48 protein-coding genes, 2 rRNA genes and 3 pseudogenes (2 of these 53 only partly in view) are annotated in these 56948 nt (G+C 62.9%); 28 read left to right on the top strand and 25 right to left on the bottom strand.

Annotation, left to right across the window (positions count from 1 at the left end; translation table 11 throughout):
- The 8 genes from NY023_RS23675 to NY023_RS23640 form a co-directional block, all read left to right on the top strand.
- Nucleotides 1-109, top strand: a 23S ribosomal RNA gene (locus NY023_RS23675); it begins 2783 nt to the left of the window's first position.
- Nucleotides 110-240: 131 nt separating this feature from the next.
- Nucleotides 241-356, top strand: a 5S ribosomal RNA gene (gene rrf, locus NY023_RS23670).
- A gap of 303 nt (nt 357-659) precedes the next feature.
- The gene (gene recC, locus NY023_RS23665) at nt 660-4142 is read left to right on the top strand and encodes an exodeoxyribonuclease V subunit gamma (RefSeq protein ID WP_023662317.1); all 3483 of its coding nucleotides are present in this window, start codon (nt 660-662) and stop codon (nt 4140-4142) included.
- Entirely contained in the window at nt 4139-7816 is a 3678-nt protein-coding gene (gene recB / locus NY023_RS23660; protein WP_013974251.1) for an exodeoxyribonuclease V subunit beta, read from the top strand. The genes recC and recB overlap by 4 nt, the downstream gene beginning before the upstream one ends.
- Complete coding sequence (gene recD / locus NY023_RS23655; protein ID WP_013974250.1) at nt 7813-9888, top strand: exodeoxyribonuclease V subunit alpha; 2076 nt, start codon at nt 7813-7815, stop codon at nt 9886-9888. Before recB ends, recD begins: the two co-directional genes overlap by 4 nt.
- Nucleotides 9889-10075: 187 nt before the next feature.
- Entirely contained in the window at nt 10076-10642 is a 567-nt protein-coding gene (locus NY023_RS23650) for a YfiR family protein (RefSeq protein WP_024087750.1), read from the top strand.
- Complete coding sequence (locus NY023_RS23645) at nt 10639-11910, top strand: diguanylate cyclase domain-containing protein (RefSeq protein WP_013974248.1); 1272 nt, start codon at nt 10639-10641, stop codon at nt 11908-11910. Before NY023_RS23650 ends, NY023_RS23645 begins: the two co-directional genes overlap by 4 nt.
- 4 nt (nt 11911-11914) lie before the next feature.
- Complete coding sequence (locus NY023_RS23640) at nt 11915-12406, top strand: OmpA family protein (RefSeq protein ID WP_023661427.1); 492 nt, start codon at nt 11915-11917, stop codon at nt 12404-12406.
- 278 nt (nt 12407-12684) lie between these two features.
- Here NY023_RS23640 and NY023_RS23635 read toward each other — a convergent pair whose 3' ends face one another.
- Complete coding sequence (locus NY023_RS23635; protein ID WP_013974246.1) at nt 12685-13635, bottom strand: LysR family transcriptional regulator; 951 nt, start codon at nt 13633-13635, stop codon at nt 12685-12687.
- A gap of 132 nt (nt 13636-13767) precedes the next feature.
- On the opposite strand from NY023_RS23635, the gene NY023_RS23630 reads away from it, so the two are divergent.
- Both NY023_RS23630 and mmsB read left to right on the top strand, forming a co-directional pair.
- Complete coding sequence (locus NY023_RS23630) at nt 13768-15294, top strand: CoA-acylating methylmalonate-semialdehyde dehydrogenase (protein WP_013974245.1); 1527 nt, start codon at nt 13768-13770, stop codon at nt 15292-15294.
- 10 nt (nt 15295-15304) lie between these two features.
- Nucleotides 15305-16192, top strand: a complete 888-nt coding sequence (mmsB, locus tag NY023_RS23625) for a 3-hydroxyisobutyrate dehydrogenase (RefSeq protein ID WP_013974244.1) — start codon at nt 15305-15307, stop codon at nt 16190-16192.
- A gap of 940 nt (nt 16193-17132) precedes the next feature.
- Here the strand turns inward: mmsB and NY023_RS23620 are convergent.
- The 3 genes and pseudogenes from NY023_RS23620 to NY023_RS23610 all read right to left on the bottom strand — a co-directional run bounded on the left by NY023_RS23620 (nt 17133) and on the right by NY023_RS23610 (nt 19346).
- Nucleotides 17133-18113, bottom strand: coding sequence for an IS5-like element ISPa26 family transposase (locus NY023_RS23620; RefSeq protein ID WP_024086516.1), 981 nt, complete (start codon nt 18111-18113; stop codon nt 17133-17135).
- A gap of 68 nt (nt 18114-18181) precedes the next feature.
- A pseudogene (locus tag NY023_RS23615) lies at nt 18182-18847 on the bottom strand (hypothetical protein); the annotation flags it as partial.
- 10 nt (nt 18848-18857) lie between these two features.
- A complete protein-coding gene (locus tag NY023_RS23610; protein WP_013974242.1) occupies nt 18858-19346 on the bottom strand; it encodes an Hcp family type VI secretion system effector in 489 nt (162 codons plus the stop codon).
- Between the two features lie 274 nt (nt 19347-19620).
- Between NY023_RS23610 and NY023_RS23605 the strand changes: the two are divergent.
- From NY023_RS23605 to NY023_RS23595, 3 genes and pseudogenes are all read left to right on the top strand, one after another.
- Nucleotides 19621-19734 (top strand): annotated as a pseudogene (locus NY023_RS23605) (methylmalonate-semialdehyde dehydrogenase); the annotation flags it as partial.
- Nucleotides 19735-19762: 28 nt separating this feature from the next.
- Complete coding sequence (locus tag NY023_RS23600) at nt 19763-20185, top strand: NAD(P)-binding domain-containing protein (protein WP_013974240.1); 423 nt, start codon at nt 19763-19765, stop codon at nt 20183-20185.
- Nucleotides 20186-20398: 213 nt separating this feature from the next.
- A complete protein-coding gene (locus NY023_RS23595) occupies nt 20399-21121 on the top strand; it encodes a CatB-related O-acetyltransferase (protein WP_038410149.1) in 723 nt (240 codons plus the stop codon).
- A 154-nt stretch (nt 21122-21275) separates the two neighbouring features.
- On the opposite strand, the gene NY023_RS23590 is transcribed toward NY023_RS23595, so the two are convergent.
- Both NY023_RS23590 and dmeF read right to left on the bottom strand, forming a co-directional pair.
- Nucleotides 21276-21620 (bottom strand): cupin domain-containing protein, encoded by a 345-nt coding sequence (locus NY023_RS23590; protein ID WP_003258412.1) that lies wholly within the window; start codon nt 21618-21620, stop codon nt 21276-21278.
- A 96-nt stretch (nt 21621-21716) separates the two neighbouring features.
- Entirely contained in the window at nt 21717-22670 is a 954-nt protein-coding gene (gene dmeF, locus NY023_RS23585; protein ID WP_013974239.1) for a CDF family Co(II)/Ni(II) efflux transporter DmeF, read from the bottom strand.
- A 70-nt stretch (nt 22671-22740) separates the two neighbouring features.
- Here dmeF and NY023_RS23580 point away from each other — a divergent pair, with 70 nt between their 5' ends.
- Complete coding sequence (locus tag NY023_RS23580; RefSeq protein ID WP_003258414.1) at nt 22741-23016, top strand: metal/formaldehyde-sensitive transcriptional repressor; 276 nt, start codon at nt 22741-22743, stop codon at nt 23014-23016.
- 123 nt (nt 23017-23139) lie between these two features.
- Here NY023_RS23580 and NY023_RS23575 read toward each other — a convergent pair whose 3' ends face one another.
- The 7 genes from NY023_RS23575 to NY023_RS23545 form a co-directional block, all read right to left on the bottom strand.
- Entirely contained in the window at nt 23140-24072 is a 933-nt protein-coding gene (locus NY023_RS23575) for a phosphatidate cytidylyltransferase (RefSeq protein WP_013974238.1), read from the bottom strand.
- Between the two features lies 1 nt (nt 24073).
- A complete protein-coding gene (locus tag NY023_RS23570) occupies nt 24074-24697 on the bottom strand; it encodes a lysophospholipid acyltransferase family protein (protein ID WP_013974237.1) in 624 nt (207 codons plus the stop codon).
- A 10-nt stretch (nt 24698-24707) separates the two neighbouring features.
- A complete protein-coding gene (locus NY023_RS23565) occupies nt 24708-25139 on the bottom strand; it encodes a hypothetical protein (RefSeq protein ID WP_013974236.1) in 432 nt (143 codons plus the stop codon).
- Complete coding sequence (locus NY023_RS23560; RefSeq protein WP_024087746.1) at nt 25136-26599, bottom strand: phosphatase PAP2/dual specificity phosphatase family protein; 1464 nt, start codon at nt 26597-26599, stop codon at nt 25136-25138. The genes NY023_RS23565 and NY023_RS23560 overlap by 4 nt, the downstream gene beginning before the upstream one ends.
- Entirely contained in the window at nt 26600-28354 is a 1755-nt protein-coding gene (locus NY023_RS23555; protein WP_044047159.1) for a bifunctional alpha/beta hydrolase/class I SAM-dependent methyltransferase, read from the bottom strand. It lies immediately after the preceding gene.
- A 30-nt stretch (nt 28355-28384) separates the two neighbouring features.
- Nucleotides 28385-28990 carry a CDP-alcohol phosphatidyltransferase family protein gene (locus NY023_RS23550; protein ID WP_013974233.1) on the bottom strand — a complete coding sequence of 202 codons (606 nt, stop codon included), beginning with the start codon at nt 28988-28990 and terminating at the stop codon, nt 28385-28387.
- 519 nt (nt 28991-29509) lie between these two features.
- Complete coding sequence (locus NY023_RS23545) at nt 29510-30391, bottom strand: LysR family transcriptional regulator (RefSeq protein ID WP_013974232.1); 882 nt, start codon at nt 30389-30391, stop codon at nt 29510-29512.
- 77 nt (nt 30392-30468) lie between these two features.
- Between NY023_RS23545 and NY023_RS23540 the strand changes: the two genes are divergently transcribed.
- Nucleotides 30469-31233: a sulfite exporter TauE/SafE family protein gene (locus NY023_RS23540; protein ID WP_013974231.1), complete on the top strand. Its 765-nt coding sequence runs from the start codon at nt 30469-30471 to the stop codon at nt 31231-31233.
- Here the strand turns inward: NY023_RS23540 and NY023_RS23535 are convergent.
- A complete protein-coding gene (locus NY023_RS23535) occupies nt 31223-31537 on the bottom strand; it encodes a putative quinol monooxygenase (RefSeq protein WP_003258316.1) in 315 nt (104 codons plus the stop codon). The two genes, NY023_RS23540 and NY023_RS23535, sit on opposite strands and share 11 nt — an antisense overlap.
- A gap of 158 nt (nt 31538-31695) precedes the next feature.
- On the opposite strand from NY023_RS23535, the gene NY023_RS23530 reads away from it, so the two are divergent.
- The 3 genes from NY023_RS23530 to ggt all read left to right on the top strand — a co-directional run bounded on the left by NY023_RS23530 (nt 31696) and on the right by ggt (nt 35150).
- Nucleotides 31696-32286 (top strand): NAD(P)H-dependent oxidoreductase, encoded by a 591-nt coding sequence (locus NY023_RS23530; RefSeq protein WP_013974230.1) that lies wholly within the window; start codon nt 31696-31698, stop codon nt 32284-32286.
- A 182-nt stretch (nt 32287-32468) separates the two neighbouring features.
- A complete protein-coding gene (locus NY023_RS23525; RefSeq protein WP_024087744.1) occupies nt 32469-33365 on the top strand; it encodes a LysR family transcriptional regulator in 897 nt (298 codons plus the stop codon).
- 117 nt (nt 33366-33482) lie between these two features.
- A complete protein-coding gene (gene ggt, locus NY023_RS23520) occupies nt 33483-35150 on the top strand; it encodes a gamma-glutamyltransferase (RefSeq protein WP_013974228.1) in 1668 nt (555 codons plus the stop codon).
- A 138-nt stretch (nt 35151-35288) separates the two neighbouring features.
- Here ggt and NY023_RS27840 read toward each other — a convergent pair whose 3' ends face one another.
- The 3 genes and pseudogenes from NY023_RS27840 to NY023_RS23510 form a co-directional block, all read right to left on the bottom strand.
- On the bottom strand, nt 35289-36152 hold the full coding sequence (locus NY023_RS27840) for a methyl-accepting chemotaxis protein (RefSeq protein ID WP_404940927.1): 864 nt from the start codon (nt 36150-36152) through the stop codon (nt 35289-35291).
- Nucleotides 36144-37073 (bottom strand): annotated as a pseudogene (locus tag NY023_RS27835) (methyl-accepting chemotaxis protein); the annotation flags it as partial. The gene NY023_RS27840 and the pseudogene NY023_RS27835, both read right to left, overlap by 9 nt.
- Before the next feature lie 381 nt (nt 37074-37454).
- Nucleotides 37455-38339: a neutral zinc metallopeptidase gene (locus tag NY023_RS23510; protein ID WP_013974226.1), complete on the bottom strand. Its 885-nt coding sequence runs from the start codon at nt 38337-38339 to the stop codon at nt 37455-37457.
- A gap of 227 nt (nt 38340-38566) precedes the next feature.
- Here NY023_RS23510 and pcaH point away from each other — a divergent pair, with 227 nt between their 5' ends.
- Together pcaH and pcaG are read left to right on the top strand one after the other, a co-directional pair.
- Nucleotides 38567-39286: a protocatechuate 3,4-dioxygenase subunit beta gene (gene pcaH / locus NY023_RS23505; RefSeq protein WP_024087742.1), complete on the top strand. Its 720-nt coding sequence runs from the start codon at nt 38567-38569 to the stop codon at nt 39284-39286.
- A gap of 10 nt (nt 39287-39296) precedes the next feature.
- Nucleotides 39297-39902, top strand: coding sequence for a protocatechuate 3,4-dioxygenase subunit alpha (gene pcaG, locus NY023_RS23500; RefSeq protein WP_013974224.1), 606 nt, complete (start codon nt 39297-39299; stop codon nt 39900-39902).
- 134 nt (nt 39903-40036) lie between these two features.
- Here the strand turns inward: pcaG and trmA are convergent, their stop codons facing one another.
- From trmA to NY023_RS23485, 3 genes are all read right to left on the bottom strand, one after another.
- A complete protein-coding gene (trmA, locus tag NY023_RS23495; protein WP_013974223.1) occupies nt 40037-41122 on the bottom strand; it encodes a tRNA (uridine(54)-C5)-methyltransferase TrmA in 1086 nt (361 codons plus the stop codon).
- Nucleotides 41119-42414: an NCS2 family permease gene (locus NY023_RS23490; RefSeq protein WP_013974222.1), complete on the bottom strand. Its 1296-nt coding sequence runs from the start codon at nt 42412-42414 to the stop codon at nt 41119-41121. The genes trmA and NY023_RS23490 overlap by 4 nt, the downstream gene beginning before the upstream one ends.
- Nucleotides 42415-42694: 280 nt before the next feature.
- Complete coding sequence (locus NY023_RS23485) at nt 42695-43915, bottom strand: MFS transporter (protein ID WP_013974221.1); 1221 nt, start codon at nt 43913-43915, stop codon at nt 42695-42697.
- A 344-nt stretch (nt 43916-44259) separates the two neighbouring features.
- On the opposite strand from NY023_RS23485, the gene NY023_RS23480 reads away from it, so the two are divergent.
- The 3 genes from NY023_RS23480 to NY023_RS23470 are packed head-to-tail and all read left to right on the top strand — an operon-like array spanning nt 44260 to nt 46872.
- Nucleotides 44260-45696 (top strand): cytochrome ubiquinol oxidase subunit I, encoded by a 1437-nt coding sequence (locus tag NY023_RS23480; protein WP_038410146.1) that lies wholly within the window; start codon nt 44260-44262, stop codon nt 45694-45696.
- 3 nt (nt 45697-45699) lie between these two features.
- Nucleotides 45700-46707: a cytochrome d ubiquinol oxidase subunit II gene (cydB, locus tag NY023_RS23475; protein ID WP_013974219.1), complete on the top strand. Its 1008-nt coding sequence runs from the start codon at nt 45700-45702 to the stop codon at nt 46705-46707.
- A 9-nt stretch (nt 46708-46716) separates the two neighbouring features.
- Nucleotides 46717-46872, top strand: coding sequence for a DUF2474 domain-containing protein (locus NY023_RS23470; protein WP_013974218.1), 156 nt, complete (start codon nt 46717-46719; stop codon nt 46870-46872).
- Between the two features lie 116 nt (nt 46873-46988).
- Here the strand turns inward: NY023_RS23470 and NY023_RS23465 are convergent, their stop codons facing one another.
- Nucleotides 46989-48113 carry a methyltransferase gene (locus NY023_RS23465; protein ID WP_013974217.1) on the bottom strand — a complete coding sequence of 375 codons (1125 nt, stop codon included), beginning with the start codon at nt 48111-48113 and terminating at the stop codon, nt 46989-46991.
- 96 nt (nt 48114-48209) lie between these two features.
- The gene (locus NY023_RS23460) at nt 48210-48917 is read right to left on the bottom strand and encodes an autoinducer binding domain-containing protein (protein ID WP_013974216.1); all 708 of its coding nucleotides are present in this window, start codon (nt 48915-48917) and stop codon (nt 48210-48212) included.
- Nucleotides 48918-49128: 211 nt separating this feature from the next.
- On the opposite strand from NY023_RS23460, the gene NY023_RS23455 reads away from it, so the two are divergent.
- On the top strand, nt 49129-49905 hold the full coding sequence (locus tag NY023_RS23455) for a ferredoxin--NADP reductase (protein ID WP_023661108.1): 777 nt from the start codon (nt 49129-49131) through the stop codon (nt 49903-49905).
- Between the two features lie 34 nt (nt 49906-49939).
- Here NY023_RS23455 and mscL read toward each other — a convergent pair whose 3' ends face one another.
- The gene (mscL, locus tag NY023_RS23450) at nt 49940-50359 is read right to left on the bottom strand and encodes a large-conductance mechanosensitive channel protein MscL (RefSeq protein ID WP_013974214.1); all 420 of its coding nucleotides are present in this window, start codon (nt 50357-50359) and stop codon (nt 49940-49942) included.
- Between the two features lie 176 nt (nt 50360-50535).
- Between mscL and radA the strand changes: the two genes are divergently transcribed.
- Nucleotides 50536-51906, top strand: coding sequence for a DNA repair protein RadA (gene radA / locus NY023_RS23445; protein WP_003251626.1), 1371 nt, complete (start codon nt 50536-50538; stop codon nt 51904-51906).
- A gap of 176 nt (nt 51907-52082) precedes the next feature.
- On the opposite strand, the gene NY023_RS23440 is transcribed toward radA, so the two are convergent.
- Together NY023_RS23440 and NY023_RS23435 are read right to left on the bottom strand one after the other, a co-directional pair.
- Nucleotides 52083-53600 (bottom strand): nucleobase:cation symporter-2 family protein, encoded by a 1518-nt coding sequence (locus NY023_RS23440; protein ID WP_013974213.1) that lies wholly within the window; start codon nt 53598-53600, stop codon nt 52083-52085.
- A gap of 263 nt (nt 53601-53863) precedes the next feature.
- Nucleotides 53864-54226 carry a PilZ domain-containing protein gene (locus NY023_RS23435; protein ID WP_013974212.1) on the bottom strand — a complete coding sequence of 121 codons (363 nt, stop codon included), beginning with the start codon at nt 54224-54226 and terminating at the stop codon, nt 53864-53866.
- Between the two features lie 178 nt (nt 54227-54404).
- Here NY023_RS23435 and NY023_RS23430 point away from each other — a divergent pair, with 178 nt between their 5' ends.
- The 3 genes from NY023_RS23430 to yjiA all read left to right on the top strand — a co-directional run.
- Entirely contained in the window at nt 54405-56471 is a 2067-nt protein-coding gene (locus tag NY023_RS23430) for a carbon starvation CstA family protein (RefSeq protein WP_024087740.1), read from the top strand.
- Between the two features lie 13 nt (nt 56472-56484).
- A complete protein-coding gene (locus NY023_RS23425) occupies nt 56485-56682 on the top strand; it encodes a YbdD/YjiX family protein (RefSeq protein ID WP_013974210.1) in 198 nt (65 codons plus the stop codon).
- Nucleotides 56683-56828: 146 nt separating this feature from the next.
- Nucleotides 56829-56948, top strand: partial view of a GTPase gene (gene yjiA, locus NY023_RS23420; protein ID WP_044047287.1) — the 5' portion only. Its footprint extends 858 nt past the window's final position; the window shows 120 of its 978 coding nt (coding positions 1-120); its start codon is at nt 56829-56831; its stop codon lies off the right edge, out of view.

Genomic DNA, 56948 nt, shown 5'->3' with positions numbered 1-56948 from the left:
CTTGAATCCCCTAAAGGGCCGTCGAAGACTACGACGTTGATAGGTTGGGTGTGTAAGCGCTGTGAGGCGTTGAGCTAACCAATACTAATTGCCCGTGAGGCTTGACCATATAACACCCAAGCAATTTGCTAGCGCAGATTGCGGTGGTGAAGACGAAACAACCGAAAGTTCGCAACATCACAAATATCGCATATCTGGATTCGCTGGGCTGTCCATCTGGACATTCTGGCAACAGAATTTCTTGACGACCATAGAGCATTGGAACCACCTGATCCCATCCCGAACTCAGTAGTGAAACGATGCATCGCCGATGGTAGTGTGGGGTTTCCCCATGTGAGAGTAGGTCATCGTCAAGATTCATTTCGCAAAACCCCTATCTGCGCATGCAGGTAGGGGTTTTGTCTTTGTGGTGCAAAAAATCCCAAGCATACGCCGCCCCTGTGGGAGCGGGTTCACCCGCGAATGCCGGCAAAGCCGGTGCCATCCACCGCGTCGCTTGCTTCGCGGCTAAAGCCGCTCCCACAGGGACGGCGCAAGGCCGCTAACAGGGTTCCACCGATGCCTTGTCAATCGGCTAGTGGCACTGCGCCATACTCTCCGTATCGTACCTACGTGATATCGTTTCCCCTCAGCCCCCAGCGCCAGCCAGAGACCTCCCGATGCCCAATACCACTCACCTCCACCCTGGCTTCATGATCGTCCACGGCAACCGCCTCGACGACCTGCGCAGCTTGGTGGTGAGCTGGATGCGTCGCTATCCCTTGGCACCTCTGGAAAACGAAATCGCCTTGGTGCAAAGCAATGGCATCGCCCAATGGCTCAAGCTGGCTCTTGCCGAAGACCCTCAGGACGATGACCAGGGCGGCTGTGGCATCGCCGCCGCCATCGATGTGCAACTGCCAGGCAGCTTCATGTGGCAGCTTTACCGCAGCGTGCTGGGCCGTGACGAAATTCCCGAAGTCTCCCTGCTCGACAAGGCACCGCTGACCTGGCGTCTGATGCGTCTGCTCCCGGCTTTGATCGAACGTCCTCACTTCGAACCGCTGCGACGCTTCCTCACCGACGACAGCGACCTGCGCAAGCGCTATCAGCTCGCCGAGCGCCTGGCCGACCTGTTCGACCAGTATCAGGTCTACCGCGCCGACTGGCTCAAGGATTGGGCCGCTGGCGAGCACGTCCTCAACACCGCCCGCGCTGAACGCAAGGCGCTGCCCCCGGGCAACCGCTGGCAGGCCGAGTTGTGGCGTGCATTGCTGGAGGATGTTGGTGAGCAGGGCATGGCGCAGAGCCGTGCCGGCGTACATCAACGCTTCATCGAACGGATCAATAGCCTGGAGCAGGCACCTGCCGGTCTGCCGGCCCGGGTGATCGTATTCGGTATCTCATCGCTGCCAGCCCAGGCCCTCGAGGCACTGGCCGGCCTGGCACGCTTCAGCCAGGTGCTACTGTGCGTGCACAACCCCTGCCGCCACCACTGGGCCGATATCGTTGCCGACAAGGACCTGCTGCGCCACCAGTACAAGCGCCAGCAGCGCAAGCAGGGCATGCCCTTGCAACTGGACGACCAGTCGCTGCACCAGCATGCCCACCCTTTGCTGGCCGCCTGGGGCAAACAAGGCCGCGATTACATCAACCTGCTCGACAGCTACGATGACCCCAGCAGTTACCAGGGCGTGTTCAGCGACGGTCGCATCGACCTATTCAGTGAGGGCTCGCCCACCACGCTGCTCAACCAGTTGCAGGACGACATCCTTGAACTGCGTCCGCTCGCCGAAACTCGTGAGCAGTGGCATCCAGTCGACCCAGCGAAGGACCGCTCGATCCGCTTCCACATCGCCCATAGCCCGCAACGCGAAGTGGAGATCCTTCACGATCAGTTACTGGCCCGGTTCAGCGCAGACCCAACCCTGCGCCCACGTGACGTGATCGTCATGCTGCCGGCCATCGATACCTACGCGCCGCATATTCGCGCCGTATTCGGCCAGTTGCAGCGCAACGATCCGCGCTACATCCCGTTCACCCTGACCGACCAGGGCCAACGTGGCCGCGAACCCTTGCTGATTGCCCTCGAACACCTGCTCAAGCTGCCGGACAGCCGCTTCGCGGTCAGCGAAGTGCTCGACCTGCTGGATGTGCCGGCAGTCCGCGCCCGTTTCGGCATACGCGAAAACGACCTGCCCACGCTGCACCGCTGGATCGAGGGGGCCGGCATCCGCTGGGGCCTCAATGCCGAGCAGCGGGCCAGCCTGGGCTTGCCCGCTGGGCTGGAACAGAACAGCTGGCGGTTCGGCCTGCGGCGCATGCTGCTGGGTTATGCCGTCGGCGTGGGTGAGGCCTGTGACGGCATCGAACCCTACGATGAAATCGGTGGCCTGGATGCGGCGCTGATCGGCCCGCTGGTCGCCTTGCTCGACGCCCTCGAAGTAGCCAGCAAGGCCTTGTCCGAGCCTGCCACTGTCAGCCAGTGGGGGGAACGCCTGCATGCCTTGCTGCAAGTGTTTTTCCTGGCCGAGGGCGAGCGCGACGAGTTCCTGCTGATGCAGTTGCAGGATTTGCGTGATAGCTGGCTTGAGGTGTGCGAGGCCGTCGGCCTGCAAGACCCATTGCCGCTGACCGTGGTGCGCGAAGCCTGGCTGTCGGGCCTCGACCAGGGCAAGTTGTCCCAGCGCTTCCTCGCCGGCTCGGTGAACTTCTGTACCCTCATGCCGATGCGCGCCATCCCGTTCCGGGTGGTCTGCCTGCTGGGCATGAACGATGGCGATTACCCCCGCGCTCAGCAGCCGCTGGACTTCGACCTGATGGCCAGCGACTACCGCCCCGGTGACCGCTCGCGCCGCGAGGATGACCGCTACCTGCTGCTCGAAGCATTGTTGTCGGCCCGCGACCAGCTGTATGTCAGCTGGGTCGGGCGCAGCATTCGCGACAACAGCGAACGCCCGGCCTCGGTGCTCATCGGCCAGTTGCGCGATCACCTTGCAGCCGGCTGGCAGCTGGCAGGCGCGGAGCAGGGGCAGCCGGCAGAACCGGGCGAGCAACTGCTGCACGCACTGACCCAGGAGCACCCGCTGCAACCGTTCAGTTCACGCTACTTCCAGAAGGGCAGCCCGCTGTTCAGCTTTGCCCACGAATGGCAGGTGTTGCACCAGCAGGGCCAGGAGGACCAGCAGGCTGACCCCGTCCTGCCGCCATACCATGACGAGGAGGCCTTGAGCCTGACCCAGCTGAATGACTTCCTGCGCCACCCGGTGCGGCATTTCTTCAGCCAGCGTCTGAAGGTGTACTTCGAAGCGCTGGAAGCACCGACCCCGGACGAGGAACCCTTCGTCCTCGATATCCTGCAACGATACGGCGCCAGTGAAAGCCTGTTGGGTGCAGCGCTGGCCGAGCCGGACAATGCCGAACAGGCCCTGCAGGCACAAGCACGGCGCTTGCAGGCCTGTGGCGTGCTGCCACTGGCCGGCTTCGGCGAACTGCTGCAGCGCGAGCTGATCGAGCCCCTTCCAGGCCTGCTGCAACGCCACCGCCAGCTATTGCAACGCTGGCCGCAGCTGGTCGAGGGGGCATTGCCAGTGCATTTCGAGCACGGCCCGCACCGCCTCGAAGGGTGGCTTGGGCGGGTATTCCAGGCAGATGACCAGAGCCTGCTCAGCATCACCACCGTACCCAACACTATCAGTGCCGGGCGTAACGCCCTCAAGTGGCACCGACTGATCGCGCCCTGGGTCACGCACCTGGCGGCCTGCGCGGCGGGCTACCCGTATAACAGCGCGCTGGTGGCCAGCGACTTGACCCTACTGCTTGAGCCACTGCCGCAAGCGCAGGCGGCGCAATTGCTGGGCGACCTGCTGGTAGCCCGTCAGGCGGCGATGAATGCGCCGTTGCCGGTCGCGGCCAAGACCGCGTTCGCCTGGCTGGCCCAGGACGATAGCGACAAAGCCCTGGCTGCTGCCGCCCGCGCCTACGAAGGCGATGAGCGCACCAGCTTCGGCGAGCGCAGTGAAAGCATCGCCCTGGCCCGGCAGTTCCGCGACTTTGCCGCACTCACCGCTGATGAAACCTTCGAAGGCTGGTGCGAAGCCTTGTACCGCCCATTGTTCAACGCCCCGTGGCAGACCCTGGGCAACCCGGAGAAAGGCGCATGACCCAGGACCGTCCCCTGGCACTGAGTTTCCCCCTGCACGGCAGCCAGCTGATCGAGGCAAGCGCCGGCACGGGCAAGACCTTCACCATTTCGGCGCTGTACCTGCGTCTGATCCTCGGTCACGGTGGCGAGCAGGGCTTCAACCGCGAGCTGCTACCACCGCAGATCCTCGTGGTGACCTTCACCGACGCCGCCACCAAAGAGCTGCGCGAACGTATCCGCGCCCGCCTGGCCGAAGCTGCGCGGTTCTTCCGTGGCGAGCTGGAGGCGGCCGACCCGCTGCTGCATCAGCTGCGTGACGATTACCCGGAAGAAACCTGGCCACGCTGTGCCGGGCGCCTGGAAATCGCCGTGCAGTGGATGGACGAGGCAGCGGTATCGACCATCCATGGCTGGTGCCAGCGCATGCTGCGCGAACATGCCTTCGACAGCGGCAGCCTGTTCACCCAGACCCTGGAAACAGACCACAGCGAACTGCTGGGTCAGGTCATGCGCGACTACTGGCGGCGCTTCTGCTACGGCATGCAAGGCGACGCGCTGGCCTGGGTGCGTGGCCACTGGGGCAGCCCCGACGCCTTGCTGCCGCGGATCCGCCCGCTGTTCGGTCGCGTGCGCGTCCAGCACGATGGGCCCGAGCCGGCGGCACTGATCCAGGCATCGCTGCAGCAACGTGGCGAGCAGTTGGCCCGGCTCAAGGCGCCTTGGGCGCAATGGGCCGAGGAGTTGCGCCAGATCTGCCGTGATGCACTGGCCGCCAAACAGGTCGATGGCCGCAAGATGCAGGCCCGTTACTTCGAGCCCTGGTTCGACAAACTCTGCGCCTGGGCCGCAAACGAACAACTGGTGGAACTTGACCTGGGCACCGGCTTTACCCGCCTGACCCCAGCGGGCATGGCCGAAGCCTGGAAGGGCGAGCCACCCGAGCACCCGGCCCTCAACGCCATGCAGAGTTTGCAGCAACAGTTACAGGCCCTGGACAGCCCGGATGCCCCATTGCTCGAGCATGCCGCCAACTGGGTAGCGGCACGCTTCGAAGTGGAGAAGCGTCGGCGCGCGGAAATGGGCTTCGACGACATGCTCCTGCGCCTGCAGCACGCCCTGGCCAGCGAGGCTGGCGATCGCTTGGCCAGCCTGATCCGCGAACAGTTCCCGGTGGCGTTGATCGACGAGTTCCAGGACACCGACCCGGTGCAGTACGGCATCTTCGAGCGCATCTACCAGATCAGCGAAAACCGCGCCGAAACCGGCCTGTTCATGATCGGCGACCCCAAGCAGGCGATCTATGCCTTCCGTGGCGCCGACATCTACACCTACCTTGCTGCCCGCCGTGCCACCAGTGGTCGCCTGCACAGCCTGGACACCAACTACCGCTCCAGCAAGGCCATGGTCGCGGCGGTCAACCAGGTGTTCCTGCAGGCCGAGGCGCGTGAGGCAGGGCGTGGCGCATTCCTGTTCCGCGAGGCTGATGACAACCCGCTGCCGTTCATCGAGGTCCGCGCCAAAGGCCGTAGCGAACAGCTGTTGATCGACGGTGAAGCCTGCGCAGCCCTGCAATGCTGGCATCTGGAAAGCGAAGAGCCGGTCTCCGGCAGCGTTTACCGGCAGCAGCTGGCAGCCAGTTGCGCCAGCCATATCGTCGCCTTGCTCAATGGCGGCCAGCAAGGCACGGCTGGTTTCCAGAATGCCGAGGGCGAACTACGCCCGTGCCTGCCATCGGACATCGCCATCCTGGTGCGCGATGGCCATGAGGCGCAGATGGTCCGCGCCGAGCTTGCCGCGCGCGAGGTGCGTAGTGTGTACCTGTCCGACAAGGACTCGGTATTCGCCGCCCAGGAAGCCCACGACCTGTTGGCCTGGCTAAAGGCCTGTGCCGAACCCGACTCGGAGCGCCTGCTCAAGGCCGCCCTGGCCAGCCTTACCCTCGATCTGTCGCTGGCTGCGCTGGACCGCCTGAACCAGGACGAGCGGGTCTGGGAAGACTGGGTCATGCGTTTTCGCCGTTACCGCGACACCTGGCAGCGTCAGGGCGTGTTGCCGATGCTGCGGCACCTGCTGCATGACTTCCAGCTGCCGCGCACGCTGATCCGCCGCAGCGATGGCGAGCGGGTGCTGACCAACCTGCTGCACCTGGCCGAGCTGCTGCAACAGGCCGCCGGCGAACTGGACGGCGAACAGGCGCTGATCCGCCACCTGGCCGAGCACCTGGCCAGTTCCGGCCAGGCTGGTGAAGAGCAGATCCTGCGCCTGGAGAGTGACGAGCAGTTGGTGAAAGTGGTGACCATCCACAAATCCAAGGGCCTGGAATACCCCTTGGTCTACATGCCGTTCATCTGCACCAACAAACCAGTGGACGGCACCCGCCTGCCGCTGGCCTGGCATGATAGCCAGGGCAACGCCCATCTCACCCTCACACCAGACCAGGAACAGATCGACCGCGCCGACGACGAGCGCCTGGCCGAAGACCTGCGCCTGCTCTACGTGGCCCTGACCCGTGCCCAGCATGCCTGCTGGCTGGGTGTCGCCGACCTCAAGCGGGGCAACCAGAAGAGCTCGCAACTGCACCGCTCGGCGTTCGGCTACCTGCTGGGTGGCGGCCTCGCCCTGCCGGGCTCGCAACAACTGACGGACTGGTTGCAGGCCTTGGCCAAGACCTGCCCGCACATCTCTTGCCCGAGCCTGCCGCCGGCAGATGAGCAGGTGTATCGCATGCCGCACGCCGAGCATGAGCTGCTACCTGCCCGCAAGCCGCGCCGCGCGGTGGGCGCCGAGCATTGGTGGATTGCCTCGTACAGTGCCCTGCGCGTCGGCGACCAGACCCTCGGTGCCGACAGCTCCCAGGCCCAGCAGTTACTGGATGATGAAGTGGTCGATACCCAGATGCTGCGCGAGGTCCCGGCCGACAGTGGCGATATTCACCGCTTCCCGCGCGGGCCCAACCCCGGCACCTTCCTGCATGGCTTGCTGGAATGGGTTGGCCGCGAGGGTTTCAGCCAGGTCAGCGGCAATGCACGGCTGATCGAGCGAACCGTTGGCCAGCGCTGCAACCGTCGCGACTGGACCGGCTGGATTCCCACCCTGACGCACTGGCTGCAGCGCCTGCTGGGCGAAGCGCTGCCGTTGCCGGGCAACCACCTCGGTGTAACGCTCGGGCAGCTGCGCCACTACCAGATCGAAATGGAGTTCTGGTTCGCCAGCCACCAGGTCGATGCCGAACAACTCGACCGCCTGGTGGCACGCCACACCCACCCCGGCCTGGCACGCCCGGCGGCGCAGCCGACTGTGCTCAATGGCATGTTCAAAGGTTTCATCGACCTGGCCTTCGAGCTGGACGGGCGTTACTACGTGACCGACTACAAGTCCAACTGGCTGGGGCCGGACATTCAGGCCTACGATGCCCAGGCCATGGAAAAGTCCATCCTCGAACATCGCTACGACCTGCAGTACGTGCTGTACCTGCTGGCCCTGCATCGCCAGTTGCGCGCCCGCCTGCCTGACTACGACTACGACCGCCATGTTGGCGGCGCCCTGTTCATCTTCCTGCGAGGTGCCAGCAGCAGCGGCCACGGCGTTTACCACGCCAAGCCACCGCGTGAGCTGATCGAAAGCCTCGATGCGCTGTTCCGTGGTGAGCATCCGCCCGTACAGCAGGACCTGTTTGCCGGAGCCGTGATATGAGCCGAAGCCTAGTCGACCTGTTGCCCACCCCGCTGCACGCCGAGCACCTGCTTGCATTGGCGCCACAGCATGACAGCGGTGACCTGCTGCAACTGCTCGACCGCTGGGTAGAGCGCGGCTGGCTGCGTGCCCTGGACCGAGCGTTCGTATCATTCCTGGAGGAGCTAGCCCCCGGTAGTGACCCACTGCTGTTGCTGGCCGCCGCCCTGGCCAGCCACCAACTGGGCCACGGCCATGTCTGCCTCGACCTGCAGCAGACCCTGGCCGAGCCCGATTTCGCCCTGTCCTTGCCGCCTGAAGGCGACGCCTTGACCGGCCCCTTGCTGCTGCCTTCGCAGTTGCTCGCCGACCTCGACCTGCACGCCTGGCGCCAGCGCATTGCCGCCAGTCCGCTAGTGGCCGCCGGCGATACTTCGGGGCAGCAAGCGCGGCCTCTGGTGCTCAGCGGAGAGCGCCTGTACTTGCGCCGTTACTGGAGTTACGAGCGGCGCATCGACCATACACTTCGCCAGCGCCTGACCCAGTCCGAAGCGCCCCCGGCCGACTTGCGTGGCCGCCTGGCGCAGCTGTTTGACGGCGGTACGCCGGCTGGCCAGGTGGACTGGCAGAAGCTCGCCTGCGCCCTTGCCACCCGCGCAGGCTTCAGCATCATCACCGGCGGCCCCGGCACGGGCAAGACAACCACCGTGGTACGCCTTTTGGCCTTGCTGCAGGCGCCGGCGGTGGAGCAGGGCAGGCCATTGCGCATTCGCCTGGCCGCGCCGACCGGCAAGGCGGCCGCGCGCCTGACCGAATCCATTGGCCAGCAGGTCGAGCGCCTGCAGGTCAGCGCCGAGGTGCGCGGGCAGATCCCCACCGAGGTCAGCACCGTGCACCGCCTGCTCGGCAGCCGCCCCGGTTCGCGGCACTTCCGCCACCATGCCGGCAACCCGCTGCCGTTGGACGTGCTGGTGGTCGACGAAGCGTCGATGATCGACCTGGAAATGATGGCCAACCTGCTCGATGCCCTGCCGCCACGGGCACGTCTGGTACTGCTGGGCGACAAGGACCAGCTGGCCTCGGTCGAAGCCGGTGCGGTACTGGGTGACCTGTGCCGGGATGCCGAGGAGGGCTGTTACTCGTCGGCGACCGAGGCATGGCTGGAGCAGATCGGTGGCGAGTCGCTGGCGGGCAGCGGCCTCAAGGCCGGCGATGAGCAACGCAACCCGTTGGCCCAGCAGGTGGTGATGCTGCGCTTCTCGCGGCGTTTTGGCGAAGGCAGCGGCATTGGCCAACTGGCCCGGCTGGTCAATCGCCAGGACTCCCACGCGGCCCGCAACCTGTTGGCCACGCCGCCGCCCGATGTGCATAGCCTGGCCCTGAAGCACGAACAGGACCGCGCCTTCGACCGCCTGCTGCTCGACGGGCTGAACCGCGGCAGCGACGGCCCGCAGGGTTATCGCAGCTATCTGCGCACCCTTGGCCGCTTCCGCCCGGCACTCGATACCGCCGTTGACGACCCCGCCTGGGAGCAATGGGCGGGCAAGGTGCTGCACAGCTTCGAAGACTTCCAGCTGCTGTGTGCGGTACGCCGCGGCGCCTGGGGTGTCGAAGGCCTCAACGAGCGGGTGGCGCGGGTACTGCACAATGCCGGGCTGATCGACAGCCAGCAGCCCTGGTACGAAGGGCGCCCGGTGCTGGTCACCCGCAATGACTACGGCCTGGGCCTGATGAACGGTGACATCGGCATCGCCCTGCGCCTGCCGGACGAGCGCGGCGAACCCTTACTGCGCGTGGCCTTCCCGCGTAACGACGGCAGTGGGGGCGTGCGCTTCGTCCTGCCCAGCCGGCTGAACGAAGTGGAAACGGTATTCGCCATGACCGTGCACAAGTCCCAGGGCTCGGAGTTCAGCCACACCGCGCTGGTGCTGCCGGATGCGCTCAACCCGGTGCTGACCAAGGAACTGGTATACACCGGCATCACCCGCGCCAAGCATTGCTTCAGCCTGGTCGAGCCTCGCCAGGGTATTTTCGAAGAAGCGGTCGCGCGCAAGGTACGGCGTATTTCCGGATTGATGCTGGAGCAGGTCTGACCCTGTAGTGAGCCAATAGGAGATCCCTTGTGGGAGCGGGCGCAGCCCGTGCCAGCCACCGTGGTGCCTGCTTCGCGGGCACGCCCGCTCCCACAGGGATCGCATTAGATCCGCGCCGTTCCTACAAGCATGCGGCCATGTGCTATCGTTGCGCCGATATCGGAAAGGACCTTAAGAGATTTCCCACATGAACGTGGCCGCAAGGCGAGTGACGAGCTGTGTGCTTTCGCTATTGCTGGCCGCCCTGTTCCTTTCCGCAGGCCCGGCCCAGGCAGACCCCGCCATAACTGCCGCCCAGGCGCAGCAACGTGCCAAGGCCGTTACCCAGGTGGTGCTGGGCATCTTCAGCTACGCCCGCTGGCCCGTCGAACCTTCGCCCTTGCGCCTGTGCCTGGTCGGCCCGACCGAATACGCCGATGACCTGATCAAAGGCCATGTGCAGGAGTCTGGCCGACCGCTGCAGGTGCGGCGGCTGCTGGCAGACGATAGCCAGGTCGCCCAGGCCTGCGACGCCATCTACATTGGCAAACTCGACCAGGGCCAGCGCGACCGGCTGTTCGAGCGCGTCAGTGGCCACCCGGTGCTGAGCATCAGCGAGGCAGACGACCCGTGCACGGTCGGTAGCCTGTTCTGCTTGCGGGTCAGCGACCAGCAGGTAGCCTTTGAAGTCAACCTGGACTCGGTGGCACGCTCCGGCGTGCACATTCATCCCAGCGTGCTGCAATTGTCGCGGCGCCGGGCGGTGCAACCATGAAACCAACGCGCAAGCGCGGCGTGCGCCCGACCCTGCGCTCGGTGTTGGGCCGTGGCCACCTCAGCGTCGCCTTGCTCGCCGTGGGCCTTGCCGGCATATCCCTGACCCTGCTGGGCGTGCTCGCCCTGCGTGTCTACGCCAACGACAACCTGCACCTGATCGCCCGCTCGATCAGCTACACCGTGGAAGCGGCGGTGGTGTTTGACGACAGCGCTGCCGCCAATGAATCGCTGGCGCTGATCGCCAGTACCGAGGAAGTGGCCGAAGCCAGGGTCTTCAACAACGAAGGCGAGCAGCTGGCGCATTGGCAGCGCAGTGATACCGGCGTGCTCGCGCGGCTGGAGGCACAGGTGGCCACCGCCTTGCTGGATGAGCCGATCAACCTGCCGATCACGCACCAGCAACAGCAGGTCGGGCGCATCGAGCTGGTTGGCCAGGGGCGAAGCCTGTTGCTGTTCTTGTTCAGCGGGCTGGCCGGCATCCTGTTCTGCACGGTGCTCAGCGCCCTGGCTGCCCAATACCTGTCGCGGCGTCTGCTCAGCGATATCGTCCGCCCGCTGCGCGGCCTGGCCAGTGTCGCCCACGCCGCCCGCCGCGAGCGCAGTTTCGACCGGCGCGTGCCGGAGGCGCCGATTGCCGAGCTCAACGAACTGGGCAATGACTTCAACGCGCTGCTGGATGAGCTGGAGGTATGGCACAGCCACCTGCAGAACGAAAACCAGACCCTGGCCCACCAGGCCAGCCACGACAGCCTGACCGGCTTGCCCAACCGCGCCTTCTTCGAGGGGCGCCTGAGCCGCAGCGTGCGCAATGCCGAACGGCAGCAGGATCACCTGGCGCTGCTGTTCCTCGACAGTGACCACTTCAAGCAGATCAACGACACCCTCGGCCATGCGGTGGGCGACGAAGTGCTGATCAGCGTGGCCGACCGCGTGCGTGCCCAACTGCGCGAGCACGACTTGGTAGCGCGCCTGGGTGGCGATGAGTTCGCCGTGCTGCTGACGCCTTTGCATTCGCGCCAGGACGCCGAGCACATTGCCGAGAAGATCGTTGCCAGCATGAAGTTGCCGGTGCAGCTGGACAGTGGCCGCAGTATCGCCACCTCGTTGAGTGTCGGTATTGCCTATTACCCGGATGACGGCGCCGACCCCGCCAGTCTTCTGAATGCCGCCGATGCGGCGATGTACCAGGCCAAGCGCAAACGCCGTGGCCATTGGCAGGTGGCGCAGACGGAACGGTCCGCCAGCGAAATCAAGAACAGGAGTTGAACCCGTGATACAGGCTTTGCGTTTCCCCCTTTGGGCCTTGTTGCTCGCCGTGCTGGCGCTGACCGGCTGCCAGAGCGCTCCGCCCAAAGGCCTGTCCGCCGAGCAGATTGCCGTGCTCAAGCGTGAAGGCTTTACCCCGACCGACGAAGGCTGGGCCTACGATTTGTCCGGCAAGGTGCTGTTCGGCAGCGACCTGGACAGCCTCAACAGCCAGAGCCAGGCGATTGTCGAACGCATTGGCAAGGCGCTGCTCGGCGTTGGCATCCAGGGGGTGCGGGTGGATGGGCATGCCGACTCGTCCGGCAAGGCGGCATATAACCAGCAGCTGTCCGAGCGCCGCGCACAGAGCGTTGCCAAGGCGCTGGTCGGGGTAGGCATGCCGGCGCAGAACATCCAGTCCCGCGGACTGGGCAGCAGCCAGCCGGTGGCGAACAACCGCACCAGCGCCGGGCGCACCGAGAACCGGCGGGTGTCCATTGTGGTGGCTTCGTACTGACCACAGCCTACGGGCTATCAGATATCCCTGTGGAGCGGGTTCACCCGCGAACACCGGCGAAGCCGGTGCCATGCACCGAGTTGTCTGCTTCGCGGGTAAACCCGCTCCCACATTATCTGTGTTACCCCCGGGGTTTTAGCGCAGATGCACAAATTGCCGGGGCTGCTCTGCAGCCCTTTCGCGACACAAGGCCGCTCCCACAGGTACAGCGACAACCTCTAGATCAACGCTGCATCCGTGGGAGCTGGCTTGCCGGCGATGGGCTGCAACGCAGCCCCTTATTCCTGAGCAAACCGCATCTCCCGGGTCTCCCCCATCAACAACGGCGCATTCGCCTCGGTCACCCCCCGGATGTAGTCCCACAACAGCGTAATCCGCTTCAACTTCCTCAAATCCTCCCGGCAATACATCCAGAACTGCCGTGTCACCTCGATCTCCTCCGGCAACACCGTCACCAGCCGCGGGTCCTGCGCCGCCAGGAAGCACGGCAAGATCGCCAGCCCACGCCCCTGCAACGCTGCCGTGTACTGCGCAATCACGCTGGTACTGCGTAAATGCGCGCTGGCGCTGGGGATCAGGTTGGCCAGGTACAGCAGCTCCGAACTGAACGCCAGGTCGTCCACGTAGCTGATGAACGGGTGCTTGGCCAAGTCTGCGATCTGGTTGATCGGTGCATGGCGGTCCAGGTAGTCCTGGGTCGCGTACAGCCGCAAGCGGTAGTCGCACAGCTTGCAGCACACATAAGGCCCATGCTCCGGCCGCTCCAGGGCGATGACGATGTCCGCCTCGCGCTTGGACAGACTGATGAAGTGCGGCAGCGGCAGGATATCCACCGAAATCGCCGGGTAGGCATCGACGAAGTGGCTTAGCTGCGGGGTGACGAAGAAGCTGCCGAAGCCTTCGGTGCAGCCCATGCGCACATGCCCCGACAACGCCACGCCCGACCCGGATACCTGCTCGCAGGCCATGTGCAGCGTGCTCTCGATCGACTCGGCATAGCCCAGCAAGCGCTGGCCCTCGGCGGTGAGGACAAAGCCGTTGGTCCGGGATTTCTCGAACAGCAAGGTGCCCAGCGCCCCCTCCAGCGAGCTGATGCGCCGCGACACAGTGGTGTAGTCCACGCTCAGGCGTTTGGCGGCGCTGCTGGCCTTGCGCGTACGCGCCACTTCAAGGAAGAACTTCAGGTCGTCCCAGTTGAGCGCGCTCAGGGATGTAAGGTCTTTTTGCATGATGATCCGGTTTTTTTGTGCGTTCTTGTTGGATGTTTGCACATCTATACTCGAAACAAGCCTCAGGACGCCACCTCGCGTTTGCACGGCGCTGGCGATCTCGTCCCGACAATAATTCCAAGGAGAACGCAGATGAACGCACCGCAATCCCCTAACCAGACCAAAATCGAGCAGGTCAAGCTGCTGATCGACGGCCAATGGGTCGAGTCCAAGACCACCGAATGGCGCGACATCGTCAACCCGGCTACCCAAGAGGTGCTGGCGCGCGTACCGTTCGCCACCGTCGAAGAAGTCGACGCAGCCGTCGCCGCTGCCCACCGCGCCTTCCAGACCTGGCGTAACACGCCGATCGGCGCGCGCATGCGCATCATGCTCAAGCTGCAGGCGCTGATCCGCGAAAACACCAAACGCATCGCCCAGGTCCTCAGTGCCGAGCAGGGCAAGACCCTGGCCGACGCCGAAGGCGATATCTTCCGCGGCCTGGAAGTGGTCGAGCACGCCGCCTCCATCGGCACCCTGCAGATGGGCGAATTCGCCGAGAACGTTGCCGGCGGCGTCGATACCTACACCCTGCGCCAGCCGATCGGCGTATGCGCTGGCATCACCCCGTTCAACTTCCCGGCGATGATCCCGCTGTGGATGTTCCCCATGGCCATCGTCTGCGGCAACACCTTCGTGCTCAAGCCGTCCGAGCAGGACCCGCTGTCGACCATGCTGCTGGTTGAACTGGCGCTGGAAGCCGGCATACCGGCTGGCGTGCTCAACGTGGTGCACGGCGGCAAGCAAGTGGTGGATGCCATTTGCACCCACCAGGACATCAAGGCGATTTCCTTCGTCGGCTCCACTGAAGTGGGCACCCACGTGTACAACCTGGGCAGCCAGCACGGCAAGCGCGTGCAGTCGATGATGGGCGCCAAGAACCACGCGGTGGTGCTGCCTGATGCCAACCGCACGCAAACCGTCAACGCGCTGGTCGGTGCCGCCTTCGGTGCAGCAGGCCAGCGCTGCATGGCCACCTCGGTGGCTGTGTTGGTGGGCAAGGCCCGTGAATGGCTGCCGGACATCAAGGAAGCGGCCAGCAAGCTCAAGGTCAATGCCGGCTGCGAGCCAGGCACCGATGTCGGCCCTGTGGTCTCCAAACGCGCCAAGGAGCGTGTGCTGGGTCTGATCGAAAGTGGCATCAAGGAAGGCGCCAAGCTGGAACTCGACGGCCGTGACGTCACGGTACCGGGCTACGAGCAAGGCAACTTCATTGGCCCGACCCTGTTTTCGGGCGTGAAGACCGACATGCAGGTCTACACCCAGGAAATCTTCGGCCCGGTGCTGGTGACCCTGGAGGTCGATACCCTTGATGAGGCCATCGCCCTGGTCAATGCCAACCCGTTCGGTAACGGTACCGGCCTGTTCACCCAGAGTGGCGCGGCAGCGCGCAAGTTCCAGAGCGAAATCGACGTCGGCCAGGTCGGCATCAACATCCCGATCCCGGTCCCGGTACCGTTCTTCAGCTTCACCGGCTCGCGTGGCTCCAAGCTCGGCGACCTCGGCCCGTACGGCAAGCAAGTGGTGCAGTTCTACACTCAGACCAAGACCGTCACCGCCCGCTGGTTCGATGATGACAGCGTCAACGACGGCGTGAACACCACCATCAGCCTGCGCTAAGGAGAGAGTCATGCGTATCGCATTCATCGGCCTGGGCAACATGGGCGCACCCATGGCCCGCAACCTGATCAAGGCCGGGCACCAACTGAACCTGTTCGACCTGAACAAGGCCGTGCTGGCCGAGCTGGCAGAACTGGGTGGGCAGATCAGCCCTTCGCCCAAGGACGCGGCGGCCAACAGCGAGCTGGTGATCACCATGCTGCCGGCTGCCACCCATGTGCGCAGCGTGTACCTGAACGAAGACGGCGTGCTGGCCGGCATTCGCCCCGGCACGCCGACCGTGGATTGCAGCACCATCGACCCGCAGACGGCGCGTGATGTGTCCAAGGCCGCAGCGGCCAAGGGCGTGGACATGGGCGATGCGCCGGTGTCCGGTGGCACCGGCGGCGCGGCGGCAGGCACCCTGACCTTCATGGTCGGTGCCAGCGCCGAGCTGTTCGCCACCCTCAAGCCGGTACTGGAGCAGATGGGCCGCAACATCGTGCACTGCGGTGAAGTGGGCACAGGGCAGATCGCCAAGATCTGCAACAACCTGCTGCTGGGCATCTCGATGATAGGCGTGTCCGAGGCCATGGCCCTGGGCAATGCGCTGGGCATCGACACCAAGGTGCTGGCCGGCATCATCAACAGTTCGACCGGGCGTTGCTGGAGCTCGGACACCTACAACCCGTGGCCGGGCATCATCGAAACCGCGCCGGCATCGCGTGGCTATACCGGTGGCTTTGGCGCCGAGCTGATGCTCAAGGACCTAGGGCTGGCCACCGAGGCTGCACGCCAGGCGCATCAACCGGTGATCCTGGGTGCCGTGGCCCAGCAGCTGTATCAGGCCATGAGCCTGCGCGGCGAGGGTGGCAAGGACTTCTCGGCGATCGTCGAGGGTTACCGCAAGAAGGATTGACGAGCGAGGACTTTATCGCGGGCCGGGCGGCCTTCCCTCTGTAACTGCGCACCAGAGGGGAGGGGGCCCGTACTGCGATGTTTTTTGAGCATTATTTAGGCAAGGGGGGTAAGTAATACATGAAAACTCCCAAACCAAAAAATGCGATAGTCAATATCAAAAGCGAGGAGCCTATGAAGATTAGGAGGGTCTTGATTTTTGAAGGTAGATTATTTATTTCCTTGATGTCAATGAGGTTTTTTCGTGCATAGATTTTAGGAATGAGTAGTATGAATGATATGTTCGTTAGTCGAAAGAATTTTCCCATCAGGCCAGCATGTAGCCAGAGTTTTTTTCGCCGGTTATTGCATTGCAATTTAATAAAAACCCTTCAATGTAATCAATTTTGCGATGAGCGATATATATTGTTAATGCCAGGTTCAAGAAAAGTAAAGTTGTGACTGTCATGCTGTAGACTAAAAAAATCCAGTGCATGATTGTCATTTTGCTACTGCCTCGTATAGAAGTTCCCCAGCCCAGGCGCCTGCTTCATTCCCAAATTTTCCGCCTGCCATTCCCCCCCACTGTACCGCCGAATATCCCACAAGCGAGTGCTCCGGTTCCACCTGTCGCTACGCCAAACACCACGCTGCAAGCAGCACCAAGAATAAGCTTGCCACTGGCTGCCCCAGCAGTAGTACCCAACAAGCCCAAGGTTAATGAACTAACCTCGACATACTGCGCCTTTTTGCATTCCTCCTCGCGTCCGAGCGTACAGGCTTTATGTATCTCCAGGCCCGTGGCAGCGACGTCTAAGGATGGTCTGAAGTAGCCCCTGTTTTCCGGCTACTTCGCCATCGACACTTTCAAAAAACGGTAGCCGCTCAAATCCCGGTCAAACCTGCCGTCTATTTCAGCCTTTTTTGCCGCTGCAAGCACCTCGCAGCAGTCACTTCACTCTTCACGGACGCACCTCTCCTGCATTGGAGAGCAAATGTCGACGCGCCATCCAAATGTTCGACAGGGCGAACAGCGTCACCATCTGAGCAGTGTTTTTCACCAAGCCTCGGAAGCGCACTTTCGTATAACCAAACTGGCGCTTGATCACCCGAAATGGATGCTCAACCTTGGAGCGAACCTGGGCCTTGGCTCTTTCGATCTTACGTATCGCTTTGTATAACGCGCTGCGGTTACCGTGCTTTTTGTAAGTGCTGCGCCGGGCTGCAATCTGCCAGATGACTTGGCGCCCCTCATGCTCTTCACGCTTCTCTACACCGGTATAGCCCGCATCAGCGCAGACCACGTTCTCACCACCGTGCAGCAGTTTGTCGACTTGGGTTACGTCCGCGACGTTGGCCGCAGTGACCACCACGCTGTGCACAAGCCCGGACTCATCGTCGACACCAATGTGAGCTTTGGCACCGAAGTAATACTGGTTGCCCTTCTTGGTCTGATGCATTTCCGGGTCGCGTTTGCCGTCCTTGTTCTTGGTCGAACTGGGCGCATGAATCAGAGTGGCATCGACGATGGTGCCTTGTCGCAGTGACAAGCCACGGTCGCCCAAATAGCCATTGATCACGCCGAGAATACCGGTGGCCAACTCATGCTTTTCCAGCAGGCGACGGAAGTTGAGGATGGTGGTTTCATCCGGGATTCGCTCCAGGCTCAGACCGGAAAACTGGCGCAGGATCGTCGTCTCGTACAGCGCCTCTTCCATCGCCGGATCGCTGTAACCGAACCAGTTCTGCATTAGATGAATCCGCAGCATCGCCATCAGCGGATAGGCTGGACGGCCCCCTTCGCCCTTTGGGTAATGAGGTTTGATCAGAGCAATCAAACCCTCCCAGGGTACGACCCGATCCATCTCTATCAGGAACAGCTCCTTGCGGGTCTGCTTGCGCTTACCGGCGTACTCGGCATCGGCGAAGGTCATTTGTTTCATCATCGAAAAGCTCGGCGATTGGTGTCCGGGGATTTTGCCAAATCAGGAAGTCTTTTTCAGGATTTCCCTAATGCAATCCCTACATACGTTCCTTTCTTGATCAAATTAGCAGCCGTCGCCACGCCTGAGACTTTGTTGGCATATCCTGCAATCTCGCCGGTATGCAAATAACTCTTTGTGGATATCCCCAGCGTCCTTTTGATCGAGCCTTTGTTCCTTATCCCGGAACCGTAAGCCGCCAGCTTGTTCAGCTGCTCATCCAACTTCATGAACAAGACGGCACGCTTTGCATAGCACTGATCGCGAGCCGCCATGGCCCCTGACCCGAGATGCTGTTGATGCAGCTTCTCGATATCCATCAAGGTGGCCTCGATAGCTTTCAGGTGCTTGCTCCACCCTTCACTGACTACACCAGCGCCCACAGATGCATGCGCGATGAGGCTCTTCAAGGTCTCGAAATTATCCAGGGAAAAGTTATCCACACCTTGGCCGTTGCGCATCAGCCCCATGTGCGCAATCGTCGCCTGTCTCATCATCCAGGCTTCCTGGCTGGTGCAGGAAGCCGTGGTGGGATCGCCGATGATGATAAGTTCACCGCTACGGACCACAGTATTGGCGATGTGCGAATTCAGCACGTCAAACTTTTCCAGGGAATAACCGGTCAGCGCCAGGTCGGATTTCAGCCTATGATAGTTTTGCAGCTTGAGATTGAGAAACGCCCGGGCTTCAGACATAGGCTTGTCCTCACGCGTATTTTTTGTCGCCGATCCGGTCCCAGCCGCTGGCGATATTGCCGCCACCGGCGCCATCAATGCGCCGCTGCTGGGTATAGGTGGTCTTGATCCGGCCGTAGTTGAGCTGCACTACTTCAAGCGGTACGCCGGTGTCCACGCTCTGCGAATACTCGGCGATGATCACTTCCTCGAGGATAATTTCGTAGTACTTGAGTTTGTCACCACCCGCGCGGCAGAGTGCCAGTTTCACTTCCTTGAGGTGCTGCCCGGTGCAACTGGCTTCCATCAGTTTGCAACTGGCACTGTCGAGGTATTTGGTGAAAGTGAAGTTGGTGACAGAGGTACGGCCGGAAGTGGCTCCGCCAGTAGAACTTGCAGTGGCAGATGTGCTTTGGCTGACGCCGAAATCGTAGCCAAGCACTTCAATCCATTTGCTGTATTGCTTGTCCAGTGCTTCGCCTGGAATGTTGTCGATCTGAATGTAGGCGTCGAAAGCCATGTTTTCTTCTCCCTGGCAATTGAATCAATTGGGTATTGCTGCCCGGTGACCCGGCTGATTTGCAGAGCCTAGGCCTGCGATGAGTCGGGGGCAATACTTCAGGGGATGAAGAGGTGCAGTTCAGAAATGGACTACAAATGAAGGGGGAAAGCTGAATTCATATGTCAAAAAATGTAACTGTTACCCTTGCAATAGGATGATGTTTATTCAACTCCTGGTTGCCTTATTCATCATGTTTAATTGCGAACAGAGTCATGTGGGAATTTTCACTCATCCGTACGGCAAGCAAGTGGTGCAGTTTTACACTCAGACCAAGACCGTCACCGCCCGCTGGTTCGATGACGACAGCGTCAACGACGGTGTGAACACCACCATCAGCCTGCGTTAAGCCATCGGCCTGCGTTAAGGAGTACGTCATGCGTATCGCATTCATCGGCCTGGGCAACATGGGGGCACCCAGGGCCCGCAACCTGATCAAGGCCGGGCACCAACTGAACCTGTTCGACTTGAACAAGGCCGTGCTGGCCGGCATACGCCCCGGCACGCCGACCGTGAATTGCAGCACCATCGACCCGCAGACTGCGCGTGATGTGTCCAAGGCCGCAGCGGCCAAGGGCGTGGACATGGGCGATGCGCCGGCATCGCGTGGCTATACCGGTGGCTTTGGCGCCGAGCTGATGCTCAAGGACCTGGGGCTGGCCACCGAGGCTGCACGCCAGGCGCATCAACCGGTGATCCTGGGGGCCGTGGCCCAGCAGCTGTACCAGGCCATGAGCCTGCGCGGCGAGGGTGGCAAGGACTTCTCGGCGATCGTCGAGGGTTACCGCAAGAAGGATTGACGAGCGTGTACTTCGTCGCGGGCCAGGCGGCCTTCCCTCTGTAACTGCGCACCAGAGGGAAGGGCGTCTGATCCGCGATTTTTTTTGCTGCCGGGCGCTCAGATTTTTCCCACGTATTTTGATGAGTTTACTGACTTTGCGCAGGCAACAACATCTTCAACCCAAGATGTCAATTTGCTACGGTTTCCAGATAGGGAAACCTGAGCCATCTTTATGTTCAAGATAATAGAGTCAATCAAAGCCGCTCGCTACAAGCGAATAGTCAGGTCTCACGGGGGTAAGATTGCTGCCGGGCCTTCAACATTCAGTAAGTATGCCAGTGCTGATCTAGAGGGATATGTTCAACTAGGTCATATAAAAATTCGTTCTTCCCAAGTCGGAATTGGTGCTTACACCTATATAAGAAGTGGTACCCATCTTTCATTTGTATCTTCCATAGGTCGATTCTGCTCCATTGGCTCTGATTGTGTCATTGGTCAAGAGAAACACACACACCCATCCTCCTGGGTAAGTACCCATCCATTTCAGTATGAAGATGGAGGAAATCTGGAGTATCGAGCTGAAGAAGCGCTTGCCCAGATAGGCCACGACGTATGGATTGGCGCCGGAGCCACTGTCCTTGCAGGCGTGAAGGTCGGGACCGGAGCCATTATCGCGACCAAGGCTTTGGTGTCGCGTGATGTGCCGCCGTATGCGATCGTGGGTGGGAATCCGGCCAAAGTCATCAAGTATCGACATGCTGAAGATATCATTGTCAGGCTCATGGACAGCGAGTGGTGGGATTTGGATACCGCTACCTTGAGAGAGCTGAATTTGGCAGACCCGAAAAAGTTCCTGAGGTCTATCGAAAGTCGTACCTCACGAGACAAAGTAAACTACAGAGTCGTTTGTCTTTCTCAGAAGGGTGTAAAACTCTTGAAGAGTGACCGCTCGTAGTCGAGCGGAGATGTGCCAAAGGCTACTATCATACTTGCGGCAGGATACTATTCGTCTCGCGCACTCATTGGTCATCATGCCTGAACCTGAGCGGCGTCATGGTCATGTGGGATTTTTTGCGCATCCCACATGACCGGCAAAGTCCGCTTATGAATCAGGCAAAGACAAAGTACTTGCGCACGGTCTCGACCACTTCCCAGGTGCCTTTCATCCCCGGTTCGATCACGAACACATCACCCGCTTTCAGGTGCTTCGGCTCTTCGCCTTCCGGGGTGATGATGCAGTAGCCATCGAGGAAGTGGCAGAACTCCCACTTCTCGTAGTTGACCTCGAACTTGCCCGGAGTGCAGATCCAGGTGCCCATGATCTTGCTGCCGTCGGCCGACAGGTAGGCGTTGAGGTTGACGGTGTGCGGATCGCCGCCGATGCGCTTCCACTTGGTGGCGTCCACGACCGGCGTCGGGCAGGTTTCGCGCAGGACGGTGATGAAATCGGACATGGCACAACTCCTGGTGACTGGCTGAATGACTCGTCACCATAGGGCCATCGGCCGAGCCGCAGTTGCCTGGGCTCGACGTCCAGCTGTCTGGTCGCGCTATGCCAGGCGGTTGACCTCGACGGTGATGTGCGCCAGTTCTTCGTGTACGCCCAGGGCCTGGCGCACGCTGTCGGCGCTGAGTTCGGCCCAGGCGGCCAGGCCGAGAATGCAGGCGTACTGGTCTTTGCCCACGCGCCACACGTGCAGGTCGGTGATGCTGGCCGGCACCGGCAGTTGCGCGACCACCGCGCGGATTTCTTCCACTACCGGCGCGTCCATCTCCGCATCCAGCAGCACCCGCCCGGTATCGCGCAGCAGCCCGCGGGCCCACAGCGCCACCAGCAGCGCACCGACCAGGCCCATGACCGGGTCGAGCCACCCGGCGCCCCAGTACTTGCCGGCCAGCAGGGCAACGATAGCCAGCACCGAGGTGGCGGCGTCGGCCATCACGTGCAGGTAGGCCGAGCGCAGGTTCAGGTCGTGGTGACGGTGGCCATGGTCATGGTCATGGTGATGGTCGTGGCCATGGTGGTGATGATCGTGATCGTGATGGTGATGGTCGTCACGCAGCAGCCAGGCGCAGATCAGGTTGACGGCCAGGCCCACGGCGGCGATGAAGATCGCCTCGTCATAATGGATCGGCCCCGGTGCCAGCAGGCGCTGCACCGACTGGAACGCCATCAACCCGGCCACGCCCAGCAACAGCAGGGCGCTGGAGTAGCCGCCGAGAATCTCGATCTTCCAGGTGCCGAAGGCAAAGCGCCGGTCGCCGGCATAACGCCGCGCGGCGGCATAGGCCAGCAGCGACAGGCCCAGGGCCAGGGCGTGGGAGCTCATGTGCCAGCCGTCGGCCAGCAACGCCATGGAATTGAAGAACCAGCCCCCGGTAATTTCCGCCACCATCATCACTGCGGTCAGCCACACGGCCAGGCGCGTCTTGCGCTCGGCGCTCAGGTTGCTGGTATGGAACTGGTGGCTGTGCTGCCAGCGGTCTGAGGTTTGTGTCGCCATGGTTTATCATGCTCCCGGAACGTCGAGAAATATACTATACCCCAGTATACCTAGCATGGTGTGAAACCCAATGGCACATACCCTGAAGAGCAAGAAGCAGCTGCTGACCCGGGTGCGCAAGATCAAAGGCCAGGCCGCCGCCCTGGAGACAGCGCTGGAGCAGGACAAGGACTGCCTGGCGATACTGCAACAGATCGCCGCCGTGCGCGGTGCGGTGAACGGGCTGATGGCCGAAGTGATGGAAGGGCATATCCGCGAACACCTGGTGGCGGACGGGCTGAGTGCCGAGGAGCGGCAGGACGAGGCGGACAAGGTGGCGACGTTGCTGCGGTCGTACCTCAAGTGAATTAGGTGGGTAGGCACGCCCCAGCAATTTGTGCACCACTGCTGGAGTCCTGGGGCCGCTCTGCGGCCCTTTCGCGATACAAGGCCGCTCCTACAGGGGCCTCTATACCCCCAAGGGGTATGATTACGCCCACCAATACCGCACAAAGTGGAAGAACACCGGCGCGGCAAAGCACACCGAATCCATGCGGTCGAGCATGCCGCCGTGGCCTTCGATCATGTGCCCCCAGTCCTTCACCCCACGGTCGCGCTTGATCGCCGACATCACCAGCCCGCCGAAGAAGCCCATGGCGTTCACCGCCAACGCCATCAGCGCGGCCTGCCAGAAGGTGAACGGGGTGATCCAGCACACCAGGGCGCCGATCAGGGTGGCCAGCGCCACGCCGCCGGCCAGGCCTTCGACGGTCTTGGATGGTGACAGGTTGGGCGCTACCTTGTGCTTGCCGAACAGCTTGCCACACACGTACTGCAGCACGTCGCTGATCTGCACCACCAGGATCAGCCAGGCAATCAGCAGCAGGTTGCGGCCCTCGTAACCCGGGATGTCCAGGGTCATCAATGCCGGCACCGACGACACGCAGTACACCGCGATCATCAGCCCCCATTGCACCTTCGAGGCGCGCTCGAGAAAGCGCGTGGTGTCGCCGCCGAAGCTGGCCAGGATCGGCAGCAACAGGAACAGGTACACCGGGATGAAGATGCTGAACAACCCGTACCAGTCCATGGCGATCAGCACGTATTGCACCGGCAGCGCCACATAGAACGCCGCCACCAGCGCCGGGTAGTCGCTGCGCCGGGTCGGGGTGAGCGTCATGAACTCGCGCAAGGCATAGAACGACACGCCGTAGAACAGCACGATCACGCCGTACTTGCCGAACAGGAAGGCGATGCCGATCACCAGCACCATCACCCACCAGGCGTTGATGCGGGCGTTGAGGTTGTCGATCACCGCGTGCGGTGCCGGGCCGGCGCGCCATTTGAGCAGGCGGCCGATCACGCTGGCGAGCAGCAGCAGGGCGCCGATGCCGGCAAACAGGGAAAGGGTGTTGTCGTCCATCTCAGGCATCCTTGGGGGCCAGGTTCAGCAAGGCCCGGCTGGCCCGCTCGAGAAAGGCTTGCTTGCTTTCATCCGCCTGCAGGTGCAGCGGCTCGCCAAAGCTCAATGTGCACAACAACGGCAACGGCAGGGCGCGACCTTTGGGCATCACCCGGTTGAGATTGGCGATCCATACCGGCACCAGTTCGACTTCGGGGTTGGCTGCTGCCAAGTGGTACAGCCCGCTCCTGAACGGCATCAGCGGCTCGTCGCCGAGATTGCGAGTGCCCTCCGGGAAAAAGATCAGCGAGTCGCCCTGGGCCACTGCTTCGAGGATCGGCTGCAACGGGCTGCCCTGGCCGGCGCTGTGTTGCCGGTTGATCAGCACACCGTTGAACACCTTGCGGATAAGAAAATCGCGAATACCCGGCTTGGCCCAGTAATCGGCACCGGCTACCGGACGGGTACGCTTGCGCAGCGGCTGCGGCAGCGAGGCCCACAGCAGCACGAAATCACCATGGCTGCTGTGGTTGGCGAAATACAGGCGCTGCACCGGCAGCGGCGTGCAGCCCAGCCACAGGGCGCGGGCACCGGTGATCAGGCGGGCGGCGGAAGTGATGAGGTAGGCGGTCAGGTTGGCGAGCATGGATCGGTAGTCATCCCTTCAAAGGCAGTGTCAGCAGGGTAGCCAAGGCCAGCGACAGCTGCAGGCCCAGGCACACTGCCTGGCGGCGCAACAGGGCCAGCGCGGCCCGGCTACGGGCAGGCCATGCTCGGGTGTCGGCGGCCTGCGGTTTGAGTTTCAGCTCGAACAGTGCGTGGTCCAGGGCCTGGGTGTCCGCCGCCAGGTCGCGGCTGGCGGCGAGGCGGGCGAACAATTGGGCATCGATGGCCACACGGACGGCCCAGTACTTGTGCAGCACGCCTAGTACCAGCAGCGCAATGCACAGCAGGCTGGCCAGCGGTTGCAATTGGGCACCCAGCAAGGGCGCCAAACCGTAGGCCAGGGCCAGCAGGGTGAGGCCGTCCGACAGGCGTTCCAGTTGTTTGCCTCGGCCCAGCAGGCTGGCCACCACGTACAGCGTCATGGTTGTGTCCCTAGCTGTTGCAAGGCCTGGCGGTGTGCGCTGTGCAGCACCACGCCAGGGCGGGCCTTGCGGATCAGCGCTTCGGCCTGGCGAGCATCACTGCAGCGGCCCGTGAGCACCAGCCAGGCTGCCACGGCGCTGGCGCTGCGCGAATAGCCCAGGGCGCAGCAGACCAGCACCGGGCCTTGCGAGCGCAGGCGTTCGATGGCGACGGCGGCTTGGTGCAGCAATGGGCTTTCCGGGGCGATCAGGTCCAAGGTAGGAAAACATGCGTAGCCATGCGCTGCCTGACCGGCTGACGCGGACCCTGTGGGAGCGGCCTTGTGTCGCGAAAGGGCCGCGAAGCGGACCCAGCAATATCTGCTGCGAAGCTGAAAATCTGGGGCCGCTTCGCAGCCCTTTCGCGACACAAGGCCGCTCCCACAAGTGTCCGCGACAGGGCGGCCAACAATGCACGGTAGTTCTGCGCATAAATCGACCACCGCAGCGAACTGCGCGCCACACCCAGGAATCCGCCCAAGGTAGACGCCATCACACACTTCATCCGCCTGCGGGTGCCGCCAGGTCCACAACCGCGAGTTGACCCACGCCCCAATCAGGTACGGTGCCAGCAGCCAGCTGGCTGCATTCGACAAGCGCCCATCGGCGCCTTTCTGAAACCCGCCTGCACCGAGCACGCCATAGTTCAGCGCCACCAAAGCCAGCGACACGGCCGGCCAGGTCAACCACAGCCAGGCGCCGCCCAACGCAACGGCAGGCACTGCGCACAGCAGCCCACCCACTGTATAGAACAACGCCAACCGCCAACGCTTGGCATCCCGCGCAAGGCGCACCTGCTGCCAGGGCAGTTGCCCTTGATGTGGCCACAACCAGACGCAGACGAACCCCGCCAATGCCCCGGTCGGCACGTCGACGAAATGGTGCTGCCAGGTGGTCAGCACCGACACCCCGATCAGTGCCATCCAGCCATGCATCAGCCAACGCCAGGGCTGGCGCTGCACGTGCCGGGCAAACATCGTCCAGATGATCACCAGCAGGGCAATATGCAGCGACGGTGCCTGGTTGAACGGCTTGTCGAAGCCCATGAGCACATCGAACATCCAGCCGAACACCCCGCCCAGTTCCGGCCGCTCGAAGGTGAAACGCAGCGGCCAGAGCAGGAAGCAGCTGACGCTGATCAGCTGCGCGGTGAGCAGCGCCAGCGCGTGCCGGTCCATTTCCTGGCGCGTGCGTGGCAGCAGGAAGGACAAACCGTAGAGCAGGTCGATCGACCAGTACGGGATGATCGTCCACGGCCACAACGGCATGCGGCTTTCCCAGCCGAACACCAGGCTGCCGACATCACTGCGCCCGGCGGTATGGTTGTTCGCCAGCCCGTAACTGAGGAAAAACAGCGGCCCCAGCAACAGAAGCCAGAACACGCCTCGGCGGATCAGCCGGGGCTCGCGTGATGGGCTCATTCAGCGCACCCGTTGTGCCAGGCTGACGCTGAAAATGCCCCATTCATCGATGCGTTGGGCCAGCTTGCGGAACCCGGCCGCTTCTACCAGCTGGTCCATTTCGGCCTGGCTGCGGCGACGCATCACCCAGGCCTCCCCGCCGCGGTGGCTGGTGAGGGCGCGGGCGATCATTTCCAGTTGCGGGTGCCACGGCTGGCCGGTGTAGACCAAATAGCCGCCATCTTCCAGCGCATCCGCCAGGCCGGCCAGCGAGTTGCCTACCAACTGGTTGCTGGCGAACAGTTCGTACAGGCCGGAGACCACGGCCAGGGTCGGTGGTTGTTCCAGGGTGGCCAGGCTCTGGCGGTCGAAGGCATCGCCCTGGACGAAGCGGGCGATGTCGGCCAGGCCCTTTTCTGCAATCAGTGCGCTGCCTTGCTGCACGTTCAGTTCGCTGTAGTCACGCAGCAGGATCGAATCCGGCAGCTGTTCGAGCTCCTGCAGGGCCTCGAGAATGTAGCGGCCATGGCCGGCGGCGATATCGACGATGTGCACCGGCCGCTGCTGTTCGCGCAGGCGGTCGATGGCCAGGCGCAGCAGTTCCTCTACGTGAAGCTTGCGCTGGCGGATGCCACGCCAGCCGATGGCGTCGAGGTAGTTCTGGTCGATCAGGCGGCCGAGCTTGCCTTTGCCGGTCGGCTGGTTGCGGTACACGTAGTCCAGGGTACTGCCCGAGTCGAAACCGGTATCGAAACCCAGCTTCACACCTTCGGACAGCCCATTGCCCAGCCGCAGCCCGGCACGGGTAGCACGCCAGTAAAGGTCGCGGGGCGAGTTGCGCGGCAGCGGTGCGGCCAGGCTTTCGGCTTCGGCGCAGCTGGCGCCGATCTTGTCGGCATCGAGTAGTGACGGCAGGGCGGCGGGGCTGGCGAAGCAATGTTCGACAAACCGCTCGATGCGCCGCAAGGCATGGGCCCTGTCACGCTCGCCAAGGGTGTCGTGGAAAAAGCCTGGCAGGATGTGCATTTCCTTGCGCGCACTGCCCAGGCGTTCGAAGAAGCGTTCCTGCGGTTGGCGTTCGACCACGAAGTCGGCACCGGACACCAGCAGCTGGGTTGGCAACTGAATGGCCTGGGCATCCGCCACCACCCGGTCGGCGGCTTCGTACAGGCCCAGCAGCATGGTCACCGAAATCGGCCGGCTGATCAGCGGGTCGGCCACGTACGACATGACCCGTTCGGGGTCGTGGGTGAGCAGGCGGGGCTTGACGTAGCTGTTTACGAAGAAGTTTCCGCGCAAGGCTTTCAGCAGTTTCAGGCCGGTGCGGGCGAACGGCACATACAGTTTGACCTTGAACGCTGGCGAGGCCAGCACCAGGCAGCGCACCTTGGGCGCGTAGTCGTGGGCCCAGGTGGCCACGAGCACGGCCCCTACGCTCTGCGCCAGCACCACCAGGTCCTGTTCGGCGATGCCATGGCTGGCCTGGATGTGCTCGATGAAGGTCTGCACATCGCGCACGCTGGTGGCGAAGCCCGGGCTGTCGCCACGCGCGCCCGGCGAATGGCCGTGGCCGCGGGCATCCCAGGCGAAGAAATCGTAGCCCGGCATGTCCAGCTCGTCGGCCAGGTGTGCCATGCGCCCGCCGTGTTCGTGGCCGCGATGGAACATCACCACGGCCCGGCGTGGCTGGTGTTGGTTACGCGTGGCAGGCCAGTGACGGTAATGCAGCTCGACGCCGTCATGGGTGGAGAAGTGCAGCGCTTGCGCTTGGCGCATGGTCGACATCCTTTTGCGACGGCAGTGGGCTCAGCGGGTTTCGGCCAGCCCCTGGCGAACCCGGTTGTAGAGGGTATAGAGCGAGAGTGCGAGGATGACCAGCAACAAGCCGTTGAGCCAGGTGCCATTCAGCAGGCCTAGAGCGACACCGGTACCCAGCACACCGAAGGCAAAGGCCCGGTCGCTCTTGCCCATTGGGCCATCGTAGCGCCGTGAAGCACCGGCCAGTGGGCCCATGACACCGGCGTATTCGCTGAAGGTGGCGCTGAGCACCACGAGCACGACCAAGGTTGGCGATACACCGGCCAGCAGGGCGAAGGGCAGGTACAGCGCGGCATCGGCGATCACGTCGCACAGTTCGTTGAGGTAGGCACCGAGGGTGGATTGCTGGCCGAACTCGCGGGCGAGCATGCCGTCGACAGCGTTCAGTGCCATGCGCAGCAGCATCCAGACTGGCACCAGGATGAACAGCCAGGTGAGATGGGGCAGGGCAGCCAGCAGCAGGCCCAGCAGGATTGACAGCAGGGCGGCGGCGACAGTGACCTGGTTGGCGGTGACACCGCGGTCATGGAGGCGCTGGACAGCAGGGCGTAGCATGGCCTGGAAGTGCGGTTTGAGCTGGTAGATCGATGCCACTGGAAAGTCCTTTTCGGTGGGGCGTTATGGCGCCATTGTGTGTGAGCCTTCTTTGCGGGTAAACCCGCTCCCACAGGTATAGTGTCCAGCCGAGAGATACCACACATCCTGTGGGAGCAGGTTCACCCGCGAACACGGGCGAAGCCCGTGCCATCAATCGCGGTGCCTGCTTCGCGGGCTCGCCCGCTCCCACAGGTATAGTGTCCAGCCGAGAGATACCACACATCCTGTGGGAGCAGGTTCACCCGCGAACACGGGCGAAGCCCGTGCCATCAATCGCGGTGCCTGCTTCGCGGGCTCGCCCGCTCCCACAGGTATAGTGTCCAGCCGAGAGATACCACACATCCTGTGGGAGCAGGTTCACCCGCGAACACGGGCGAAGCCCGTGCCATCAATCGCGGTGCCTGCTTCGCGGGCTCGCCCGCTCCCACAGGTATAGCGTCCATCCGAGAGCTACCACATATCCTGTGGGAGCGGGTTCACCCGCGAACACGGGCGAAGCCCGTGCCATCCACTTCGTCAGCGGGTGAGGGTGGTTACCAACCCTGCGGCATACCCCGGCAATGCCGCAAAGTCGCGTGCACACACCAGCAACCGGCGATTGGCCCATGGTTCCGTCATCGCCACCCAGTGCAACGGCAACACCCCTTGCCAGCGCTTCACCGCAGCCAGCGGCACAATCCCTACTCCGGCTCCGCCCGCAACCATGCGGATCACGCCATCGAACCCTTCGGCACGCACCCGAACCCGCATGCGCCGGCCCTCGCGCAGTGCCTGCTCTTCCAGGTACAACGCCAGTGCACTGCCGGCACCCAGGCCGACATAGCCATGGGCCAGGCTATCGATGAAGCTCGGCGCTTCCTCGCTGGCCAGTGGATGGCGCTGCGGCGTTACAAGCACCAGTGGGTCTTCGCGAAACGGCCGGGTCTGCAGGTGCTCGCTGGGGGCGGCGGTTGAAACTATGCCCAGGTCCGCCATGCCCTGGGTAATCGACTGCACGATGCGCAGGCTCGGCAACTCCTGCACATCCACACTGACGCCTGGGTTTTCAGCCAGGTAGCCGGCCAGCAGCTCCGGCAGGTATTCCGTGAGTGCAGCCGTGTTGCACAGCAGGCGCACCTGGCCCTGCTGCCCTTGAACGTACTGGCCCAGGTCGAACTGCAGGCGCTCGACCTGCTGCGATATCAGCCGGGCATGCTGCAGCAGTGCCTGGCCGGCCAGAGTTGCTTGCACGCCACGGCGGTTGCGTTCCAGCAAAGGGATGCCCAGCGAAGCCTCCATGGCGCGGATCCGCGCACTGGCTGCTGCCAGCGAAAGATGGCTGCGGCTGGCACCGGCGGTGATGTTGCCGCACTCCAGGGTGTGCTGGAACAGCCTGAGGTCGATCAGGTCGAAATGCATGTGGCTCTGTCCTGGCAAGAGTCTGGCTGAGTATATGGCAGATTTTCAGCCCGGCCGACGCACGCCATCATCGGCCCATGAATACCTTGCTCGCTTTCTACCAGAACATTGGCCCAGCGCTGTCGCTGCTGGTGGTACTGACTTTCCTGCTGGCCGGCGCGGTGAAGGGGGTGATCGGCCTCGGCTTGCCGACAATCGCCATGGGCCTGCTGGGCCTGGCTATGTCACCGGCGCAGGCTGCGGCATTGCTGATTGTGCCTTCGACCCTCACCAACCTCTGGCAGCTGGCCAGTGGGGGGCACCTGCGGAGGTTGCTGGCACGCCTGTGGCCGATGCTGGCGATGATCTTCGTCGGTACCTTGCTGGGCAGCGCCTGGCTGGGGATCAACAGCGGCCCTTGGGCCGCACATGCACTGGGCGCGGCCTTGATGGTGTATGCGCTGTACGGGCTGGTCGGTCCGGGCCTGCGCCTGGCACCGGGGCGGGAGCTTTGGCTGGCGCCGCTTTGCGGGCTGGTCACGGGCGTGGTCACGGCGGCGACCGGGGTGTTCGTGATACCGGCTGTACCCTACCTGCAGAGCCTGGGTTTGAATCGGGATCAGATGGTCCAGGCCCTGGGCCTTTCGTTCACGGTTTCGACCCTGGCCCTGGCCGTTGGCCTGGCCGGGCAGCATGCCCTGGGTGGCCAGGCGCTGGGTGCTTCGCTGCTGATGCTGGCGCCGGCCTTCGTCGGCATGCTGGCCGGCCAGTGGCTGCGGCAGCGCATCAGTACGCCGCTGTTCAAACGGTGCTTCTTCATCGGCCTGGCCGCGCTCGGCGGCCATTTGCTGATCAGCGGTTAGCGCTTGATGCGCTGAGCATGTCGATCATCTGGATGTCAAAATCGCGTTCCAGGTAGTCCATGCGTTTTTCGAAGAACGCGGTCATGTGCGGCAGTGCCGAATGCACATCCAGCGCGGCCTTGTCGGCCCAGACCTCGAAGAACACGAACAGGCTCGGGTCCTGCTTGTCGCGCAGCATGTGGTACTCGATGCAGCCCGGCTCCTGGCGGCTTGGCTCGACGTAAGCGCGGAATAGGGTTTCGAACGCTTCAGCCATTTCCGGGCGGGTCTTGGCTTTGAGGATGAAGGCGTACTGCTCACTCATGGGTCGCTACTCGGTGATGGGAGGTGATGCGATTCTAAAGCAATAATGCATTATTGATTCGTGACTTCAGGTCAATTGTATTTTGCCGCTGCATTACTGTATCCCGCGCCCGCGAGCCCCTAACCTGCCGGCCTGAATTTTTTTTCCGCGAGGCCCGCATGAAGAAGATCCTTTTGCTCAACGGTGGTAAACAGTTCGCCCACTCCGACGGTCGTCTGAACACGACCTTGCACGAAGCGGCCATCGCTCACCTGGACCGGGCCGGTTTCGATGTACGCCAGACCTTCATCGACGGTGGCTATGATGCCCAGGAAGAGGTGGAGAAGTTCCTCTGGGCCGATGTGGTCATCTACCAGATGCCCGGCTGGTGGATGGGCGCGCCATGGACCGTTAAAAAGTACATCGACGAGGTGTTCACCGCCGGCCACGGTAGTTTGTATGCCAACGACGGCCGTACCCGTTCGGACCACTCGCAGAAGTACGGCAGTGGTGGCCTGGTGCACGGCAAGCAGTACATGCTTTCGCTGACCTGGAATGCACCGCTGCAGGCATTCGACGACCCTAGCGATTTCTTCGAGGGCAAGGGGGTGGACGCGGTGTACTTCCCATTCCACAAGGCCAACCAGTTCCTCGGCATGACCGGGTTGCCGACTTTCCTGGCGGTGGATGTGATGAAGCGGCCGGATGTGCCGGCTGCTTTGGCGGCCTATGAGGCGCATCTGGACAAGGTATTTGGCAAGGCACAGTAAGGTTTTTCCTGTGCTGGCCTCTTCGCGGGTAAACCCGCTCCCACAGGTACCCCACAGTCTTTGACAACCGTGCAGCACTTGTGGGAGCGGGTTTACCCGCGAAGAGGCCAACACAGGCACCGCTGGACTTGGCCTCGACAAGCGGCTATCTATCCCTGCAGAGACCAATCACAGGCGCAGATGTGAAAACCCGATCCGAAGAACTCCAGGTATTTGTCACCGTCATCGACTGCGGCTCGATTTCCGCTGCTGCCGAGCAGATGGGCCAGACTCCGTCTGCCGTCAGCCGTACCCTGTCGCGCCTTGAAGGCAAGCTGGGTACCACGCTGGTCAACCGCACTACCCGACGCATGGACCTGACCGAGGAGGGCCGCTTCTTCCTCGAGCGCGCGCGGTTGATCCTGGAACAGATGGACGAGATGGAAGAGCGCCTGTCGATGAACCGCCAGACCCCCACCGGGCGCCTGCGCATCAACGCCGCCGCGCCGTTCATGCTGCATGCCATCCTGCCGTGGATCGGTGAGTTCCGCCGCCAATTCCCTGGCATCGAACTGGAACTCAATACCGACGACCTGATCATCGACCTGCTGGAGCAGAGCACCGATGTGGCAATCCGCATCGGTGAACTCGCCGACTCCAGCCTGCACGCGCGCAGCCTGGGATGCAGCCCGGTACAGGTGCTGGCCAGCCCGGCCTACCTCGAGCAACACGGCACGCCGCAGCGGGTTGAGGACCTGGCCAACCACTGCCTGCTTGGCTTCAGCCAGCCCGAATCGCTCAACCACTGGCCACTGCGCCATGCCCAGGGTGACCGCTGGAGCATCCGCCCGGCGCTGATCGCCTCCAGCGGCGAGACCCTGCGCCAATTGGCGCTGGCCGGCGAGGGCATCGTCAGCCTTTCGCACTTCATGACCCACGAGGACATCCGCGCCGGGCGCCTGCAAGTGCTGCTGAGCGAAGCCAACAACGGCTATCGCCAGCCGATCCATGCGGTGTACTACCGCAACACCCAGCTGGCGCTGCGTATCCAGTGCTTCCTCGATTTCATCCAGCGCAAGTTGGCGATGTACGCCAGCTGAGTTGCCTGAACGCGACAGGTCCTGTCCACGGGCGGCGAAACTTCCTGCGGTTGATTGCACAGTCGAAGCGCTTCGGCCTTACTGACTGCTCAACAAAAACAACACCAAGGAAGTGTCATGCGTATTGCTCCGTTCCAGTACCTGGCTCTCGCAGCCGCGATCCTGAGCTGTTCCTCGGTCCATGCCGCCAATCTTGAGGGCGGCGCAGTGGCCGCGCCCGATCAATATGGTGCACAGGTGGCCGCCGATATCCTCAAGAAAGGCGGCAACGCGGTGGATGCGGCAGTGGCCACGGCTTTCACCCTGGCGGTGACTTATCCCGAGGCTGGCAACATCGGCGGTGGCGGGTTCATGACCCTGTTCGTAGACGGCAAACCCTACTTCCTCGATTACCGCGAAGTCGCGCCCAAGGCCGCCACGCGCAACATGTACCTGGACGAAAAGGGTGAGGTCATCGAAAACCTCAGCCTGGTCGGGGCACGTGCTGCTGGCGTTCCGGGCACGGTGATGGGGTTGTGGGAGGCGCATCAGAAGTTCGGCAAGCTGCCCTGGAGCGAACTGCTGACCCCGGCCATCGGCTATGCGAAAAACGGCTTCAAGGTTGCGGCCAAGCAGTACCAGTACCGCAACGACGCCCAGGGCATGTTCAAGACCGCGACCAATTTCAACGACTACTTCGGCAACATGAAGGTCGGCGAGCTTTTCAAGCAACCGGAAATGGCCCAGACCCTGGAACGCATCGCCGACAAGGGCGTGAGCGAGTTCTATCAGGGCAAGACCGCCGATCTGCTGGTGGCGCAGATGCAGGCCGACAAGGGCCTGATCACCAAGCAGGACCTCAAGGACTACAAGGCCGTATGGCGTGAGCCGATGGCCGTGAGCTGGCGTGGCAACGTGGTGTATACCGCGCCACCGCCAAGCTCCGGTGGTGTCGCCCTGGCCCAGCTGCTGGGTATCAAGGAAAACCGGGCGGCGGACTTCAAGGGGGTGGCGCACAACTCGGCGCAGTACATACACCTGTTGGCCGAGATCGAGAAGCGCGTGTTCGCCGACCGCGCCGACTACCTTGGCGACCCGGCCTTCACCAAAGTGCCGGTGGATCAGCTGGTGGCCAAGGACTACCTGGCCAAGCGCGCCGCGCAGGTCAACCCGAAGGCCATTTCCGATACCGACAAGGTCAAGCCGGGCCTGGAACCGCACCAGACCACGCACTTCTCGATCGTCGACAAGCAGGGCAATGCGGTCAGCAACACCTACACCCTCAACCTCGACTACGGCAGTGGTGTGGTGGTGAAAGGCGCCGGCTTCCTGCTCAACGACGAGATGGACGATTTCAGCGCCAAGCCGGGGGCGGCGAATGCCTTTGGTGTGGTAGGTGGCGATGCCAATGCCATCGCCCCGGGCAAGCGCATGCTGTCGTCCATGAGCCCCAGCCTGATGACCCGCGATGGCAAGGTCGAGCTGGTCATCGGCACCCCGGGTGGCTCGCGGATCTTCACCTCGATCTTCCAGGTGATGAACAACCTGTACGACTACGGCATGCCGCTGGACAAGGCGGTGGCGGCGCAGCGCGTGCACCATCAGTTGCTGCCCAAGGACACCATCTACTTCGACAGCTATGCACCGCTTACCGGGCCGGTGGCTGATGAACTGAAGAAGATGGGCTATGTGCTGGAGGACCAGGGCTGGGAGATGGGGGATATCCAGGCGATCCGGGTTGATGGGACGAAGCTGGAGACCGCTTCGGATCCGCGTGGGCGCGGGGTAGGCATGATCGTCAAGTAATACCTGCCAGAATGCTGGGAGGGCTTTGCCCTCCTATCGCGACACAAGGCCGCTCCCACAAAGACCTGCGTACGCCGATCAATGTGGGAGCGGCCTTGTGTCGCGATAGGGCCGCAAAGCGGCCCCAGGGTCTTCAGGTCAGACGCGGAACTGGCTGACCAACGTCTGCAACTGCCCACCCAACCGCGCCAACTCCACGCTGGACGCCGCCGTCTCGTCACTGGCCGCCGCCGTCTGCTCCGACACATCGCGTACATTCAGGATGCTGCGGCTGATCTCCTCCGCCACCGCACTCTGCTGTTCCGCCGCCGCGGCAATCTGCTGGTTCATCGACTGGATGCTCGACACGGTACTGGTGATGCTCTCCAGCGAAGCCCCGGCCTTACGCGCCAGCTCGACGCTGCTATCGGTCAGGGTACGGCTGCCGTGCATGGCCGTAGCCACTTGCTGGGTACCATGCTGCAGGCTTGCGATCAGTTCTTCGATCTCTTCGGTGGATTTCTGCGTGCGTTGGGCCAGGCCGCGCACTTCATCGGCAACCACGGCAAAACCACGGCCAGCCTCGCCGGCACGCGCCGCCTCGATCGCTGCGTTCAGCGCCAGCAGGTTGGTCTGTTCGGCCACCGACTTGATCACGTCCATCACGCTGCCGATCTTCTGGCTTTCCTGCTGCAACAGGTTCATGGCTTCTGTGGAACGGTGCATTTCTTCGGCCAGGCGTTCGATCTGGCCAATTGCTTCGCCTACCACGCGGTCGCCGGCACGGGCTTCGTCATCGGCACCGGTGGCAGCATGCGAGGCCTGCTCGGCATTGCGTGCCACTTCCTGAACGGTAGCGGCCATTTCGTGCATTGCGGTGGCCACCTGGTCGGTCTCGACCTTCTGGCTGTTGGCGCCGGCGCTGGTCTGCTCGGTCACTGCCGACAATTCCTCGGCAGCGCTGGCGATCTGGGTGACGCCATCGCGGATGCCGCTGATCAGCTCGCGCAAAGTGGTGCCCATGCGGGCGATGCCTTGTTGCAGCACGCCCAGTTCGTCGCGGCGGGTGACGCGCAGGTGCTGGGTGAGGTCGCCGCTGGCGATCTTTTCAACTGCCACCATGGTGTCGCGCAGTGGGCGGGTGATCTGCCGGGTGATCAGCACTGCCGCCAGCACGCCGACCAACAGCGCCAGCAGCGTGGCGATGGCCTGCAGGCTGCGGGCCTGGGTACTTTCCATGTCGCGGCGCTGCAGCTGGATCTGGTACAGAGCGTCGCTGCGCTTGACGATGTCGGCACCCTGAACGGTCATCTCGGCGCGCGCAGTGGTGATGTTGGCGACCGCATCGCGGAATTGACGTACGGCTTCACGGTAGGCCAGCACCGAGCCTTCGAACTGTCGCAGGCGCGTGTCTTCGGCCGGCAGCTGGCGCTTGAGGTTGTCGATTTCGGCCAGGGCGGTGTCCAGCTGGCGCAGGGCTGCCTGCTCGTTGGCAGCGCTGTTTTCGGCAATGTAGCCGCGTACGTCGATGCGCACCTGCAGCAGTTGCTGGCGGGCCTTGCTGATCAGCTGGTACTGGGCCAGGCGCACGCTGTCGGCTTCGGGGCGTGCCATGACTTCCTGGCTGAGGGCGTCCATGGCCTGGTCGGCACGGCTGGCCGAGCCGTCCATGGCCGTGCGCGCGGTGCGGGTGGCATCGTAGCCCTGGCGCATCTTGTTCAGCGACACCTTGTAGGCGCTGATGGTCTCGCCCAGTTCACCTAGCAGCTTGATGTTTTCCGGGCTCTTGAAGGTGCTGGCCAGGTAGGCCTGTTGCTTGCTGAAGGCGTCAAGCTTGGTCTGGGTGTTGGCGGCGGCAGCATCGTCACCGTTGGCGATCATGTACTGCAGGCGTGCAATGCGCAGGTCGGTCAGGTCCTTGTTGAGCTGGCCGATATCGCCCATCCAGTTGCTGCGGTCAATCAGGCTGCCCAGGCTGGTCCAGCCGGTCAGGGCCAGCAGGCCGGTGAGGATCAGTACCAGGCCGAAGCCCAGGCCGAGTTTGAGGTTGACGCTGATGTTGGCGAACCAGCTGTTCATGCACGCTCTCCAGAAGTTGTTTTCGCTCGCTTGATCTTCGATCGCCAGGCGTTGTTGTTCTGGATGCCCGCTGATTCGTGCAGGGGTTATCGGCAGTGATGGAGGAAGCTGAAACGCTTTTTCAGCAGATTTGTAACTGGTTTGATTGGGGCTGCCTTGCAGCCCTTCGCGGTGGATGGCACCGGCTTTGCCGGTGTTCGCGGCTAAAGCCGCTCCTACAGGGATCGCGTGGGTTTTGGAAGCTATTCAAAGGTTGCGCGCGCTGAAGGTATCGCAGCGGTTCACCTCACCCTCGGCAAACCCGGTCTTGAACCAGCGCACCCGTTGCGCTGAGGTGCCGTGGGTGAACGAGTCTGGTACCACGCGCCCGCGGCCTTGCTGCTGCAAGCGGTCATCGCCAATGGCATTGGCCGCGTTCAGGGCCTCTTCGACATCGCCCGGCTCCAGCCAGTTCAGGCGCTTCTGCGCCTGGTAGGCCCATACACCGGCCAGGCAGTCGGCCTGCAGTTCCTGACGCACCAGCAGGCCATTGTCGCCTTCCATGCGCTGGCCGCTGCGGCGCGCGGCATCGACCTTGGCCGACACGCCCAGCAGGGTCTGCACGTGATGGCCGATTTCGTGGGCGATCACGTAGGCCTGGGCAAAGTCGCCGGCGGCGGCGAAGCGGGTTTCCATTTCGCGGAAGAACGACATGTCCAGGTAGACCCGTTGGTCTGCCGGGCAGTAGAACGGCCCCACCGCCGCCGAGGCAAAGCCACAGGCCGAATTGACCTGGCCGCTGAACAGCACCAGCTTGGGGTCGCGGTACTGCTTGCCGCCCTCGGCGAACAGGGCTTTCCAGGTGTCTTCGGTGTCGCCCAGGATCGAGGCGACGAACTCGGCCTGCTGGTCGTTGGCCGGCGGCGCCTTGCCGCCCGCGCTGCTGGGTGCCTGCTGTTGCTGCTCCATCTGGCCGGCGAGCTGACCAAGAATCTGCAATGGGTCCTGGCCGGTGAGCCAGCCGATACCGACAATCAGCAGCACCGCACCAAGCCCGAGCCCCTTGCCGCCGCCGAAACGCATGCCGCCGCCACCACCTTCGCCTCGGGCATCGACCACATTGTCGCTGCGTCGGCCTTTTCGCCAATCCATGAATGCTCTCCGAAGCGTGAAACAAGAAGACAAAGATTAGTCCACGACAGCGGCGAGTGTCAGGCCAAGGTGCTTATGCATAACCAAATGGTTATGTTTGATGTGGCTGATTTCAATATTCATTGCGCGCTACCTGCCTGAAACTGCATGTGGGAGCGGGCTTGCCCGCGACAGGGGTTCAAATAATCCCCCCGCGCATTTCCATAATTCCAAGAGAGGAAACCGGCATGCCCGCCCAGGACAACAGCCGCTTCGTGATCCGTGATCGCAACTGGCACCCGAAAGCTCTTACGCCTGACTACAAGACGTCCATTGCCCGTTCGCCACGCCAGGCACTGGTCAGCATCCCGCAGTCGATCAGCGAAACCACCGGCCCGGACTTTTCCCACCTGGGCTTCGGCGCCCATGACCATGACCTGCTGCTGAACTTCAACAACGGCGGCTTGCCGATCGGCGAGCGCATCATCGTTGCCGGCCGTATCGTCGACCAGTACGGCAAGCCTGTGCCGAACACCCTGGTGGAAATGTGGCAAGCCAACGCCGGCGGCCGCTACCGTCACAAGAACGACCGCTACCTGGCGCCGCTGGACCCGAACTTCGGTGGCGTCGGCCGCTGCCTGACCGACCGTGATGGCTACTACAGCTTCCGCACCATCAAGCCGGGCCCGTACCCATGGCGCAACGGCCCGAACGACTGGCGCCCGGCGCACATCCACTTCGCCATCAGCGGCCCGTCGATCGCCACCAAGCTGATTACCCAGCTGTACTTCGAGGGTGACCCGCTGATCCCGATGTGCCCGATCGTCAAGTCGATCGCCAACCCGCAAGCCGTGCAGCAGTTGATCGCCAAGCTCGACATGAGCAACGCCAACCCGATGGACTGCCTGGCCTACCGCTTCGACATCGTGCTGCGCGGCCAGCGCAAGACCCACTTCGAAAACTGCTGAGGACCCCGCCATGCCAATCGAACTGCTGCCGGAAACCCCTTCGCAGACTGCCGGCCCCTACGTACACATCGGCCTGGCCCTGGAAGCGGCCGGCAACCCGACCCGCGACCAGGAAATCTGGAACCGCCTGGCCAAGCCGGACGCGCCGGGCGAGCACATCCTGCTGATCGGCCAGGTGTATGACGGTAACGGCCACCTGGTGCGCGATTCGTTCCTGGAAGTGTGGCAAGCCGATGCCAACGGCGAGTACCAGGATGCCTACAACCTGGAAAACGCCTTCAACAGCTTTGGTCGCACCGCCACCACTTTCGATGCCGGTGAGTGGACCCTGCACACGGTCAAGCCGGGTGCGGTGAACAACGCTGCGGGCGTGCCGATGGCGCCGCACATCAACATCAGCCTGTTTGCCCGGGGGATCAACATCCACCTGCACACGCGGCTGTATTTCGATGACGAGGCCGAGGCTAATGCCAAGTGCCCGGTGCTCAACCTGATCGAGCAGCCGCAGCGGCGCGAGACCCTGGTGGCCAAGCGTTGCGAGGTGGACGGGAAGACGGCGTATCGCTTCGATATCCGTATTCAGGGGGAAGGGGAGACGGTGTTCTTCGACTTCTGAGTCGAGTCTGGGGGCTGCTTTGCAGCCCATCGCGACGCAAGGCCGCTCCCACATTGATCGGCGTACGCAGGTCTTTGTGGGAGCGGCCTTGTGTCGCGAAAGGGCCGCAGAGCGGCCCCAGTCACTTTCAACCGTCAGCGCCGAACCAGCAAAACCCCACTCTCCATATGGTGGGTATACGGGAACTGGTCAAACAACGCACACCGCTCGATGCGGTGCGTATCCTGCAGCTGGGCAATGTTCGCCGCCAGCGTCTCCGGGTTGCACGAGATGTACAGGATCCGCTCGAAACGCCGGGTCAGCTCGCAGGTGTCCGGATCCATCCCCGCCCGTGGCGGGTCGACGAACACCGTACCGAACTCGTAGCTCTTGAGGTCGATGCCTTCCAGCCGGCGGAACGGCCGCACCTCATTCAGCGCCTGGGTCAGCTCTTCTGCCGACAGGCGCACCAGCCGCACGTTATCCACAGCGTTCTCGTCAAGGTTGCTCAGCGCGGCATTGACCGAGGTCTTGCTGATTTCGGTGGCCAGCACCTGGCGCACGCGGGTGGCCAGCGGCAGGGTGAAGTTGCCGTTGCCGCAGTACAGCTCCAGCAGGTCATCGTCGCGCTCGCCGATAGCCTCGAAGGCCCAGCTCAGCATCTTCTGGTTCACCGCGCCGTTGGGCTGGGTGAACGCGCCTTCCGGCTGGCGGTAGCTGAACACACGGCCAGCGACTTCGAGGTTTTCCACCGCGTAGTCACGGCCGATGACCAGGCGCTTGCCCTTGGAGCGGCCGATGATACTGACGCCCAGGTCTTCGGCCAGCTGCCGTGCGGCCGTTTCCCATGCCTCGTCCAGCGGGCGGTGGTAGCACAGGGTGACCATGGCATCGCCAGCCAGGGTGGTGAGGAACTCCACCTGGAACAGGCGGTTGCCCAGCTCCTCGCTGGCCTGCCAGGCCGCCTTCAGGCGCGGCATCAGTGCATTGATGCGCTGGCTGGCAATAGGGAAGTCCTCGATCAGGATCGCCTTGTGCTTCTCGCCCGGGGCGAACATGGCGTAGTGGCGCTGGCCATCCTCGCGCCACAGGCGGAATTCGGCGCGCAGGCGGTAATGCTCGCGCGGCGAGTCGAAAACAGCCGGCTCCGGCGCGCCGAACGGCGCCAGCAGCTCGCGCAGCCGGGCCACCTTGGCGTCCAGCTGGGTGGTGTAGGAGGAGGGGTCGAAAGCAGCACTCATGCGTTGAACCAGCCCAGCTTGATGACGAACAGGATGGAAAGGATCACCAGGGCCGGGTTCAGGTCGCGGTGGCGGCCGGAGATCAGCTTGACGGCGGTCCAGGAAATGAAGCCGAAGGCGATGCCGTTGGCGATCGAGTAGGTCAGCGGCATGGCCAGGGCGGTCACCACCACCGGTGCGGCTTCGGTGACGTCGTCCCAGTTTATTTCTGCCAGGCCCGAGGCCATCAGCACCGCGACGAACAGCAGCGCCGGGGCGGTGGCGAAGGCCGGCACGCTACCGGCCAGCGGGGCGAAGAACAGCGCCAGCAGGAACAGCACGGCGACCACGATGGCGGTCAGGCCGGTGCGGCCACCGGCGCTCACGCCCGCGGCGGATTCGATGTAGCTGGTAGTGGTCGAGGTGCCCAGCAGGGAACCGGCCATGGCGGCGGTACTGTCGGCGATCAGGGCACGGCCCATTTTCGGCATGTGGCCGTCCTTGCCCATCAGCCCGGCGCGCTTGGCCACACCGATCAGGGTGCCGGAGTTGTCGAACAGGTCGACGAACAGGAAGGCGAAGATCACGCTGACCAGGCCCACGTCCAGCGCGCCGGCGATGTCCAGTTGCAGGAAGGTCGGCGCCAACGAAGGCGGCATGGAGACCACGCCGCCGAAGGGCGTCACGCCCATCAGGATCGAGGCGATTGTTACGGCGAGAATGCCAATCAGCACGGCACCGCGCACTTTCAGCGACTCAAGGCCGACGATCAGGAAGAAGCCCAGGGTGGCGAGGATCGGTGCCGGCTGCTTGAGGTCGCCCAGGCCCACCAGGGTGGCCGGGTTATCGACGACGATGCCTGCGTTATGCAGGGCGATCAGCGCCAGGAACAGGCCGATACCCGCGGCAATGGCCGAACGCAGCGGCAGCGGGATGCTGTTCACGATCCATTCGCGGATGCGGAAGATCGACAGCAGGAAGAACATCACCGCCGACAGGAACACCGCACCCAGTGCCACCTGCCAGGTGTGGCCCATGTGCAGGACCACGGTGTAGGTGAAGAACGCGTTCAGGCCCATACCTGGCGCCAGGGCGATCGGGTAGTTGGCGATCAGGCCCATGGTCACCGAGCCGATGGCCGCGGCCAGGCAGGTGGCGACGAATACCGCACCTTTGTCCATGCCGGTCTCGCCGAGGATGCTCGGGTTGACGAACAGGATGTAGGCCATGGCCAGGAAGGTGGTGACGCCCGCGAGAATCTCGGTGCGCACATTGGTGTTGTGTGCTTTTAGTTGAAACAGCCTTTCCAGCATGCCCGCTCCCCAAGGCGCCCCCGGCGCCATGAATATATCGACCCCATCAGCAAAGCACAGACCGTACCGGTTGCCGTGGTTTTGTGTGGGGCGGAAAAAAGCCGCGCATCATACCAGCATGCTTGGCGGGGGCCTATGGCCGTTGGGGAATGGTCATTTTTTCCCTGTGCCGGCCTCTTCGCGGGTGAACCCGCTCCCACAGGTACTCCACCAGGGCTGAAGGCGGCGCGGTCCTTGTGGGAGCGGGTTTGCCCGCGAAAGGGCCGGTACAGGCTACAGATCAACCATTATGCAACCGGTCCCGCTTGGCCAGTGTCGGGAACAGCTTTATCCACACCCCGGTCACCACCAACGTACCCACCCCACCCAGCACCACAGCCGGCACTGTGCCAAACCAGTGCGCGGTCACCCCCGATTCGAACTCGCCGAGCTGATTCGAGGCACCAATGAACAGACCGTTCACCGCACTCACCCGCCCGCGCATTTCATCCGGCGTCTCCAACTGCACGAAAGCGCCGCGGATGACCATGCTGATCATGTCCGCCGCGCCCAGCACCACCAGCACTGCCAGCGAGAACCAGAACGAGGTCGACAGGCCGAAGGCAATGGTCGCCACGCCGAACACGCCCACTGCCGTGAACATGGTCCGCCCCACATTGCGCTCGAACGGGAAGCGCGCCAGCCACAGCGACATCAGCAACGCCCCCACCGCTGGCGCAGAGCGCAGCAGGCCGAGGCCCAGCGGGCCGGTCAGCAGGATGTCCTTGGCGAACACCGGCAGCAGTGCGGTGGCCCCGCCCAGCAGTACGGCGAACAGGTCCAGCGAGATGGCGCCGAGGATGTCCGGCCGGCTGCGAATGAAGCGGATGCCGGCCAGCAGCGATTCGATGCTGGCGCGCCCGCGCTGTGCCACCTGGCCGCGTGCCTGCAGGCTCAGGGTCAGCACGCAGGCGATGGCGTAAAGGGCCACGGTGGGGCCGTATACCCAGATGCTGCCGAAGGCATACAGGAAGCCGCCCACCGCCGGAGCCACGATGGTTGCCGACTGGGTGGCCGAGGCCGAAGCTGCCACCGCGCGTGGGAACAGCCCGGCCGGTACCACGTTGGGCAGCAGCGCCTGGGTCGCCGGCATTTCGAAGGAACGCGTGGCACCGAGCAGGAAGGCGAGGGCGAAGATCAGCTCGCGGGTGACGTTGTCGGTGGCACTGCCAAGCGCCAATGCCAGGGCTATCAGTCCCTGCAGGCTCTGGCACAGCGCAGCGACCTTGCGCCGGTCATAGCGGTCGGCGACATGCCCGGTATGCAGCATGAACAGCACCCGTGGGGCGAATTCGACCAGGCCGACCAGGCCCAGGTCCAGCACATTGCCGGTCAGCTGGTAGAGGTGCCAGCCGATTGCCACGGTGAGCATCTGGAAGCCGCTGGCGGTGAACACGCGGGCCAGCCAGAAGGCCAGGAAAGGGCGGTGGTGACGCAACAACTGCGGTTCGGAATCGGACATCGGAAACCAGGGGCCTCGGCGCAGTAGAGGGGGGCGCAGCGTATCATCTGTTTGTAACAAACGGTTACTGTTTGCTGGGGTCGGCACTTTTTCATTCGGCGTGGAAGGGGGTGGGGCAACCGGTCACGCGGCAATCAACCACACGGCCCGGCGGGCCATTCAGGACTATGCTTCCTAGCAATCGTTGATCTGGGTCAATCGTTCCAGATGTAACGATCGGGCCCTTGGGCCGAAATCCCTGCGATCGAACAGAACAATTCCAACGCGCCGCACTCGACTACCGTGGGGGCAGTGGGCGACGGGGCCAGCGGCCCGGACGCCGGATTATCTGAAGAGGAAGCACCATGTTCGGAATAGAGGCCTTAGAGCTCGCCCGAATGCAGTTTGCCTTTACCGTGTCGTTCCATATCCTGTTCCCGGCCATCACCATTGGCCTGGCGAGCTACCTGGCAGTCCTCGAAGGCCTCTGGCTGCGGACCAACAACGAGGTCTACCGTGACCTCTATCACTTCTGGTCGAAAATCTTCGCCGTCAACTTCGGCATGGGGGTGGTCTCCGGCCTGGTCATGGCCTACCAGTTCGGTACCAACTGGAGTCGTTTCTCAGACTTCGCCGGCGCTATCACCGGCCCGCTGCTCACCTACGAGGTATTGACCGCGTTCTTCCTGGAGGCTGGCTTCCTGGGGGTCATGCTGTTTGGCTGGAACCGTGTCGGCCGTGGCCTGCACTTCTTCTCCACGGTGATGGTGGCGCTCGGCACCTTGGTCTCGACCTTCTGGATCCTCGCCTCCAACAGTTGGATGCAGACCCCGCAAGGTCACGAGATCATCGACGGCCGGGTTGTGCCGGTGGACTGGCTGGCAGTGGTATTCAACCCCTCGTTCCCCTACCGCCTGATGCACATGGCCACTGCCGCATTCGTTTCCACCGCGTTCTTCGTTGGTGCCTCGGCGGCCTGGCACCTGCTGCGCGGGCGTGACAACCCGGCCGTGCGCAAGATGCTGTCGATGGCCATGTGGATGGCGCTGATCGTCGCCCCGATCCAGGCGGTGATTGGTGACTTCCATGGCCTGAACACCCTCAAGCACCAGCCGGTGAAAATTGCCGCGATCGAAGGCCACTGGGAGAACGTGCCCGGCGAGCCGACCCCGCTGATCTTGTTCGGCATCCCCGACATGCAGGCCGAAACCACCCGCTTCAAGCTCGAGATCCCGGCACTCGGCAGCCTGATCCTGACCCACAGCCTGGACAAGCAGGTGCCGGCGATGAAGGAGTTTCCCCCCGAAGACCGGCCCAACTCGACCATCGTCTTCTGGTCGTTCCGGATCATGGTCGGGCTGGGTTTCCTGATGATCTTCGTCGGCCTGTGGAGCCTCTGGCTGCGCAAGCGCGGCACGCTCTACACCTCGCGGCCGTTCCTGTACCTGGCCCTGTGGATGGGCCCTTCCGGGCTGATCGCGCTGCTGGCCGGCTGGTTCACCACCGAAATCGGCCGCCAGCCCTGGGTGGTGTATGGCCTGATGCGCACGGCAGACGGTGTGTCCAACCACAGTTACGCCCAGCTCGGCTTCACCTTGGTGGCCTTCGTGGTGGTGTACTTCGCCCTGTTCGGTACCGGTCTTGGCTACATGATGCGCCTGGTGCGCAAAGGGCCGCGGACCGGTGAGGGTGACGAGCACAACCCTGGTGGCCCTGGCACCAAACGCACGCCGGCGCGACCGCTGTCCGCCGCCGATGATGGCCGAGAGGCCAACTCCGCCAGCCTGAGCAAGGGGAACTGAGCCATGGGTATCGACCTTCCGCTGATCTGGGCCGTGATCATCATCTTCGGCGTCATGATGTACGTGGTGATGGATGGTTTCGACCTGGGGATCGGCATGCTCTTCCCGTTCGTCAAGGGCGAGCATGACCGTGATGTGATGATGAACACCGTCGCCCCCGTTTGGGATGGTAACGAGACCTGGCTGGTGCTGGGCGGTGCCGGGCTGTTCGGGGCGTTCCCGATGGCTTACTCGGTAGTGCTGGAGGCCCTGTACCTGCCATTGATCCTGATGCTGATCGGTCTGATCTTCCGCGGCGTGGCCTTCGAGTTCCGCTTCAAGGCCAAGGCCGACAAGCGCCACATCTGGGACAAGGCGTTCATCTGGGGCTCGTTGATCGCCACCTTCTTCCAGGGCGTGGCGCTGGGTGCGTTCCTCGAAGGCTTCAAGGTGGTCGACCGGCATTTCGCCGGTGGCACCCTTGACTGGCTGACCCCGTTCAGCCTGTTCTGCGGCCTGGGGCTGATCGTTGCCTACACCCTGCTGGGCTGCACCTGGCTGATCATGAAGACCGAAGGGTCGCTGCAGCAGAAGATGCACGACATTGCCCGGCCGCTGGCGCTGGTGCTGCTGGTGGTGATCGGCATCGTCAGCCTGTGGACACCGATCGCCTACCCGCAGATTGCCGAGCGCTGGTTCAGCATGCCTAACCTGGTCTGGTTCATGCCGGTGCCGATCCTGGTGCTGGTAACCTTCTACGGGTTGCTCAAGGCGGTGGCGCGCAATGCGCACTACACGCCGTTCCTGCTGACGTTGGTGCTGATCTTCCTCGGCTACAGCGGCCTGGGCATCAGCCTGTGGCCGAACATCATCCCGCCGTCGATCTCGATCTGGGATGCCGCGGCGCCACCGCAGAGCCAGGGCTTCATGCTGGTGGGCACACTGTTCATCCTGCCGTTCATCCTCATGTATACCTTCTGGAGCTACTACGTGTTCCGCGGCAAGGTGACCCATGAAGACGGCTATCACTAGGAGGGCTGCATGATGACCGGCAAGCCTGGCTTGGAGGAGAAGAAACCCCTGTGGCAGCGGTTGGGCTGGCTGCTGCTGATCTGGGCGATGAGCGTGGCGGCCCTGGGCGTGGCGGCCTACGTGATGCGCCTGTTCATGGGGGCTGCGGGGCTGACCACCCATTGAGGTAAGCCTGTTCTGGCCCTATCGCCGGCAAGCCAGCTCCTACAGGTAAGTCACTGCCCTGAATGCAGTGGAGTACCTGTGGGAGCTGGCTTGCCGGCGAAAGGGCCGGTACAGGCTTACTTGCGGGCCTTCAGGATAACGAACTTGGGCGTTGCCGCCACTTGCTCCACCCCCCGGAACAACCGCGCCAGCTTGCTGTGATAGCCCAGGTGCCGGTTACCCACGATATACAGCGCCCCACCCACCACCAACGCTTCACGCGCCTGCTGGAACATGCGCCAGGCGAGGAAATCGCCCACCACCTGCTGCTGGTGGAACGGCGGGTTGCACAGCACCACGTCCAGCGACTGCTTCTCTACCCCCGCCAACCCATCGGCTGCCTCGAACACAGCCGGGCGCTCGCCCAGCGCTGCCTGCCAGTTCTCCCGCGCCGATTGCACCGCCATGTACGACTCGTCGACCAGGGTGTATTGGGCATCCGGGTTTGCCAGGGCACTGGCTATCGCCAGCACGCCGTTGCCGCAGCCCAGGTCCGCCACTCGCGCGCGGCCCAGTTCGCGGGGCAGGTGCGGCAGGAACGCCCGCGTGCCGATATCCAGCCCCTCCCGGCAGAACACGTTGGCGTGGTTGAGCAGTTCCAGCGCCGGCGCGTCGAGGCGGTAGCGGCTAGGGTAGGGCGAGCGGGCGACCGGCCGTTCGGCCACCGTCGCGGTCAGCAAGCGGGCCTTTTTCTGCGCCAGCGAGGCCTGCACCGGGCCGATGTACTTCTCCATCAGGTCTCCGGCCGCCCGTGGCAGGTGCTTTATCATCGCCCCGGCAATCACCTGCGCACCGGGTGCCAGGTGGCCCTGCAGGCGGATCAGCTGTTCTTCGAGCAGGGCCAGGGTCTTGGGCACGCGCACCAGTACCCGGTCGAACGGGCCTTGCCAATGTTCGCTGGCCGGCACGAACGGCACGCTGTCGAACGGCAGGCCATTGCGTGCCAGGTTCTTTTCCAGGGCCAGGTGCGCCAGGTGCGAATCGCCACTGCTGACCACCTGCAGCTTGCCTGCCAGGCTGGCGGCCAGGGCGCCGAAGCTGTCATTGAGCACCAGCACCCGGCAGTTGGCCTCGGGTGCCTGCTCGTGCAGCTGCGCAAGCAGGTACTCGTCGGCGGCATCGAAAGCCTGCAGCGGGTCGTTGGCCTGTTCCGGCTGGCGGATCAGGTCGAGTTCGGCGTATGGGGTGGTCAACAGGGGCATGGCGTCTGGCTCGGGTATGAAACTGCCCGTTGCGGTTCGCCCCGGGCTTTGCCGGGCGATTCTACAGGGCTTTGCCCAAGGTCGCAGGTTTCGAGCTCAGAGCCAGCCACGCAGGGCGGCGATGGCGATGGCGCCGGCCTTGTTGGCGGCGTTGGTCTTGGTGATAACGCTACGAATATGGAAGTTCACCGTGCTTTGCGACAGTGAAAGGATGCAGGCAACGTCTGCGGCGGTCTTGCCGGCGGCGGACCATTTCAGCACTTCCAGCTCCCGCTCGCTCATTTTCGGTTGTGGCGGGCACAGTGCTTTGAGGTGATGTTCGCCAAGCACCGCATGCAGCGTATGGCACAGCCACTGCACATTGCCGGCCTTGCTGTAGAGTTCGACTGTATCGATGGCCCCGGCGGGCCTGGCCACACTGATCTGGCTTTCGTTGTGCCGCTGGTCGTGCAATGACTGTGTCCAACCATAGCGCAGACCGCTCCGGCAGGCCGCTTCACGAAACTGCGGAGCCTCGTGATACAGGTCATCAGTCCACAGCACCGGCATGGTCGAGCTGTGGCTCACATTGGCGGCCGCGTCCTGCTTGTAGAACTCATCGCGCTGGTAGCGCTCGATCCATTCGCGGGGGTAATTGCTGTACAGGAACAGGTGGGGGGTTTGCGTCGCGATCTGGATGCGAATGTTCAGTCCCAGGTACTCCATGCCCAGGTCCTGCGCCAGATGCACGGCGATGTCGAACAACTTCTGTGGGCAGCGTTCGTCGACGAACAAATGAAGATGCTCGGGTTTCCAGTTAAGCATCTGAAATACTCCTTGCCTCAGGAACCAGTCCGTTTGGGTACCCGCATGATTGTAGGAAAGGACCTACCGATTCGCTGAGAATTTTTTGTTATAGCAGTCAGGATTTGCTGCGAGTAAGACAGGATCGTCGCAGACGAGGCCCTACAAAGCAGTGGTTTTTATCCGCGTCACTTTGCGCGACACTGTGCGCACGCCAAACCTGGAGCCCGATATGACCGCTAGCGCCGAAAAGTTCACCCGCCAGACCCTGCTCGATGTTCAGCCACTCACGCCGAACCTCTTCAGCCTGCGGGTTACGCGCGATGCGGGGTTCCGCTTCCGTTCCGGCCAGTTTGCCCGCCTTGGCGTGACCAAGGCCGATGGCAGTGTGGTGTGGCGCGCCTATTCCATGGTCAGCGCGCCCCATGACGAGCACCTCGATTTTTTCTCCATCGTGGTGCCAGGCGGGGAGTTCACCAGCGAACTGAGCCGGCTGGGGGCAGGCGATACCCTGCTGATCGATCGCCAGGCCTTCGGCTTCCTTACCCTCGACCGCTTCGTTGGTGGCCGTGACCTGTGGTTGCTGGCGACCGGTACTGGCATTGCGCCGTTCATGTCGATCCTGCAGGACTTCGAGGCCTGGGAGCGTTTCGACAACATCAAGCTTGTGTACTCGGTGCGCGAAGCGAAAGAGCTGGCCTATGTGGACGACATTGCCGGGCTGGAGCAGCGCGATTACCTGGCTGAATTCGCCGGCAAGTTGCAGTTCATTCCGGTGGTGACCCGTGAACAGCACCCAGGGGCGTTGAACCAGCGGATTACCACGCTGATCGAGAATGGCGAGCTTGAGAAGGCGGCGGGGCTGGAACTGTCGCCGGAACATTCGCGGGTGATGCTGTGTGGCAACCCGGAGATGATTGATGAGACGCGCAAGGTACTGAAGGCGCGCGACCTGCAATTGAGCCTGAGCAAGCGGCCGGGGCAGGTGGCGGTAGAGAATTACTGGTAAGGCTAATGGGGCCGCAAAGCGGCCCCCCGCAAATTCAAGGCAAGCGGTTCTGGTTCTGCGCCTTGAGCAGGTCGCGAATCTCGGTCAGCAAGGTCTCTTCCGCAGTCGGCACAGGCGGTGCAGTCGGCGCCACCGCCTCTTCACGCTTGAGCTGGTTGATCGCCTTGACTCCCATGAAGATGGCAAAGGCCACGATGACGAAGTCGATCACGGTCTGGATGAACTTGCCATACGCCAGCACCACCGCCGGAACGTCACCTTCGGCAGCCTTCAGGGTAATTGCCAGGTCGCTGAAGTCCACACCACCGATCAACAGGCCCAGTGGCGGCATGACCACGTCACCGACGAAAGACGAAACGATCTTGCCGAAGGCCGCGCCGATGATGATACCAACCGCCATGTCGACGACATTGCCTTTGACCGCGAAGGCCTTGAACTCACTGATCATGCCCATGTTTGGTTCCTTGTAACAAAAGGTGAGGTTTACGCAGTGTAAGCCACTTAAACGCTTCATGCGTTGTGTTCAGGGCCACAGACCGCTGTTAGAACGAATAGTTTTGTCGCATCCCGAGGCGTTCGAGGCACGTCCAGCTCGGCTATCATGGCGGTTTTTTCCAGGAGACCCCAGCCATGGCCAAGGCCAAGCGCTTGTATGGCTGCACCGAGTGCGGTGCGACCTTCCCCAAATGGGCCGGCCAGTGTGGCGAATGCGGGGCCTGGAACACCCTGGTCGAGACCATGATCGAAAGCGGCGGTGCCGCTGCGCCCAGTAGCGGCCGTGCTGGCTGGACCGGGCAGCAGGCGCAGATCAAGACCCTGGCCGAAGTCAGCGTCGAGGAGATCCCGCGCTTCACCACCAGCAGCACCGAACTGGACCGCGTGTTGGGCGGTGGCCTGGTGGATGGCTCGGTGGTGTTGATCGGTGGTGACCCCGGCATCGGCAAATCGACCATCCTGCTGCAGACCTTGTGCAACATTGCGGTGGGCATGCCGGCGCTGTATGTCACCGGCGAGGAGTCGCAGCAGCAGGTGGCCATGCGCTCCCGGCGCCTGGGCCTGCCCCAGGACCAGCTCAAGGTGATGACCGAAACCTGTATCGAGACCATCATCGCCACGGCTCGCGTCGAAAAACCGCGGGTCATGGTGATCGACTCGATCCAGACCATTTTCACCGAGCAGCTGCAATCGGCACCCGGCGGTGTGGCCCAGGTGCGCGAAAGTACGGCGTTGCTGGTGCGCTACGCCAAGCAGAGCGGCACGGCGATCTTCCTGGTCGGCCACGTGACCAAGGAAGGCTCGCTCGCCGGCCCGCGGGTACTCGAGCACATGGTCGATACCGTGCTGTATTTCGAGGGCGAGTCCGATGGCCGCCTGCGCCTGCTGCGGGCAGTCAAGAACCGCTTTGGCGCGGTCAACGAGCTGGGTGTGTTCGGCATGACCGACCGGGGCCTGAAGGAGGTGTCCAACCCCTCGGCGATCTTCCTCAACCGCACCCAGGAGGAAGTACCGGGCAGCGTGGTGATGGCCACCTGGGAAGGCACCCGGCCGATGCTGGTGGAGGTGCAGGCGCTGGTCGACGACAGCCACCTTGCCAACCCGCGCCGGGTGACCTTGGGCCTTGACCAGAATCGCCTGGCCATGTTGCTGGCAGTGCTGCACCGCCACGGCGGTATTCCCACCCATGACCAAGACGTGTTCCTCAACGTGGTGGGTGGGGTGAAGGTGCTGGAAACCGCCTCGGACCTGGCGTTGCTGGCGGCGGTGATGTCCAGCCTGCGCAACCGGCCCCTGGCCCATGGCCTGCTGGTGTTTGGCGAGATCGGCCTGTCTGGCGAGGTACGGCCGGTGCCCAGTGGTCAGGAGCGTTTGAAGGAGGCCGCCAAGCATGGTTTCAAGCGGGCCATCGTGCCCAAGGGCAATGCGCCGAAAGAGGCTCCGGCCGGGTTGCAGGTGATTGCCGTTACCCGGCTGGAGCAGGCTTTGGATGCGTTGTTCGAATAATTCGTGGCCCGTACTGGCCTCTTCGCGGGTAAACCCGCTCCCACAGGTACCGCATCAGCTTCAGGATTGCGCAAACCCTGTGGGAGCGGGTTTACCCGCGAAAGGGCCGGCACAGGCAAAACGAAAAAGGGGCCGACGATGCGCATCGGCCCCCCACCTCACCGCTCAGTCAGCGGTCAATGCTCGGCAACCGCACTGCGCCTGACCGTTTCATTGCCATGCTCGTCCAGTTCCAGCATCGGCACCTCATTACCCTCGGCATCGAACAGCTTGCCATCCTTGAAGTAGTCGCCATCACGCAGCGCTGAAATGTCCGAGTACTGGATGGTGCGCTCGTACGCGGCGGCAAACACCGACTGCTGGTCCGAGTTGCCGGCGGTGAAGTGGTTGAAGATCAGGTTCAGCAGGATGGCCATGATCGCCGCCGAGCTGATGCCCGAGTGGAAGATGGTCTCGAACCAGTTCGGGAAGTGGTGGTAGAAGGTCGGTGCGGCAATCGGGATCATGCCGAAGCCCAGCGAGGCAGCGACGATGATCAGGTTGACGTTGTTCTTGTAGCTGACCTTGGACAGGGTGCGGATACCGCTGGCAGCCACGGTGCCGAACAGCACGATGCCCGCGCCACCCAGTACCGGAGTAGGGACTGCGGCAATCACCCGGCCCATGATCGGCAGCAGGCCGAGCACCACCAGGATCAAGCCACCGGTGGCCACCACGTAGCGGCTCTTGACCCCGGTCACGGCTACCAGGCCGACGTTCTGGGCGAACGCGCTCTGGGTGAACGAGCCGAAGATTGGCGCCAGGATGCTCGATGCCATGTCGGCGCGCAGGCCATTGCCCAGGCGTTTGGAGTCGACCTTGGTGTCGATGATCTCACCCACGGCGAGGATATCGGCCGAGGTTTCCACCAAGGTCACCATGATCACGATGCACATCGACAGGATCGCGGCGATGTGGAATTCCGGCATGCCGAAATGGAACGGCGTGGGGAAGGCGAACATCGGGCCCTCTGTGACCTTGCTGAAGTCGGCCATGCCCAGCGCCCAGGCGATCAGGGTGCCGACCACCATGGCCAGCAGGATCGACAGGCGTGAAATCGCCGCGCTGCCCAGCTTGCTCAGCAGCAGCACGATGGCGAAGGTCAGGGCCGCCAGGCCGATGTTGGCCACGCTGCCGAATTCCGGTGAGGCGCTGTTGCCACCCATCACCCAGCGAGCGGCCACGGGCATCAGGGTCAGGCCGATGGTGGTGATGACGATGCCGGTCACCAGCGGCGGGAAGAACTTGGTGATGCGCGAGAACACCGGGGTGATCAGAAAGCCGATCAGCGATGCTGCCATGACCGCACCGAGCACGCCCGGCAGGCCACCGCCGCCCTCGCTGCTGAGGATTGCACCCATGGTTGCCACACCGGCGAACGAAACGCCCTGCACCAGCGGCAACTGGCAGCCGAAGAACGGCAGACCGAGGGTTTGCAGCAGGGTGGCCAGGCCACCGGCAAACAACGAAGCGGCGATCAGCATGCCGATTTCGGCACCGTTCAGGCCCGCGGCCTGCCCCAGGATCAGGGGTACCGCGACGATCCCCCCGTACATGGTCAGCACATGCTGCAGACCATAGGCCAGGTTGGCACCAAGGCCGAGGTTTTCATCCTCGGGGCGCTTGGCGGGAGACGTGCTAGGGGACGTAGTCATGGAGCAGGCTCTCTGTTTATTGTTGTGGTGCTACTGTAGACACTTCCTACAAATGATTGCCACAAGAATTGTATACAATATTTTGATCGGAGCGCGCACAAGAGCGCCCGCAAGGTGTGCGGGAACTCAATGCAGAAGGCGTACCAACTTGTCAGAGGCTGTGCTAGAGGGGTGTGTACAAAACGCTGCTACCCAGGCTTAAAGCTGTCTGGGTAGACAGGAAACAAAAGGTGGGGAAGCGATTAGCTAGCTAAGAGATTTCATTATTCGATCAGTTCGCGCAGCTCACGCATCATTTCGGTGCTGTCGGCCACGTTCAATTCCACAAGACGGTGCAGATGGCTCATCGAATCGAGGTCGATGTACAAGCAGATGAAACCCAGGCGGTCTGGTTCCTCATGACGCAGTTCAACCTGCATCTGCACGCGTGCATCGGGGCCCAGGTGAATGATGGCATCGAAGTCCTGGGTCAGGTCGACATCCCAATTGGCCGGTCGTTCGATCAGCAAACCCTTGAGTGAAAGGTCCAGCAGCTTCGCAGGCCAGCGTCGCAGGCCCTGGCGCAGCTCGGTGGGGGCGTCGAAATCGATGCGCTGAAAACGGCGGCGTTCGTCGTGGTCGCTCATGGGTTAGATCCTCGCATAGGTCCTCAGGTGACATCCTGACTATAGTTAGAGTGGTATGTACATCAGGTACCGCAATCTGGCCGCAGAGGCTCTAGACCAAAGCAAGTGTGGCAATGCGCGATGACTCGCCCTAGACTCGATGGGCGGTCTTTTCCAATCCACCAGCTGGAAGCAAACCATGAACAACAATAATAGCCTGCTACGCCACATTCCGTGGCTGGCGCTGGCAGTCATAGGAGCCTGTGCGCTGGGTGTGGTTGCCCTGCGTCGCGGCGAGGCGATCAATGCCTTGTGGATCGTGGTCGCGGCAGTGGCCATCTACCTGGTCGCCTATCGTTACTACAGCCTGTTCATCGCCACCAAGGTGATGCAGCTCGACCCTCGCCGTGCCACCCCGGCGGTGCTCAACAACGACGGCCTGGACTACGTCCCGACCAACAAACACATCCTCTTCGGTCACCATTTCGCCGCCATCGCTGGCGCAGGCCCCTTGGTCGGCCCGGTACTCGCCGCGCAGATGGGCTACCTGCCCGGCACGCTGTGGCTGATCGCCGGCGTGGTGCTGGCCGGTGCGGTGCAGGACTTCATGGTCCTGTTCCTGTCCACCCGCCGCAACGGCCGCTCGCTGGGCGACATGGTGCGCGAGGAGATGGGCCGCATTCCAGGCACCATCGCGCTGTTCGGTTGCTTCCTGATCATGATCATCATCCTTGCGGTGCTGGCATTGATCGTGGTCAAGGCCCTGGCCGAAAGCCCTTGGGGCATGTTCACGGTGATGGCGACCATCCCGATCGCGATGTTCATGGGCATCTACATGCGCTACATCCGTCCGGGCCATATCGGTGAGATATCGGTCATCGGCGTGGTGCTGCTGCTGGCTTCGATCTGGCTGGGGGGCCAGATTGCCGCAGACCCGACCTGGGGCCCGGCGTTTACCTTTACCGGTGTGCAGATCACCTGGATGCTGGTGGGCTACGGTTTCGTCGCCGCGGTACTGCCTGTATGGCTGGTACTTGCGCCACGTGACTACCTTTCGACCTTCCTCAAGATCGGCACCATCGTCGGCCTGGCCATCGGTATCCTGATCATCGCGCCCGAGCTGAAGATGCCGGCGCTGACCCAGTTCACCGACGGCACTGGCCCGGTGTGGAAGGGCACCCTGTTCCCGTTCCTGTTCATCACCATCGCCTGTGGTGCGGTGTCCGGCTTCCACGCGTTGATCTCCTCAGGGACCACGCCAAAGCTGCTGGACAACGAAACCAACGCTCGCTACATCGGGTACGGCGGCATGCTGATGGAGTCGTTCGTTGCCATCATGGCCATGGTCGCCGCCTCGGTGATCGAACCAGGCGTGTACTTCGCCATGAACAGCCCGGCCGCGGTGGTCGGAGCCGATGTGGCGTCGGTGGCGCAGACGGTCAGCAGCTGGGGCTTCCTGATCACCCCTGAGCAACTCGAGGCCACTGCCCGCGACATTGGCGAGCACACCGTGCTGGCTCGTGCCGGTGGTGCGCCGACCCTGGCCGTGGGTATCGCGCAGATCCTGCACCAGGTGCTGCCGGGTGAAAACACCATGGCCTTCTGGTACCACTTCGCGATCCTGTTCGAGGCGCTGTTCATCCTCACCGCAGTGGACGCCGGCACCCGTGCCGGGCGCTTCATGCTGCAGGACCTGCTGGGCAGCTTCGTGCCGGCGCTCAAGCGCACCGAGTCGTGGACTGCCAACCTGATCGGTACTGCCGGCTGCGTGGCCCTGTGGGGCTACCTGCTGTACCAGGGCGTGATCGACCCGCTGGGTGGTATCAATACCCTGTGGCCGCTGTTCGGCATTTCCAACCAGATGCTGGCGGGTATCGCCCTGATGCTCGGCACCGTGGTGCTGATCAAGATGAAGCGCCAGCGCTACGTCTGGGTCACCCTGCTGCCGGCCGTGTGGCTGCTGATCTGCACCACCACCGCAGGCCTGATCAAGCTGTTCGACCCGAACCCGGCAGTCGGCTTCCTGGCCCTGGCCAAGAAGTACAGCACCGCACTGGACGCCGGCCAGGTACTGGCCCCGGCCAAGGACATCGGGCAGATGCAGCACGTGATCTTCAATGCCTACACCAACGCCGGCCTGACCGTGCTGTTCCTGGTGGTGGTGTTCAGCGTGCTGTTCTTCGCTGTCAAGGTCGGCTTCGCCGCCCTCGGCCGCAAGGAGCGCACCGACAAGGAAACCCCGTTCCAGGCCCTGCCTGACGCTTGAGAGGACTGCTGCGATGTTCAACGACCTGGGTCGACTGGGTAAATACCTGGGGCAGGCAGCCCGCCTGATGGTCGGCATGCCCGACTACGACAACTACGTCGAGCACATGCAGACCAAGCACCCGGACAAGCCGGTCATGACGTACGAGGAGTTCTTCCGCGAACGCCAGGAAGCGCGTTACGGCGGCAAGTCCGGGCCCAAGTGCTGTTGAGCCTCAAGCGTTAACCTGTCCCGGCCTCATCGCCGGCAAGCCAGCTCCCACAGGTACTCCACAGCCCTAAAGGTCTGTGCGGTACCTGTGGGAGCTGGCTTGCCGGCGATGAGACCAGTGTTTTTTCCGCACAGGAGATGTTCTGCGTGCAGACGCCTATCCCCGTAACCGTACTCACTGGCTTCCTCGGTGCCGGCAAGACTACCTTGCTCAAGCACATGCTCAAGGCCGAGCACGGCCTGAAGATCGCCGTGATCGAAAACGAA

Source organism: Pseudomonas sp. NBB (assembly GCF_032701105.1).
GTDB classification, from domain to species: Bacteria; Pseudomonadota; Gammaproteobacteria; order Pseudomonadales; family Pseudomonadaceae; genus Aquipseudomonas; species Aquipseudomonas asiatica.
The sequence above is the reverse complement of the archived record's forward strand: the minus strand, read 5'-3'. Positions and strand labels throughout refer to the sequence as shown.

Excerpts from the sequence above, each read along its gene's own strand:
- NY023_RS23470 (WP_013974218.1), top strand. The coding sequence starts at position 46,717 with ATGATGACCGGCAAGCCTGGCTTGGAGGAGAAGAAACCCCTGTGGCAG.
- NY023_RS23555 (WP_044047159.1), bottom strand. The coding sequence starts at position 28,354 with ATGCGCCAAGCGCAAGCGCTGCACTTCTCCACCCATGACGGCGTCGAG.
- NY023_RS23460 (WP_013974216.1), bottom strand. The coding sequence starts at position 48,917 with ATGCTTAACTGGAAACCCGAGCATCTTCATTTGTTCGTCGACGAACGC.
- ggt (WP_013974228.1), top strand. The coding sequence starts at position 33,483 with ATGCGTATTGCTCCGTTCCAGTACCTGGCTCTCGCAGCCGCGATCCTG.
- NY023_RS23630 (WP_013974245.1), top strand. The coding sequence starts at position 13,768 with ATGAACGCACCGCAATCCCCTAACCAGACCAAAATCGAGCAGGTCAAG.
- NY023_RS23430 (WP_024087740.1), top strand. The coding sequence starts at position 54,405 with ATGAACAACAATAATAGCCTGCTACGCCACATTCCGTGGCTGGCGCTG.
- NY023_RS23610 (WP_013974242.1), bottom strand. The coding sequence starts at position 19,346 with ATGGCTTTCGACGCCTACATTCAGATCGACAACATTCCAGGCGAAGCA.
- dmeF (WP_013974239.1), bottom strand. The coding sequence starts at position 22,670 with ATGGCGACACAAACCTCAGACCGCTGGCAGCACAGCCACCAGTTCCAT.
- NY023_RS23530 (WP_013974230.1), top strand. The coding sequence starts at position 31,696 with ATGAAGAAGATCCTTTTGCTCAACGGTGGTAAACAGTTCGCCCACTCC.
- radA (WP_003251626.1), top strand. The coding sequence starts at position 50,536 with ATGGCCAAGGCCAAGCGCTTGTATGGCTGCACCGAGTGCGGTGCGACC.
- NY023_RS23490 (WP_013974222.1), bottom strand. The coding sequence starts at position 42,414 with ATGCTGGAAAGGCTGTTTCAACTAAAAGCACACAACACCAATGTGCGC.
- mscL (WP_013974214.1), bottom strand. The coding sequence starts at position 50,359 with ATGGGCATGATCAGTGAGTTCAAGGCCTTCGCGGTCAAAGGCAATGTC.
- NY023_RS23540 (WP_013974231.1), top strand. The coding sequence starts at position 30,469 with ATGAATACCTTGCTCGCTTTCTACCAGAACATTGGCCCAGCGCTGTCG.
- recB (WP_013974251.1), top strand. The coding sequence starts at position 4,139 with ATGACCCAGGACCGTCCCCTGGCACTGAGTTTCCCCCTGCACGGCAGC.
- NY023_RS23545 (WP_013974232.1), bottom strand. The coding sequence starts at position 30,391 with ATGCATTTCGACCTGATCGACCTCAGGCTGTTCCAGCACACCCTGGAG.
- NY023_RS23620 (WP_024086516.1), bottom strand. The coding sequence starts at position 18,113 with ATGAAACAAATGACCTTCGCCGATGCCGAGTACGCCGGTAAGCGCAAG.
- NY023_RS23635 (WP_013974246.1), bottom strand. The coding sequence starts at position 13,635 with ATGCAAAAAGACCTTACATCCCTGAGCGCGCTCAACTGGGACGACCTG.
- NY023_RS23455 (WP_023661108.1), top strand. The coding sequence starts at position 49,129 with ATGACCGCTAGCGCCGAAAAGTTCACCCGCCAGACCCTGCTCGATGTT.
- NY023_RS23580 (WP_003258414.1), top strand. The coding sequence starts at position 22,741 with ATGGCACATACCCTGAAGAGCAAGAAGCAGCTGCTGACCCGGGTGCGC.
- NY023_RS23485 (WP_013974221.1), bottom strand. The coding sequence starts at position 43,915 with ATGTCCGATTCCGAACCGCAGTTGTTGCGTCACCACCGCCCTTTCCTG.
- NY023_RS23570 (WP_013974237.1), bottom strand. The coding sequence starts at position 24,697 with ATGCTCGCCAACCTGACCGCCTACCTCATCACTTCCGCCGCCCGCCTG.
- cydB (WP_013974219.1), top strand. The coding sequence starts at position 45,700 with ATGGGTATCGACCTTCCGCTGATCTGGGCCGTGATCATCATCTTCGGC.
- NY023_RS23435 (WP_013974212.1), bottom strand. The coding sequence starts at position 54,226 with ATGAGCGACCACGACGAACGCCGCCGTTTTCAGCGCATCGATTTCGAC.
- pcaH (WP_024087742.1), top strand. The coding sequence starts at position 38,567 with ATGCCCGCCCAGGACAACAGCCGCTTCGTGATCCGTGATCGCAACTGG.
- NY023_RS23535 (WP_003258316.1), bottom strand. The coding sequence starts at position 31,537 with ATGAGTGAGCAGTACGCCTTCATCCTCAAAGCCAAGACCCGCCCGGAA.
- recD (WP_013974250.1), top strand. The coding sequence starts at position 7,813 with ATGAGCCGAAGCCTAGTCGACCTGTTGCCCACCCCGCTGCACGCCGAG.
- NY023_RS23575 (WP_013974238.1), bottom strand. The coding sequence starts at position 24,072 with ATGGACGACAACACCCTTTCCCTGTTTGCCGGCATCGGCGCCCTGCTG.
- NY023_RS23440 (WP_013974213.1), bottom strand. The coding sequence starts at position 53,600 with ATGACTACGTCCCCTAGCACGTCTCCCGCCAAGCGCCCCGAGGATGAA.
- trmA (WP_013974223.1), bottom strand. The coding sequence starts at position 41,122 with ATGAGTGCTGCTTTCGACCCCTCCTCCTACACCACCCAGCTGGACGCC.
- NY023_RS27840 (WP_404940927.1), bottom strand. The coding sequence starts at position 36,152 with ATGGGCACCACTTTGCGCGAGCTGATCAGCGGCATCCGCGATGGCGTC.
- NY023_RS23465 (WP_013974217.1), bottom strand. The coding sequence starts at position 48,113 with ATGCCCCTGTTGACCACCCCATACGCCGAACTCGACCTGATCCGCCAG.
- NY023_RS23600 (WP_013974240.1), top strand. The coding sequence starts at position 19,763 with ATGCGTATCGCATTCATCGGCCTGGGCAACATGGGGGCACCCAGGGCC.
- NY023_RS23590 (WP_003258412.1), bottom strand. The coding sequence starts at position 21,620 with ATGTCCGATTTCATCACCGTCCTGCGCGAAACCTGCCCGACGCCGGTC.
- NY023_RS23565 (WP_013974236.1), bottom strand. The coding sequence starts at position 25,139 with ATGACGCTGTACGTGGTGGCCAGCCTGCTGGGCCGAGGCAAACAACTG.
- NY023_RS23510 (WP_013974226.1), bottom strand. The coding sequence starts at position 38,339 with ATGGATTGGCGAAAAGGCCGACGCAGCGACAATGTGGTCGATGCCCGA.
- NY023_RS23560 (WP_024087746.1), bottom strand. The coding sequence starts at position 26,599 with ATGAGCCCATCACGCGAGCCCCGGCTGATCCGCCGAGGCGTGTTCTGG.
- NY023_RS23425 (WP_013974210.1), top strand. The coding sequence starts at position 56,485 with ATGTTCAACGACCTGGGTCGACTGGGTAAATACCTGGGGCAGGCAGCC.
- NY023_RS23650 (WP_024087750.1), top strand. The coding sequence starts at position 10,076 with ATGAACGTGGCCGCAAGGCGAGTGACGAGCTGTGTGCTTTCGCTATTG.
- recC (WP_023662317.1), top strand. The coding sequence starts at position 660 with ATGCCCAATACCACTCACCTCCACCCTGGCTTCATGATCGTCCACGGC.
- NY023_RS23480 (WP_038410146.1), top strand. The coding sequence starts at position 44,260 with ATGTTCGGAATAGAGGCCTTAGAGCTCGCCCGAATGCAGTTTGCCTTT.
- NY023_RS23645 (WP_013974248.1), top strand. The coding sequence starts at position 10,639 with ATGAAACCAACGCGCAAGCGCGGCGTGCGCCCGACCCTGCGCTCGGTG.
- NY023_RS23595 (WP_038410149.1), top strand. The coding sequence starts at position 20,399 with ATGTTCAAGATAATAGAGTCAATCAAAGCCGCTCGCTACAAGCGAATA.
- pcaG (WP_013974224.1), top strand. The coding sequence starts at position 39,297 with ATGCCAATCGAACTGCTGCCGGAAACCCCTTCGCAGACTGCCGGCCCC.
- mmsB (WP_013974244.1), top strand. The coding sequence starts at position 15,305 with ATGCGTATCGCATTCATCGGCCTGGGCAACATGGGCGCACCCATGGCC.